We start from the raw sequence: 57,671 nt of genomic DNA on the forward strand, positions 1-57,671 counted from the left end.
ATCAGCAGATGACGGTCGCTTTTATCAGGAAGTAATTTTATCAGGAAGTAAAAAGGTAAGTGACCTTAATCCCTTCGATCTTTTCCAGCTTACCTAAAACGACATTCAGACTGGCTTTCCGGACTTCAAATCTGATCTTACAGGAATTGTCAAAATCCTGAGCTAAGATAGTCAGCTGTTCTTCCTTGAAAAGACGCATCACATCATTCATCATCAGGTAGTCAAAAGTAAGCTCATAAATGTCATTCACCGTTCGTTCCACCACTTCGGCAGCCTGGATGGCTTCCACTGCGGCAGTTTTATAGGCATTGATTAAACCCGGTACACCGAGCAAGGTTCCGCCAAAATAACGGACCACAACGACAAGGATATTGGTGACATCGGCAGAGAGCAGAGCGTTTAAAATGGGTCTCCCTGCAGTTCCGGAAGGTTCTCCATCGTCCTGAATTCTAAAAACCCCACGGTCCGGGCTGAGGCGTAAAGCCCAGCAAAAATGCCTTGCTTTTCCATGTTCTGAGCGAAGGTTGGCAAGGAGCGCTTTTACTTCATCTTCTGACCGGATTGGGTAAGCAAAGGCAATGAATTTACTTCCACGGTCTTTAAAAAGCCCCTCGGACGGACTGGTGATGGTTTTGTAGGTATCGTCAAAAAGCATATATCTGGGATAGTCGTATTAAAATGATGGCCAATAACGCAAGTGCCAGACCTGCATAATTGTACTTATTCATTTTTTCTTTAAAAATGAGAATGCCGATCAGGCTTCCTAAAATGATCACCCCAATGTTCATTGCGGCAAATACAGTAGATGGGCTCTTGGCCATAGCCTGGTGGGCTTTCAGGTAAAAGAGAATGTTTCCAAAGTTGAAAAAACCAAGGATACAACCGCAAAGAAAGTTAACCAATTGCAATTTCTGTTTTTTAACTGCAGAAAGATAGAGAATGGCGATCAGGGAAATGACAAATGAAAGGCCGAATATCAGGATCAGTGAGCTGGTATAGGGGATTTCTTTCAATTGAGAAACCTGTTTAAAGAGGATATCTATCGCGCCAAAACCCACAAACACCAATAAAGGATAGATCCAGCTGCCTGCGTTTGCAGAGGATTTGCTTTTGCGGTACAAGGTGAGGATAATGGCCAGAAATCCAACAATTAAGCCCAGAACCTTTAGGGTATTGAAATGATCTCCAAACAGAAAATAAGCGGCAAGAATAGAAATAAACAAGGATAAACGCTGTGCAATATCCGTTTTTACAATTCCAATATTTCTGACCGATGCGGCAAGAAACCAGAAAACTACCGGTAGTAAAATACCAAGCCCCAGGTAAACAGGGGAGAATGAAGCACCTGCGATCTCTTTTAAAGAAGGTTTGAAAAAGAAACAGCTCATTCCGATGGCAAACAGGTAGTTCCAGGTCACGGCCTGAAGAACATTTATCTTATACCTGCGGGCAAGTTTTAACAATACGGCAACGGTAACGCTGCAACAGATGCTGATGATTAAATAGATCATATTTAACGCTTATTTTGATAAATGCTCAGCTGGTCTTTTCCAATTTGCTGTACTTCGGTGATCATTCCATTGATTTGTGGGGACAACATGCCATCCGCCCAGGAAACAGCGGAGGTAAAGACCCTGGCCTCGTCCCATAATCCGGCAGTAATAAACTGATTAAGAAGCTGAGCTCCTCCATCTATAATCACAGATTGAATGTCCATCAGGTACAATTGAAAAGCGATTTTTTGAGGCAGATAATACTGCATGTCTTCCATTTGAACGAAGTGGATATTGTCTACGACGTCCGTTTTTATTTCATTGAATATTATAGTCTTAGCTTCGTTGTTGTAAAGATAGTGTTCGGATGGAATTTCCAGATTTCGGTCTATTAACAAGCGGATCGGGTTTCTGCCTGGCCATTCCCGGGCATTGAGCTGAGGGTTATCTACAAGCGCGGTTCTTTTTCCAACCAGCACGGCATCTTCTTCTGTTCTCCATTTATGGACCAGCCGTTTGGCAAGCGGACGACTGATCCAGCGCTGTTCATCACCAACAGGTGCAAAAAAGCCATTGGCAGTTCTGGCCCATTTCAGGATGATATAAGGTCTTTTTTGAAGAATTCTGGTGAAAAAACGACGGTTTAACCAGGAAGATTCCTTTTCAAGGATACCGGAACTGACTTCAATTCCTGCATTTTTTAATTTCTCAATTCCTTTCCCGTCCACGGCTTCAAAGGGGTCCCGGTTTCCGATAACGACGCGCTTCAGCTGATGCCTGATCAGGAGGTCGGCACAAGGAGGGGTCTTGCCAAAATGGGCACAGGGCTCCAAAGAGACGTAAGCCGTCGCATTTTTTAGCAATAGCGCAGCTGATTCGGCTCCATACTTGTCAAATACTGCTTTTACAGCATTGACTTCGGCATGTGCCTCCCCAATTTTCTCATGATATCCTTCACCTATAATTTTCCCTTCGCTTACGATGACACAACCAACCATCGGGTTAGGGCTTACATTTCCCATTCCCAGGCTAGCCAGCTCCAGGCATCTTTGCATATATAATTCGTCGGTCATTGAAGCAAAAGTAAGGTATATTGTTCGATTTACTTACTTTTGCAATGCATGAATTTAAGCCAGTTATTACATCATTTTAAGGAAGAATTGAAGGATGTTTATGAGGAAGAGGAAGTTAAGTCGATTTTTTTCATCAGCGTAGAACACTTGTTACAACTCAGGAGAAGCCAGCTGATGTTAAACTGGGAAAAAGAACCGGAGCCGGAAAAACTAACTTCATTCTTAACTATTTTAGAAGGATTAAAGACACATAAACCGATTCAATACCTCCTTGGGGAGGCCTTTTTTTATGGTTCGGTCTTTAAGGTAAATGAAGCGGTGCTGATTCCAAGACCCGAAACAGAGGAGCTGGTAGACTGGATCCTGGAAGAGAAAAGGCCGGCACCCTCAGTGATTGACTTTGGAACGGGGACGGGCTGCATTGCCATCAGTTTAAAGAAACACCTGAAAGATGCAAGTGTAACGGCAGTTGATATTTCTGAGGAGGCCCTCCGGATCGCTTCAGAAAATGCGGGGATTAATCAGGCGGAGGTCAGCTTTGTTTCTGCAGATATTTTAACTTTTCAAAGCGACACCAAATTTGATATCATTGTGAGCAATCCGCCTTACATCACGGAAAAGGAACGGACAGAAATGCAGCAGAACGTTCTTGCTCATGAACCTCATCTGGCCTTGTTTGTTACGGATGAAAGGCCCTTGTTGTTCTATGAGGCAGTGGCTGATTTCGCGTTAAGCAACTTAAAGGAAAATGGCTCTCTGTTCTTCGAGATCAATGAATATCTTGCTCAGGAAATGATTCAGATGTTGAAAGATAAGTCTTTTGTTTCCATTGAATTACGAAAGGATATGCAGGGGAAAGACAGGATGATCCGTGCGGGGTTAAAACTTAACCATTTAAGCTCCGGGGTGATTTAAGCCTGGCAATGTTTTAAGGTCTGAAATGATTTAAGTTCCAGAGTGAGGTAGGCAAAGGAAAGACAGGATGGTTCGGGCGGGGTTAAAATTTAACCATTTAAGCTCTGGAATGATTTAAGCTTCATAATGATTTAAGTTCTGGAATGAAATTCTGTGATGATTCCTTTCAGGTAATCGCGGTCCAGATGTGTATAAATCTCTGTGGTGGTAATGCTGGAATGTCCAAGCATTTCCTGTACTGCCCTCAAATCTGCACCGCCCTCAATCAAATGGGTTGCAAAGGAATGTCTGAAAGTATGCGGGCTAATGCTTTTCTTTAATCCGGATTTTAAAGCAAGGTCTTTGATCAGTGTAAAAACTGAAATCCTGGAGAGTCCGCTTCCACGGCGGTTTAAGAAGATAAAATCTTCATATCCTTTTTGAACCGGAACATGAACCCTGCTTTCTTCCAGATAGATTTTGATGTATTTCAGGGCCGACTGTCCAATGGGCACAATCCTTTCTTTGTTCCCTTTTCCAATCACTTTGATAAACTCTGCATCCGGAAAAACATTCGAAATCCTGAGGTTAATCAATTCTGTTACCCGCAGACCACAGCTGTAAAGGACTTCCAGAATTGCCTTATTTCTCATTCCTTCAGGTTTTGCAGCATCTATGGCGGCGATTAATCCGTTGATCTCTTCGATATTCAGCACATCCGGAAGCTTTCTGCTCAACCTCGGGGTCTCCAGCAATGCAGCCGGATCTTCCGTAATGAGCTGTTCGAGTAACAGAAAGTCAAAGAAAGATTTGATCCCTGAAACGACTCTTGCCTGTGTGGAAGGTAACATCCCCAACTCATTAATCCAGGAGATGAACAGCTTTAGGTCGGCCGCAGTAATCTCCTTAACATGAGGTGTTTTGCTGATAGATTCAAAGTATTGAAATAACTTTTGAACATCATTCATATAGGCCTCAATGGAATTTGAAGAAAGGGATCGTTCCAGTTTCAAATACGCTTTAAAAGAAGGGAAGTAAGGGTTATTAATCACACAAAAATTTTCTACTGTAACTTTTTAACTCTAAGTTTGAGCTAATGAAGATACAAATTATTAATGGCCCAAATTTAAACCTTTTAGGCATTCGTGAGCCCGGAATCTACGGAAGTTTAGGTTTTGACGAGTATATTGAACAATTGAGAGCAATGTACAGCATCCTGGAAATCGATTATTTTCAAAGCAATGTAGAAGGAGAGCTGATCAATAAACTACATGAAGTAGGTTTTAGCTATGATGGAATTGTGATCAATGCCGGAGGGTATACCCATACCTCTGTAGCCCTTGCAGATGCCATTGCTGCCATCAATACTCCTGTAATAGAGGTTCATGTATCTAATATCTATGCCCGGGAAGAATACAGACATGTATCACTGACCGGTAAAAACTGCAAGGGTGTATTAACCGGGTTTGGCCTTGACGGATATCGTTTAGCCATAGAAAGTCTGTTGAAAAGCTAAAGAGATCATGAGAAAAATTATTTTGTTTGCCTTATGCTCCGCCATAAGTGCATCCGCATTTGCGCAAGCCGACATTACGGAAAAAGAGCTTAAAGAACACCTCTGGTTCCTGGCATCGCCAAAGATGAAGGGACGTTTCCCCGGAACAGCAGAAAACAGAAAGGTAGTCAGCTATCTGACAAAACAATTCAAAAAATCAGGGATCCAGCCTTATCAGGGATCATACCTGCAGGGGTTTACCGCAAAAATAAGGGTTAAAAAAGGGGTAACAGATACACCTTATGCGAAGACTCAGAATGTGATCGGTTATATTGAAGGGAATGACCCTCAGTTAAAAAACGAATTTATAGTCATAGGTGCACACTATGACCACCTGGGAATGGGCGGGGCTTCTTCCAAAAAACCGGATACCACTGCCATTCATTATGGTGCGGACGACAATGCGAGTGGAACCTCAGCACTTCTGGAGATTGCCGAAAAACTGGCAGCGAATAAAGAAAATCTGAAACGCAGCATCCTGATCATTGCATTTGGCGCGGAAGAACAAGGTTTACTGGGCTCAAAATATTTTACGGAACACCCATTGGTGCCATTATCGCAGATTAAACTGATGATCAATATGGACATGGTTGGCCGGATGAATAGTGAGAAGCACCTCTATATGGGGGGTGCGGCTAGTTTTGACGGGGGAATGGAGCTCATGAAAAGCCTCGGCCCGGAAGTCGGCATCAACCCAATCGTTATCGCTTATGATGTAGGAGGCTCAGACCATGTTTCTTTTTACAAAAAGAACATCTCTGTTTTAGGTTTCCATACCGGTGGGCATCCACAATACCATACACCTGAAGATGATCGGAAACTGATCAATATCCCGGGAGAAAAACTGGTATGTGAGTACATTTATAAGGCCATGGTTAGTGTGGCCAACAGGAGTGGAGCGATCTTGTTTGTTCCGGAGAAGAAAAACTAGCTGGTCTTTAAAAGCCAGACAAGCAGGATCAGTTGGTCATTGCAAAAAGAGGTTGCATCATCTGCAATGCCGCTAAAAAGTTGCAAAGCCCTCAAAAAGTGTCTGACTTTTTGAGGGCTTTTTTATGATAAAGAAATACAGTTTTGTATTCAAACTGTATTGTATAAGCCAACAATACCTTCTCTTTACCTCCTTAATCCACTAATTATATTCCTAATCCGCTAAAAAATCTGATTTTCTTAATGAAATATGCATAGACGATACTGGAAGCATAATGTCCGGTGTGCTCCTGATAATTGAGCTGTCTGTTTGTTCTTTTCTTCGCATTTGCGGAGAAGTACTTGAAGAAATGGAAATGGGCCTTACTCACGGCCATGGCAAAATCTACTTTCCCCTGTACCAGGAAATGTATTAAGGCCACAAAATCGATGAAAAACCTAATGAAGATCCTGAAATAAGCATCCCCCAAAGGAAGGTTCTTCTGCATAATGATCAGGTTATTTCTGAAGTTCAGATAGGTTTTATAGGGATTGTTTGCATTTAAAGTTCCTCCGCCTACATGGTAAATCTCCGCATCCGGACAATACATGATTTTGTAGCCGAGATTCTTTAGTCGCCAGCAAAGATCGATTTCTTCCATATGTGCAAAGAAGTCCGGATCTAATCCACCTGCTTCCTTCCAGCATTTGCTTTTGATAAACAAGGCAGCGCCGCTTGCCCAGAAAATTTCCTTCTCATTATCATATTGCCCATGGTCATCTTCGACCGTATCAAATAGTCGCCCGCGACAAAATGGAAAACAATGTAAGTCGAGGTAACCACCAGCCGCTCCGGCATATTCAAATTTAGATTTGTCCTTTTGCCATTTTATTTTGGGTTGTGCAGCTGCAATTTGATCGTCCTTTTCCATCATGCTGATCACCGGCGAAATCCAGTTTGCCGGCACTTCAACGTCAGAATTTAACAATACATAATAATCTGCTTCTACCTGTTCCAGCAGTTTGCGGTATCCTTCGGCAAAACCATAATTTTTATCGTTCTCAATGACGCGAATCCCCGGGTAATTGGCCTTTACAAAGGCTACTGAATCATCTGTAGAGGCATTGTCGCCCACTACAATTTGTAAATTCGGATATTCCGATAGGATTACTCCGGGTAAAAATTTCTCCAGCAGGTTCTTTCCATTCCAATTCAAAATCACTACTGCTACACTTGCGTCTGTCATTATACGTGTTGTCGTTTGTTTTTCCATCGCCTATGGCTCCATAGCCAATATGACGGTTCCTCTTTAATAATCTCTTCTAAAAGTTTGAAATGCCTGTTCGTAATTTCGTATTGATCCGTCTCTTCCGGTTTCGGACAGATGGGCACACAATCTACTTCATAACATCCTCTTTTAATATGTTTCAGTCTAAAATAAAATATCGGTCTGTTGGTTTGCAAAGCGATTTTTTCCAATCCCAATAATGCCGGGGTATCCTGGTTTAGAAAATCAATCCAGTAATGTGATTCTCCATGCACGGGACTTTGGTCCGCTGCAAAGCAAAATATGCTGGGCGTTGCTTTGGCGGCCGTCAGTACCCTCAGCGTTTGTCGCATGGGAACTGCGGTATTGCCAAATCTACTGCGTATTTTAAGAAACCAATCGTCAAAAATACCATTACTCAATGGCTTATAGATCACATAGGCTTTCTCCGAAAGGTTTAATCCCAAAGACATCATTCCCCATTCCCAGTTGCCATAATGCCCGGTACAGGCCAAAACGCTTTCCCCTTTTTCAAAATGGGCCTCAATAAGGTGAAGGTTTGTGAATTTAAGTCGTTTTTTGATCTCCTTTTCAGAGATAGAAGCCATTTTCATGATTTCTACACTGAGGTCTGAAAGGTATCTGTAAAACTCTTTTTCGATGATAATGAGCTCTTTAACCGACTTTTCAGGAAAGGAATTGATCAGGTTTTCCCGCACCACCGCTCTTCTGTAACCCGTCACGTAATACAAGACATAGTAGCACATGGCCGATATCAGGTATAACAGCTGCATGGGAAGAAGGGATAAAAAGCTTAAAAAAACTACTCCTATATAAGAAAAGCTTTTTTTTATCATTATTTTGGCGGATTAAGAATGCAAACATAATTTATCAGATGCAAAGTTTAGCTATATTTCCCCTTTTTTATCTTCCCCCAGTCAGCTATTTCAAGGAATTAAAGCGTTCCGGAAATGAGTTCCTGCTGGAAAAAGAGGAGCATTTTCCGAAACAGACTTTCAGGAACAGGGCCACAATTTATTCCCCGAACGGGAGCCTGGACCTGATCGTTCCGGTGATACGGGGAGCAAAGGTTCATACCAAAATTAAAGACGTAAAGATCAGTAATGATTTTAACTGGCAAAGACTTCACTGGAAAAGCCTGGAGAGTTGTTACCGCAATTCTGCCTATTTTGAATACTATGAAGACGAGTTTGCCAAATTTTACCATCAGAAATTCGATTTTCTTTTCGACTATAACCTGGAGGTGCTTCAATGGCTGTTTAAGCAGTTAAAGACCACCGCCAGCTTTGAAGTGACCAATGAATACCATGAAATTCCTGCGGAGCTTGATTTCCGTGGCAGAACCTTGTTTAAAAAACCAGAAGGGGAGTTCAAGCCTTACTTCCAGGTTTTTGACGACAGGGAAGGATTTAAACCAAACTTAAGCATTGTAGACTTGTTGTTTAACCAGGGTCCTCAAGCTAAAAATTACATATAAAGTATGGCCAAACCTCCAAAGCACAAGAAGAAACGTCAGCATTACGCCTTACCACATGCCGGATCGAGTCCGGGGATGATATACATTGATGAGAAGGCCGTAAAACCGATCATCAATCTTTATCAATACAATGCGGAAAGCTATAAGGTTCATGAATTAAATGACATCAGTAACCTTAAACAAATCCTGAGTGATAAGAATTACACCTTTTGGGTGGAGATTAAAGGATTTAAATCCCTGACCTTATTCGAGACGTTAACCAGGGACTTTGGAGTCAATAAACTAATTCTGGAAGACATCACCAGAACTTATCAGCGGCCAAAGCAGGAGGAGTACGACAACCATGTTTTTGCCGTAAGCAGAATGCTGCAGCTGGATGAAAATCAGAACCTGGATAACCAGCAATATTCCTTTCTGCTGACCGATAATGCACTGTTTACCTTCCAGGAACACTATGAAGATTGCTTAGATCCGGTGCGTTCCCGCCTGAAGATCGGAAAGGGCAATATCCGGACCGGTGGAAGCAGTTACCTGATGTATGCACTGATGGACATCATCATTGATACCTATTTCGAAATCCTGGGTGCCTGGGGCGATGAGCTGGATAATATTGAAGACCGTTTGTTTGATAAACCCGATAAGACGGTCATGTTTGATACACAACTGATCAAAAGAAACCTGATCAACATCAGGAGGGTCGCCTGGCCGGAGCGCGACAAGCTGAACGACATCCTGCGAAGTGATACCCATTTAATTCCGGATCAAACGAAAATATACATCCGCGATGCTTATGACCATTGTATCCAGATCATCGACATTGTCGAATCTTTAAAAGAGATCTCTGCCAGTAATATAGACATGTATCTTTCCATCATCAGCAACAGGATGAACGAGATCATGAAAGTGCTGACGATCATTTCTTCCATATTTATTCCCCTCACTTTTATCGCAGGGATTTATGGAATGAACTTTGCAATCGAAGATCCTGTAACCCATAAATTACTGCCAAAGAATATGCCGGAGCTCTATCAGGAGCATGGCTATTTGTATACGATGATCGTCATGGCTGCAATTGCGGTTGTACAAATCATATATTTCTGGCGTAAAGGATGGTTTAAATAAGTGTGATTATTGTAACTTTGGCTACGCATGCAATCTTTCGACCTGGACAAAACAGACGTATCTAAAATCAAGAACGCCTTAAATAGTGATGATGAACAACTTAAAGTTATTCTTGAGGAATACCATGCTTCAGAAATAGCGATCCTGTTTGAAAGCATTACGAGTGAGGACAGGCAAAGAATCATCAACCTGTTGTCGGTGGAGATTGCTTCCGAGGTCATCTCGGAGATGCATGAAGAATCCCACCCGGAGGAATTGCTGTTACAACTTCACCCTGATAAACGGACGGAGATCGTAGAAGAGCTGGATTATGATGATGCAACAGACATCATTTCCCAGCTGGAAGAGCATGAGCAAAAGGAAATCTTAGAAGATTTAAGTGAGGATGATGCCTCCAGTATCCGGAACCTGTTAAGCTATCACGAAAAGACTGCGGGTGGTTTGATGAACACGGAGTTCATCCGGGTAAACCTGAATTTAACTAAAAAAGATGCGATCGATGAGATCATTCGTCAGAGTGAAGAGATCGAAGAATTCTATACCATATTTGTGATTGATGATGACAATGTGTTTCAGGGAATCGTTTCCTTAAAGGACATCATCAAAGCAAAAGGAAACGTACACATCACGGAGCTGGTAAAGGCGGAAGTGGCATGGGTACACCCTGATACCGATCAGGAAGAAGTGGCCAGACTGATCTCACAATACAACATCACGAGTATTCCCGTAGTAGATAACGACATGAAATTACTCGGAAGAGTGACCTTTGATGACGTGATCGACGTTATGGAGGATGAAAATACGGAGGATATCCTGAAAATATCCGGGGTTTCTGAGGATGAGGAACTGAGTGGTAACTGGGTGGAAGCGGTAAAATCCCGTTTGCCCTGGTTGATCATTAACCTGGGCACTGCATTTCTGGCTTCTGCCGTGGTTCGTCATTTTGGCTCTACCATTGAGAAAATCGCTGTACTTTCTGCTTACATGACTATCATTGCAGGAATGGGTGGAAATGCCGCCACACAGGCACTCGCGGTTACGGTAAGAAGAATTTCCTTATACGACCTGACCGACAGCCAGGCTTACCGGACGGTACTCAAAGAATTCACTGTAGGATTGATCAATGGGGCGGTTACGGGATTAATTGTATTTCTTTTCGCCATATTTTTCGATAGCAATCCCTTGCTTGGCGTGGTTATTTTCCTGGCTATGACGGGTAATCTACTGATTGCGGGGGTTACCGGAGCAGGCATTCCCTTAGTATTAAAAAGGGTAGGAATAGATCCGGCCATTGCTTCTTCAATAATTATTACAACATTTACAGATGTTTTCGGATTTTTGCTCTTGCTGGGATTAGCAAGCAAACTATTACTTTAATTTTTTACAATCTATATGCAACCAACAAAACACAACTGGACCAAAGAGGAGATATCAGAAATATATCACAAACCTTTTCTGGACCTGGTTTACGAAGCTGCCACCATACATCGTGAAAATCAGGATTATTCTGAAGTTCAGATCAGCTCATTGATATCTATAAAAACTGGCGGATGTGCGGAAGACTGCGCATATTGTCCTCAGGCTGCGAGATACAATACCGGTCTGGAAGTTCAGGCTTTAATGAAAGTAGATCAGGTAGTTGAAGCTGCAGAAAGGGCGAAAGCCGGCGGCGCTTCACGTTTGTGTATGGGCGCTGCATGGCGCGAAGTACGCGACAACAGAGATTTTGACCGTGTAATTGACATGGTGAAAGCGGTGAATGAACTGGATATGGAAGTTTGCTGCACTTTGGGCATGCTGACTGAAGGACAGGCACAACGCCTTGCCGATGCCGGATTATACGCGTATAACCACAACCTGGATACTTCTGAAGATGACTATAAAAGGATCATCTCTACCAGAACTTATGACGACCGGTTAAACACCTTACACAATGTCCGCAAAGCAAAACTGACCGTTTGTAGCGGTGGAATTGTGGGCCTTGGCGAAACAGATGAAGACCGTGTTTCGATGTTGCGTACCCTGGCGAACCTGCCTAAACATCCGGAGTCTGTGCCGATTAACGCGCTGGTTCCTGTAGCGGGAACTCCACTGGAAAATCAGCCAAGAATTCCAATCTGGGAGATGGTCAGGATGATTGCTACCGCGAGAATCATCATGCCTAAATCTGTGGTCCGTTTATCTGCAGGAAGAAATGAAATGAGTACCGTAGAGCAGGCATTCTGCTTCATGGCTGGTGCGAATTCTATCTTTGCCGGAGATAAATTACTGACGACACCAAATCCGCACTTTGCCGACGACATGAAGATGTTTGAAATACTAGGGCTGAAAACGAGAGAAGCCTTCAAGAATGGCCGACCTGCAAATACGCTGAATAAACCTGTAGAAACTACAGCATAAAAAAAAGACCCCGGGATTCGGGGTCTTTTTTTTTTAGAACGGTTTCTCTTTTTTTATGAAGGTTTTTAGATCGCCGTTACACGGGTTTCAATATTCCCCCTTGTTGCTTTGGAGTACGGACAGGCGCGATGCGCTTTATCCGCCAGTTTCTGTGCCTCTTCTGTCGTGATCCCGGGAATGTGTACATCCAGGTCTGCAGACAAGGCAAATGCATTGTCGTCTTTATTAAAGGATACATGTACCTCTACCGTTGCTTCTGAAACATCAACACCGTCATGTGCCGCTACTGCACCCAGTGCACCCAGATAACAAGGCCCCCAGGCAGCGGCAAATAATTGCTCCGGATTGGTGGCTCCACCTTGTCCACCCATTTCTCTTGGTTTTCTTAAATCGAATTCTATCGTTCCGTCGCTTGATTTGATATGACCATCACGTCCACCTTTTGCGGTAACGGATGCGGTATATATTTTTTCCATAATTTAAAATGCTGTTAATAGAAGAACAACAATCCTGATGGAATTAAAGTTTTAGATTTTAATTTTTTCACAGAGCTTAAATATGTCGTAAGCCACTTTTTGGATCAGGTCGAATTGCTCATGAATGATCATTTCATTGCCTTGTGCTTTGTGCTCATTGTCGATATTCTGCCGGATTAAAGGAACGTTACTAATCGTACTGGTGTGGTTAGACAGCACCTCTATAGACAGGTTCATCAGATAGGTCGTATTGTTGACTACAGGTTTCAGGTCTTCAAAATCTTTGATCAGATAGGAATGTTCCTTATTATATAAAGATAGCGTCGCGACATAAGAGGACAACAGGTGATTTAACGCCGTAAACTGGTGAAGCTCTGTCATCAGTAACTGTTTGCTCTTTGGCTCGGAAAACATCCTTTGAAAAAGAGAAGCCAGATTGGCGGTGGTCACATAAACTTCTTTCCTTGCTACCTTGTAATTGGTCAGGTTGTGTACCTGGTCTGCATATAAGAAAGTAACCTGTTCAAAGTAGTTCATATTTGCCTTCAGCGTATCCAGCATGGCTTCTTTCAGTTTCTGATGCTCCCAGTTGGGGAATAAGGAATAACTCGCCAGCAAGGCAATTCCTGATCCGATCAGGGTGTCATAAATCCTTTCCCTGGCAACAGACAATCCTCCCATGCCAAGGAAATCAAAAAGCACGAGAATATAAGGTGTCATGAAAAGAACACTGACGACGTAGTTTTTCCGCTGGAAACTATAACAGCCGATCATACAAAACAGCAGAATGATAAAGAGCGTGTTTTTATCATGGATATAGACGAGGATACCCATCCCGATAAATGCACCCACCACGGTTCCGATCAGACGTTCATAATTTCTTTTTTTAGTGAGGCTGAAGCCCGGTTTGGAGATCACCAATATGGTCAGTAAAATCCAGTAGCTATGGGAAAAGTTCAATAACCTCGCCACCACAAAGCCAATCAGCATCACGATTGCTACCCTTAAGGAGTGCCTGAAAATAGAAGAGCTAAAGGTTAAGTTTTCTAACAGGATTTTTAAGTCGATGGGCTGTCTGGTGATGAAACGCTCTACATCAATCTCTCTTGTTTTAAGATTTTTCTTTTCTTTCTTATTGAAATAACCGTTAATGGTTCTTACCCTGGCCAGGATATTCTCAATGTTGACTTCAATATTTTTAAGTGCAATAATCCCTAAGGTATTGTACTTTCCATCAATATTTTTGCTTTCCAGATCCGTGATTTCTTTTCGCAGCTTAGAGACATCTTCAATCAATGCGGTAGGCTGATTGGGCGTACCACCGGTTTTAAGTGCAAACGCAATTTCATCCAGCTCTGCTGCAATCTTTCTGATCACCGCCTCATAGTGGACTAAAATTCCGGATTCATCAAACTGGTCATGCAATTGCTGATAATTATAATAAGTGGACATCACCTGTTCAAACAGGTCTACCATATCTACAAATACCAATAAAAGGAACCGGCCTTCCGGCGTTGATTCTCTTACAATCTCCCTGGTCTTGAACAATACTTCTCTTACCGCATCCTGTTTTTCATGTACCAGGACCTGTAACTGCAGCAGGTCTGCATAGTTTTCATCGTAATTGATATTCTGATGATAAAATTTAGCTTTAGCGCGTAGAAATTCGCTGATTTCCTGTATAGAATCACTGAGTGTCTGTTGCACCAATCGGAATGGCCGGATCCTGTAGACAAAATAGCTCAGCAAGGTGTACCAGATACTGCCTGTAAAAATGAGTAGAGCGAAGACCAATACTTCTTTCCAGGGTCTGATGTCGTCAATACTAAGCACCATAACGAGCAATGCTGCTGTTCCGATAGCCGCGGATCTCAATCCATAGACGAAAAACATCGAAAAGACGAAGCTGAGGATAAACAGCAGGCTACCAATGAAATAGGTGTTGGCATTTGTCAGCCCTACCAAAATAGACATCAATGCGATCAGGGCAGTGGTGATGAGCATTGCATTTCTTCGGTGAACAATTGGCCCCGGAGTATCGACTATACTGGCACATAAAGCACCTAAGGATAAGGTCATTCCATACTGAAGCATTCCAAATTGAGCGAGAATGAGGGAGGGGCAGAGCACACCAAAAGTAATCCGAAGCCCATCAGCAAAATAGGTACTTAATAAGAAATCCTGGATACTTCTGATCGGACGATTAAACATAGTGTAAAATTAGTGGTATAATCATCAATTATGCCATGATTTGTGAAATCTGCATAAAACAGCTGTTTGATGCAAAATAACAAAAACCTGTCAGAATATTAAGCCGGTTTGCGGCTGATCTAAAAAAAATATTCCCCGGATAATGTAACCCGGGGAATACGAATGTTTTTTTACATTTAAGATTACTTGATCGGGTAATCCAGGCGGTATTTATATTGGTAACGATGAAATGAATTGTCAGTTGAAGTCGCGTTACTGGTCATCAGTTCTACAGGAGCGCCATAATCATTAACAGAGACCGTATTGGCAGCTGCAATCATTGCAAAATACTTTTCTACCTGCTCAGCACCTCTCAGGCTTTTCAGATGGTTCGTATCACCCGTGCTAAAGCCACGTACAAAAATTGTAATTGTTGCATTCTGAAGTAAGCTTCGATGACTGGCATTGAGGCTTTTTTCTTCTGCCGCATTAAAGGCCGACTTTATCTCGGCAAACGGAGCATCAGATTCAATTGCAATGGTTGCTGTTCGGCCGTAGGTTACATCTCTGACCACAAGGGGTTCATCCGGAATGCTGGCAGGGTTCACCTCTGGCGCAAAGAACTTTCCTTCCTTGGGATAGGTGGTAATACCGAATATCCGCAGGGTTGCGCTGGAATATAAGCCTGTTTTCTTTTTTATTCGTCGGTTTTCTCCTGGCTTGACATTTAAGAGATTTGAAAAATCCCAGCTGTGGCGTTGATTCAGAGAGATTTCAGCGTAATTTTCGAAAGGTTCACCAATGGTACCTGCCATTGCATGGACTTTTCTGGTGCCGCCACGGGTCATTTGTTTTTTGATGTAATCCTCCATTGATTTCTTCGATATTGGCATGTTATCTACCAGATCAAAGCTCCAGTCGCTGGGCAGGACGTCTACAGGTGCCAGAGCATAACCCGTTAATGCTTTAAAGCTAAAATCAGCTAATGATTTTCCCTTGATCAAGGCCCCCGGATAAACTTGACTATCATCAGCTACCGGACCTAAAACGATGGTACTTATGTCTGGGTAATCTTTCAATTCTACGAAAAAGGTAACACCTGTACTATCTCTCCAGACACTGTCGGACATGACACGAATAATGCTTCTACCCGACAAATCTTTGCGAATGGAGTCGATTTTTAAACGCTTCGGCTGGACAATAACTTTAGTTGTATCTTTTTTGGTGGTGTCTTTTGGTACAACTATAACCGGCGGGGTGCCCGTTTCCGGGTGTTTTGGGGCCTTTTTACAGGCTATAGACATGGCTATTAGTATAAAAAGGAGAAAATGGCAGGCTTTCATATAGGAAGAAGGATGGTTTTTGTGTTTATTTTCTAATAAAAACGAAAAATACTAAATAATATGCAATTTATATAATTAGTTATTTAATAAATATATGTAATATAAAATGCGTCAATAAATATGGAAATTTTGTTAAAAAGTTAACAATTTGTAAATAGTGGATTTAGGTGGGTTTTGAGTAGAGTAGGGGCTATAGGTTGAGGATTTCGGATAGGGGCGCTAAAGGCCTTATTTTAAGTCGGTAAATCAGGCCTTGTTTAAAACGTTTTCGTTGCAGTTGATCAGGAAAATAATCAAATATTTACTGTAAATCTGAAGTTTCTGAAATGGAATATTATATCTATATTTATTATACCTAATTCGTTTGTTATGAAAACATTATCATACGAATCAATTTACCTGTCAAAATTGTAATCCATATGCAGCGCAGAAAATTCCTCCAATCTTCAATTTTAGCTACCGCTCTTCAATTTTAGCTACCGCTCTTCAATTTTAGCTACCGCAGGTATAGCAGTAGCCAGCAATCCTGTAATAGCGGCAGGGGATAGGCAAACCATACAAAAAGAAGTATATGAATGGCGTGAATATGAAATGCGCTTTGCGGCCGACCAGGGGCAACTGGAGAACTATTTTAAGACCGCGCTTATTCCGGCATTGAATAAATAAAATTAGCAACACGTTTTTGATTCCCACATCATATTCGCAGGTCTAGTTTTATTTTATTCCAGAAAAAGCACCAAAAACACCTCCTATATTTCCTGTGTTATTATTGTCTCATAATTAATATTATGTTAAGTAGTATTATTGAGCAACCACCCTATGGCCCTGATATGTCTCCTATATTTTTTCGCGATTAATGATTCTAATCCCTTGTTTACCAGCTACAACAGCCTTAGTCGCCATCTTGTAGAATAAGGAATGTTCTACAACTCCGGGAATCATTTTAATATTTGAATTCAGCGCAGAAATCTCCGGTAATTCTTCAAAAAGCACATCTGCCAGCAGATTCCCATTGTCAGAAATCACCAGGCCATCTTTTTGGTCACTTGTCCGAAGTTTAATCGTTGTCGTTGGATAATCTGATTTCAGCCGATTTAACACCGCTGTTAGCGCTTCAGGAAGCAATTCTACCACTACAGGATAAGTATGGTCCAGTTTTGACACCATTTTTGAATCATCTCCGACTAAAATAAATTCCTCCGCCATATTGGCCAGAATCTTTTCACTCGTATGAATGCCACCACCACTTTTCAACGCATTCAACTCCGCGTCAAATTGATCACAGCCGTCAAAGTAAATTGCCAAAGGTGGATTGACCATCGGCGACAACTGCACTTTGAGCCCTTTTTCCTGTAATAAGCTTCTCGTTTTAAAAGACGAAGAAACAAAAACCAGGCTTTCCGACAATTCGGGATGATGACTGATAAATCCAATCAGATGGGAAATGCTGCTTCCAGCCCCCACTCCTATGGTTTGTCCTGGTTTTAAGAATTGTAAACAGGCTTCTGCCGCTATCAATTTATAATCTGTCATGCTTAATTAATTTCTATTTTCTGCTCAGGTACGTTCCAGCCATAAACTTCAAGAGCTTTCTTTAGGCCGGACTCATCTGTATATTCAATTGTTATTTTCTTCGTTTCCCCGGGTAAAACACTTACGTAATTGTCGTCAAAGAAAGCCGGTAGAATTCGCTTGCCTGTTTCCCTGTTAATCAAGGCAATACGGTTGAAAAACGCTACAGGATTTCCAGGAGCATTGCTAAGGCTGACCACTATTTTACCTTTGGAAATGACCGTTGCTTTCACTTCCAAAGCCGCATTTTTCATCTGTTGTAAACCACTGTAGTTTCCATCTTTTGCCGGAAGCCAATAGATGTTTTCACTAAGAATGGCCTTCTGACCATCCAAAATACGCAACAAAACAAATACCTCCTCCTTTTTATCCAGCTTTTTTAGGAACTGATCCATTTTGAACAGTTTTCTTACCGAAGATGCGCCCACCTCATTAAAGGCCTGGCTATAAAAATAATTCTTCCCTTCCATGTCGTACACACTGGCCTGCACCATCAAATTACGACGGGTGCTAAAACCATTGTTAACCACACTGACCATGCTGTCTAAAGGGTTCATCATAACGTGTAAAGGTGCTGCTCCTTTTCTTAAACCATATAAACAGGCATTTACATCGAGGTAATAATCGTACATCTGCCCACGAAGTGCAGTCCATGGATTTTGCGTTTTCCAAATGATGGAGCCTGTATACCAGTCCCACATATGTGAAGAATAACCTTCCATTAAGGCCCTGTATTGATCATAATTTACCAATTGCGCTTTCATCGCAAAATCCCTGGCATTTTTAGGTTTTCCGTAAGGATCAATATGTTCATCATATCCAATATATCGGTGGTAATTCCAAACAGAATCGACTTTGCCTTTAAACTGTGGGGCCGTCATATTTTCTTCAGGAATGAACCGCTGAAGGGAAACATAATCTCCAACACCTACGGAGCCCACTTCTGAATTATAGGGAAAGGTCCTGTTTCCCCAGAAACTCTTTGGATCCTGAATGCCGTAAGGACCGTCTCCATTTCCTCCAAGGTCGTTGAACGACATTTCGTCGCTGTTGGAAAAATCAAAAAACTTCCGTGTACCATCCAGTCTGGGCAGGATCTCATCTCTTAATGGAAGCAGAATGTCATCCGGAGGTGTAATCTCATTCCCTCCACACCAAAATGCCAGTGAAGGATGGTTTCTGATCATCTTTATTTGATCTTCGGCGGCTGTGAGCACGAGATTATGGTTATCCGGATAGTTTCTTCTTGTCCACTGATCGTCTTTTTTCATCGGGTCTTCCCAGCGTCCGTTGCAATCTCCACTAAACCAGAAATCCTGAAATACCAGTAAACCATATTTATCGCAGGCATTGTAAAATTCCGGTCTTTCCGTAATCGCACCACCCCATATCCTGATCAGGTTCAGGTTCATGTCTTTATGATAACGGATCTCTGCATCGTAACGCGCATCGCTGAAGCGAAGCATGGCATCCGAAATGATCCAGTTTCCACCTTTGATAAAAACCTTTTGTCCGTTAACATAGGCGCCCATGCTTCGGGTATGCTCATTCCAGATGTTATCAATCTGTCGTACGCCGACATTGACCTTTTCTTCATCCAGCAATTCGCTCGAATTCGATACAAAGCTCAGTTTAAGTGAATATAGATCTTGTTTTCCATACCCGTTTGGCCACCATAGCTTTGGATTTTGCAATGTAAAATCTGGTAAGGATACTGTTGTTGTCTGATTGGGTACCAATGTCGCTGCTTTACGAATCAGCTGACCGGCTAGCTTATATTGCAAAAAGCCATGCACAGCCTTTGATGTTGGATTTTCCAGCTCTGCAGAAACCTTAATCACTGCTGGTTGTTGCGGTCCTTCAGGAAGACGTTTTCCAGGCACAAGCGTGATGATGTGCGGATTTTTCAGGTTTACCATCCTGGTCTTTTCGATGGTTACTTTATCCCAGATCCCGGTGTTCCGGTCCCGGATTGGCTGGATCCAATCCCATCCTGCAGTATATTGCGTGGTCAATCCACGGGCAATTGTTCCATCTCCCCCTTGGCCGCCATTAGGTGCCCCAGGGAAATCCGGTGGATATACGATGACTGCCAAGCGGTTTTTTCCATTTGCAGCCAACAAACCTGTAATGTTATAATGGTGGCGCAAATGCATTCCCTCCAGTTTTTCCTTATTTATTTTTTTACCGTTCAGGAATAACTCGGCCTTATAGTTTATACCTCTGAATTCCAGCCAGACCTGTTCGTTGCCAATGGCTTTTTCCTCAAAATCCTTGACGAACCAATAGGTATAATGATCATTTCCGGTATGGTAAACATCCGGAATTTTTGTATTGTTCATTCCATAAAAAGGATCAGGAATTTTGCTGTTGTTGACTAAGGTGGTCAATATCGTACCTGGAACGGTAGCGGGCATCCAGTTTTTAACAGAAAAATCTGCACGGGACAGTTCTGCTCCACTCCTGCTGACTTCTTTTACATTTTTGCATAACCAGCCACTATTTAACTCATATCGTTGTTTTGAGGGGCCGGAAAGCGCAACAACGCGCTCAGTTTTATGGGTTTGACCAAAAGCCTGGGCTATGGTGAGACACCACAGTATAATAAGACCTAAAAATGCGGTACAGCGGTTGAATTGCATCATGAAATCAGCTAAGTTATGTAGTGCTAAAACGTTTCAATAGAATGCAATCAAGATATAAATATTTTAAGTACGAACAAAAAATATTTATATCCGGAGGTTAAAACTCTTCCAGTTTGCTTTTTAGCTCCTGAACTTTATCCAGTCTGTTTTTTCGGGTATAAATGTCAATCAGCAACTGAACGGTGGATTTGTCGTTCTGATTGATTTCGTGAGCTTGTAACAACGCTACTTCCGCTCTGTTAATATAGGAACTAAATGTTGGCGCTCCTTCAGTTTTCTTCGATTTCAGGGCCTCGTTGGCTGAGTTAACATAGGCAAGTCCCAGCTGATAAAGTGCGTCAAAATAATTTTCGTCTATTTTTAGTGCTTTCTTATAGGCAAGCTCTGCAGTACTGTTGTTCCCGTTATTCTGGTACAGGTACCCATAAAGGAAATACAGCAATTTGTTATTTGTTTCGACTTTTAAAGTTGATTCTATCACCTTGATGGCTTCATTGTATTTTTCTGTATCCAATAGCAAATTGATGTAGTCATTGGTCAGAAATACATGGTAAGGGTTAGCTTTAATCCCGTCTTCCAGGGTTTTTACGGCCAGCTCATGCTCAAATTTTGAAATATAGATCCCAGTCAGTTTTTGAAATACAACCGGATTTTTGATGCCATTGTCTTTTGCTCTTTTAAAATAGGCCAAAGCGTTATCAAAAGATTGAATATTTTGGGCAGCCAGTCCGGTGTTGATCGCCAGTGTGGTGTCCTTTGGAAAAAAATCGCTGACTTCCTTTAGCAGTTCATAAGCGGTTAAGAAATCGTTATTGGCATAAGCGACATTCCCTTTCTCCTGCTTTTTGATGTTAACATTGTAAACTGAAGCTGATATCAACTGGGAATTTGCCTGAAATTTATCCAGTCTTTTTGCCGAGTCTATGGCTTCAATGGCCAGGTTATAATACCTGTCAGCATTAGGCACATCTGTATCTATGATTGCCACGTAAGAGCTGAGGTAAGATTTAATAGCCCATGTTTCCGGCCATTTCTTGGTTTTCTTATCATTCTGAGCGGACTCTGCAGCTTTAATTCCTTCTCCTAATATACTTAACTGCTTTTTTGCATCCTCCTTATTACCGATCGCTATTTGCAGTTTACCTACGCTGTTTCTGGCGATCTGCAATTGACTTGTCTGTGAAAAAACAGGGTTGGCACTCCATAAAAACAGAAATGCAGCATTAAATAAATATATCTTCCTCATATAAAAACGTGTTCTGTCTACAAACTTATAAAAAAAAAGGAGGGATAAAAATTACCCCTCCTTTTTAATCACAATTCGACCGGTTAAGGTTTAGCTGCTGCTTTTAATTCATCTAATTTTTTCTTGGTTGCCTCATAGTTCACTTTATCATCTTTAAATGCATAAATGATCTTTAGGTTTTCCAATGCATTTTCATTTTTTGGATCTAATGCCAAAGCTGCTTTATAGAATGGAACAGATTGGTCAATAAGGCCAGTCATTTTTGCACCAAGTGCATTGAATTCTTTAGTTTTTTTAGGATCTAAAGCATTTCTTTGCGTCTGTATTGCTAATGCTTGTTTGTAATAAGTATCACCCATCAAATACTGGTAAATTGCATTCTTAGGATCTTTAGCGATCAGCTTATTTAACATCTCCTGAGATTTAGCGATGTCACCCGACTTAATATAAAGGTCAGTTTCCAAACCGATAAAATAAGAATCATCAGGGAATTTGCTTCCTGCTTCTTTCAAAATTGCCAAACCTGCTACGCTGTCTTTCATTTTATCGAAAGTAACATTTACGATTTCAGAGTAAAGCACCTTTGAATCTTTGTAACCTAAGTCAATTGCTTTCTTGAAGTTTTTAACCACTTCAGGATAGTTTTGCAATTCCTTAGCCGTTACTCCTGCATTCACATACATGGAAGTATCCTGAGGATTTTTAGCTGTGATTTCATTAAAAGCATCTAAAGCAGAAGCGAAATCCTTTTTGTTAAAGGCAAAGATCGCTCTGTTTCTCAGGGCGTTGCTAACGTTTACTTCAGCTTGCTGAATGTTGTCTTTCTCCTCACCTTTAGTATCTACCGCTTTAGCCTGAACAATTGCTTCTTCCGCAATTTTCTGATTTGCTTTAGCATTATTGATATCTACAGAGTCTACCAATGCAATTCTGGACGCAAACAAAGCCCGGTAAGACCATGCTTCAGGCATTTTCTTAGATTTCTCATGGGCAATTGCCTTGTCTGTGTGCGCCAAGCCTGTATTGAGCGTTTTTAGGTTCTCCGCTAAAGTTTCTGATTTAGCAATCGCCAAAAGAGCCCATGCATTCTTCGCTTCATTTACTTCACTTTTTTGCGCATTTGCATAGGTGGCTACACCTACCAATAACATACTAAAAAGTACTTTTTTCATCTTGTTAATTTATGTTCAAAAATTTATTTTTCTTCTTCTTCAGTGTCGTCGTCCTCTTCCTCAGCTTCTTCCTCTTCCTCCTCGATTTCTTCACCTTCTGCAACAATTTCTTCTGCTGCAACAGCATCAGTAACGATTACGCTTTCACCATCCAGATCCAATTCCAACGCTTCTTCCACTTCTTCATCCTCATGCTCAATCTTAGCTACTGAAGCAATTTCATCGTTTCCTTTCAGGTTGATCAGACGAACACCCTGAGTTGCTCTTCCCATTACCCTCAGCTGACTTACAACGATCCGGATCACGATACCTGATTTATTGATGATCATTAAATCATCTGCATCCGTTACGTTTTTGATGGCTACCAAAGCACCTGTTTTCTCAGTAACGCTAATGGTTTTAACACCTTTACCACCTCTGTTAGTAACGCGGTAATCTTCGATATCAGTACGTTTACCGTAACCTTTTTCTGAAACTACCAATATCGTTACATTAGGATCATCAACAGCAATCATGCCAACTACCTCATCCTGGTCGTGCGCAAGGGTAACTCCCCTAACACCTGTAGCCGTTCTGCCCATTGGTCTAACCTTCTCCTCATTGAAACGAATTGCCCTTCCTGAACGTAAAGCCATAACGATTTCACTTGAACCGGTCGTTAAACTCGCTTCTAATAACTGATCTCCTTCGTTGATGTTAATCGCATTGATACCATTTACACGAGGTCTTGAATACGCTTCTAAAGAGGTCTTTTTAATCGTTCCCTTTTTAGTACACATGATAATGTAATTGTTTTCCAGGTACTCCTGGTCTTTCAAGTTCTTTACCTTAATGTATGCTTTGATTTTCTCTTCCTTAGGAATGTTGATGATGTTCTGGATTGCTCTACCTTTACTCAACCTTGATCCTTCAGGGATTTCATAAACCCTTAACCAGAAACAACGTCCTGATTCTGTAAAGAACAACATGTAATTGTGGTTAGAAGCCACCAGTAAATGCTCGATGAAATCTTCATTTCTCGAATCACTTCCTTTGGAACCTTTACCACCTCTACCCTGAGTACGGTATTCTGTAGCCGGAGTACGTTTAATATAACCTTCATGAGAGATCGTGATCACTACGTCTTCATCTTCGATAAAGTCTTCCATGCTCATGTCTTCTGCAGAATGTACGATCTGAGTTCTACGCTCATCTCCGTATTTCTCCATCATTTCAGCCAGCTCATCTTTAATGATTTGCATCCTTAATTCTTCTGAATCTAAGATAGACTGTAAATGTTCGATCAGTTTCATTAACTCATTGTATTCATCTTTGATCTTATCGCGTTCCAGTCCTGTTAACCTGCGTAAAGTCATGTCCAGGATGGCTCTGGCCTGAATATCACTCAAACCAAATTTCTCCATTAATCCTGTTCTTGCCTCCTCAGGAGTATCAGAACTGCGGATTAATTTAATTACTTCATCTAAATGATCTAAAGCAATCAATAAACCTTCTAAGATGTGTGCCCTTTTATTCGCTTCCGCCAATTCAAACTTGGTTCTGCGGACCACTACATCATGCCTGTGGTCAACGAAGTGACGGATCAGGTCTTTTAAGTTTAACATCTGCGGCCTGCCGTTGACAAGCGCAATATTATTCACACTAAATGAGGTCTGTAAGGCTGTTTGCTTGAATAAGTTATTCAATACAATAGAAGCATTCGCATCACGTTTAATTTCGTAAACGATACGGATACCATCCTTATTAGACTCATCTTTAATGTTAGAAATTCCTTCCAGTTTTTTCTCACCTACCAATTCAGCGGTACGTTCGATCATCATCGCTTTATTTACCTGATAAGGTATTTCAGTAACGATAATGGTTTCGCGGTCTTTATTGGTTTCGATCTCTGCTTTTGCACGCATTACGATACGGCCTCTACCCGTTTCAAAAGCTTCCTGAACTCCCGTATAACCATAAATGATGGCTCCTGTAGGGAAATCCGGCGCTTTGATGTGCTTCATCAGTTCCGGTATCGTGATCTCATTGTTCTCAATATAAGCGATCGTTGCATTGATGGTTTCAGTGATGTTATGCGGTGGCATATTGGTTGCCATACCTACTGCAATACCTGAAGATCCGTTGATCAGTAAGTTTGGAACTTTCGATGGAAGAACCGTTGGCTCCTGCAGGGAATCATCAAAGTTTAACTGGAAATCTACGGTATCCTTGTTGATGTCCGCAAGCATATCTTCTGCGATCTTCTGGAAACGGGCCTCCGTATAACGCATTGCTGCAGGAGAGTCACCATCGATCGATCCAAAGTTACCCTGTCCTTCTACCATCAGGTACCTTAAGCTCCATTCCTGAGCCATCCTTACCATGGTATTGTAAACAGAGGAGTCACCATGCGGGTGATACTTACCCAATACCTCCCCTACAATACGGGCAGATTTTTTATAAGGTTTATTATTTGCAAGCCCCAGGTCAAGCATACCGTATAAAACACGGCGGTGCACTGGTTTTAATCCATCACGAACATCGGGTAAAGCCCTTGATACAATAACCGACATCGAATAATCGATGTAAGCAGACTTCATCTGCTCGTCAATATTGATTTTAATTATTTTGTCGTTTTCTTGATTTTCTAAATCTTCTGCCATAAATAGTAATGTTCCCTAAGAACGATTTAAACGTGGTATTCTTATAACCTTGCGAATTTAATAAAAAATGCGCCATTAAGGCGCATTGTGGAAAAATTTTGTCGTATAAATTTCGGGTATAAAAAGGCGAATCAGGCCCATTCAACGCCTTTTTTCAGCCTACTCAGGGTGTAAGCTTCAGGGCTGTCGGGAATTGGCTGATAATTATACACCCATTTCGCCATTGGAGGAAGACTCATCAGGATGGATTCTATCCTCCCGTTGGTTTCCAGGCCAAATTTTGTTCCTGCATCGTAGACCAGATTAAACTCCGCGTACCTCGATCTTCTCAAATATTGCCATTCCTGTTCTTCCGGACTAAAGTCGGTATCTCTGTTTCTGTCGATCAGCTCGGTATAAGCTGGCAGGAAAGTATTTCCTACGGCCTCCGAGAATTCCAATAACCTGTCAAAATCCATCCCTGTATTTTCAGGCTTCAGTTTATCATAAAAGATGCCACCTACACCTCTTGTTTCTTCTCTGTGTTTGATGAAGAAATAATCGTCCGCATGCGTTTTAAACTTAGGATAAAAACCACTGTCAAATTCATCACAGGTTTGTTTCAGTAAGTGGTGGAAAAAACGTGCATCCGTATCAATCACATAATGTGGCGTCAGGTCTATGCCTCCGCCAAACCACCTCGTCTGATCATCCATCTCAAAATAGCGGATATTCATATGTATGATGGGCACAAAAGGATTATTTGGATGCATGACAATAGATACGCCTGTAGCGAAGAAATCATCACTCTCGATCTTAAAAGCCTTTTTAATGGCATCCGGTAATTTGCCATGTACCGCGGAAAAATTCACGCCGCCTTTTTCAATTACATTTCCATTCTGCAGAATCCTGGTTCTGCCACCGCCACCGCCGTCACGGCTCCATAGTTCTTCTTCGAAACGTCCTTTTCCGTCGGCCTGTTCCAGACCCTCGCAAATCGTATCCTGAATTTTCTGGTAAGCGGCAACTACTTTATCTTTAAACCCCATTTTCTTTAAAACTTAAGCTCAAAGTTAACCTTTAAAAAAGCGCCTCCATCTCAAAAGTTGAGATAGTACATTTTTTTGACACTATTCCTCGATAAAATTCAGGTCCCGTCCATAAGTTTCTTCCAGGTGATAAAGGGCGATGTACGCCATGCCCACCGTAATCACCGCCACACATAAGGCCGCATTTACAATCCCCATGCTGCCCGCCAGCCATTGAAACAGCATCGTCACCAGGATCAGTGAACCCCGCACCATATTTGGTGCAGTTGTCGTTACTGTAGCCCGCAGGTTGGTGCCGAATTGTTCAGCAGCCATGGTCACAAATACCACCCAATAGCCGGTAAAAATCCCTGTACATAAACAGAAAATATAGAAGTTTGTAGCCGTCCATCCGCTGCTGAACAGATACAGCAGCATGCTGCCAAATGTCAGCGTCAAAAATATAAACACGATTTTCTTACGGGTTTTAAAAACCTGACTCAGGGCGCCCGTCAGGAAATCTCCAAGCGAAATCCCGATATAAGCAAACATCACCCCTTTCCCATTGTCAAAGATTTCTTTTGCATGTAAAGCCTTCCCAAATTCCGGAGCAATTCCGATCAGAATTCCTACCACAAACCAGACCGGCACGGCAATCAGGATACAATTCAGGTATTTAAACCCTCTCTTCCTCGTCAGCAGCATCATGAAATTACCTTTGGAAACTTCCTTTTTTGCCATGTTCTTAAACATTCCGGATTCAAAAACACCGATCCTTAGCAATAAGAGCAATATGCCCAATCCTCCGCCAATAAAAAAGGCATTACGCCATTCAAAAAGATCACCGACAACATAAGCGGCTACGGCGCCACTAAGGCCTACCCCGGCAACCAGCATCGTTCCATAACCACGTTTTTCTTTGCTCATGCTTTCAGATACCAGCGTGATACCCGCTCCCAATTCTCCTGCAAGCCCAATACCTGCGATAAACCGGAATGCCGCATACATGGGGATACTCGTTACAAAGCCATTCGCAATATTGGCGATAGAATACATCAGGATAGAGCCAAAAAGCACAGATAAACGGCCTTTCTTATCGCCTAGAATTCCCCAGAAGAACCCACCGATCAGCAAACCAGCCATTTGCCAGTTCATCAGGCTCAGTCCGGTTTCCGTGATTTTATCGGCAGGAACACCCAGTGCAGCCAGGCTTTTATTTTTTATAATCAGAAATAAGAGCAGGTCGTAGATGTCGACAAAATAACCGAGGGCTGCGACAAGCACCAGGAGGAATACGCTTTTGTTATTATTTTCAGTAGTCATTGGAGGTTTGTTGGTGGACTGAAAGTACAAACAAATTTAATTACCCGGGAAAAATATTCTGATTTAAATGCAGAATGGCCAGATCATCAGACCTGGCCATTCTTTCTAAAACCTGATTTTCAGTCACTTAATCCGGTTGCTGTTTTTTCATCGTATCCGGAGGCAGTGTTTTAGTCGTATCTTTCACCTTATTGGTGTCTATTGGTTTCATTGTGGTGTCGACTCTGGTGCTATCAGAAGCTCCTGAAACACTCTTCGTGGAGTTGCATGCTGCCGCGATCATAATTGACCCACAGGCAATGCTAAAAATTAACTTTTTCATAGGATTTTCAATTGATTCTCCTATTCAAAACAAACAGCAGGCCTAAAAGTTTCCTGGTTAGTCGTGGTGCATCTTCAGTTTATCCAGCAGCTCAGGGGATACATTCTCCGCATAAGCCCCGTACGCATCAATCATCACCCCTTTCAGGTTGCCCACAGGCGAAGAGATCGCATAGATGACCGCACTGTCTGCCGGATCATTCATTCCCTCAAAACGATAGACCTCATCAATCTCAAACTCTTCCGGCATCAGCTGCATATCGATTGCCTTGCATTCGATATAATCAGGGCCTAAAGTGAAATCATATTCATAACCTCTTTTTTCGAGATCTGAAACGGCGGCAGTAACTGTGTCATATACATACATATCCCTAATTTACTAAAAAATTACTTTACTAACCACATTAAAATTTCATAGTTCAATAAACTTTCTGATATTTAAGCATCATGGTTGTATCAGAAAAAACCCTTAAATGGGGCCTTTGTTTTTACCCTCCTTTGTTATTCCAGCGTATATGGGTGAAGAAATTCCATAAAGGTTTTCGGGGAGTGGATGTAAAGATCAATAAAAGCCTTTTCAATAAAAATTATAACGGATCCATCTTCGGAGGAACCATTTATGCCGCTACAGATCCTTTTTATGCCCTGCTGTTTGATCAGTTGCTTCAGAGGGCAGGATTTAAAGTCAGGGTTTGGTTAAAAAGTGCTTCTATTCAATACCTTAAACCGGGACGGGGAGATTTATTTTTTACCATCACCGTTAGCGATGATATGTTGAATGAGGCTATTGAAGCGTTAAATACTGCTGGTAAATTTGTAAAAGCTTACCCGATGGAGATCACCAATGCGCAGGGCGAGCTTTGCGCAACAGTCATGAATGAAGTGTACGTCCGAAACCTGTATCAGGGGGAAGAACCACGCATTGCTTATTAAATTGTATGTTTAAGTCACAGTCCAATGAATATCAAGAAACTCATCCTGCAAGGCGAAGGAACTACCCTGGATTTCAAGAAAACCATTAACAGCAATGAAAAAATTGCCAAAAGCCTTGTTGCTTTTGCCAACAATAAAGGCGGGCAATTGCTCATTGGCGTTGCCGACGACGGCAGTATCAAGGGGGTGAAATCCGAAGATGAAGAGCGGTATATGATCACCAAATCTGCGCATCAGTTTTGCCGGCCGGCGATAGAACCCGAGTTCGAGGAGATTTACGTAGACGATAAACTCGTACTCGTCGTAACCATCCATCCAAGCGATACCAAACCGCATTATGCTTTAGATGAAAACAAAAAATGGTGGGTTTATTTCAGGGTCCAGGACAAGAGCCTGCTCGCCAGTAAGATCATTGTAGATGTGATCAAAAAGAGCGGAGATCCCAACGGACAGCTGATCAGTTATAGGGAGGATGAAAAAAAACTCTTCGAATACCTTGGTCAGCAAGGCCGCATTACCCTGAAGGAGTTCAGTAAGATTACCAGAAGTTCCTATAAGAAAGCGCAGAAGGTATTGGTTAGCCTGATCATTAGTGGTCTGATCCAGCCTCATTCTTCGGAAAAAGAAGAATATTTCACGTCAATACAATAACAACTGGATGTAAAATTATTTTACATCATCTAGAAATGAAGCCGGAATTGCCGACTTTTGCAAAAATGCTTAGTAAAATTTATTCAAAATATAAACCTTATTATTCAGACAACTTACGTCTGGCTATGCCTATTGTGGTTTCACAGTTGGGGCATACACTAGTCCATTTAGCTGACAGTGTAATTGTTGGGCACTTTGCCGGAACGATACAACTCGCAGCAGTATCACTTGTAAACAGCCTTTTCATGCTCATCCTCGTGATAGGAATGGGAATCTCTTACGGGTTAACGCCATTAATGGCTCAGGAAAACGGAAGGAAAAATTACGAAGAATGCGGTAAGCTCCTGTCGAATAGTCTGATCATCAACTTCATCACCTCTCTATTGCTCTATGGGTTCGTCCATCTGGGCACATTGCTGGTCATTGACCACATCGGACAATCGCCTGAAGTGGTTGCCTATGCAAAACCATATCTGGGTTACCTTGCCATCTCCATTATCCCGCTGATGATTTTCCAGACTTTCAAGCAGTTTGCCGAAGGATTGGGGTTCACCAAACAGGCCATGTTTGTTTCTATCTGGGGAAACCTGCTGAACATCATTCTGGGAATCATTTTCGTGAAAGGAATGTTTGGAATCGCGCCTATGGGTGTTAAAGGAGTTGGTTTAAGTACACTGATCGATCGTTGTCTGATGGCAATCGTTATGTCCATTTATGTGATGAGGTCTCAATATTTCAAAGCCTATATCAAAAGCTTTAAGCTGACTTTCTTTGATAAAGTAAGGGCCCTTAAAATTGTTAAAATCGGTGCACCTGTGGCCCTGCAATACTCCTTTGAGATCAGTGCTTTCAGTGGTGCTGCTATTCTGATCGGAACGATTGGTGCGGTAGAACAAGCTGCGCACCAGGTTGCGATTAACCTCGCTTCCGTTACCTATATGATGGCGAGTGGAATTGCGTCTGCAGCCACCATAAAAACAGGAAACAATTTTGGAAAGAAAAACTTCAATGACCTCAGACAATCCGCAATTGCGAGTTATCATGTGATCATTCTCTTTATGAGCATAACCGCGATGTTATTTATTGTGGCCAATAACCTTCTTCCTTACATTTATACAGAAGATCGTGCGGTGATCAATATTGCTGCGCAGTTATTGATTATCGCCGGGTTCTTTCAATTATTTGATGGAACTCAGGTGGTCGGATTGGGCATATTAAGGGGAATTGGCGATGTGAATGTACCGACCTTCATCACCTTTGTTGCTTACTGGGTGATTGGAATTCCATTGGGATACTTATTGGGTATTAAGCTTGATTTAGGGGTAAATGGAATTTGGTATGGCCTTACTTTCGGCCTGCTGACGGCTTCTATCCTATTGTTTTTCAGATTTCAAAACAAAACCCGGCTGCTGATTTCAAAAGCAGCATAATTAGAAATGAAAGGCGTGGTAAATGAAGTGCCCCCCAAAGATTGGATATTTCATTTACCAGGCCTTTTTCTTAATCGGTTTTTTAGCCGTTTTCTTTTTCGGAGTAGTAGTTCTTGGAGGAGCAGGTATGATTTCTGTCGCCACAGCATTAGTCTCAACCTGATCTATACCTGGATCTCCTTCTTCATCTTCTCTTTTGAAATAAGCCTCATGATCCGGAATCTGTAACTTTGATTTAAAGTTTTCGGTCGATTTCAACTGTTTATAGATATGTCTGTTCCCTGTGGTATCAGGTAAGGACAGGGAATCAGGAACCCCTGCATTTAAAAAATAGCTGTCAAATTTAGTCAGATCGATCTCTTTGGACAACTCCTTTTTTACTGCAAAATAGCTTTCTTGCCCACCTTCTTCCGCTAAAAACAGACTGTCGTTTTTTAAGACTGCCTGAAGGTTAACCGGAGGTACCTCTGCCTGAGGATTATAATACAGGATAAAATCGTTCCAGTTGGCGGAGGGTACGAATGTGTACACCACATTGTTGTCTTCTTCCGAGGGGCCATAAAAGCCTTTAGAAAGGAAGAATTTATTTACCGGCCTGGAAGTCACATTTAAGGAATTGCTCCGGCTAAAAGTCGACTGATCCCGCAGGTGTAAAAGCTGGAAATTGTTTGCCTCAAAAACATCGTCAAAACTAACTGCAACGGAAGTATTCTCTGCATAACCTTTAAACGTAAACAGTTTCCCTTTTTCAGCTTTGCTGTTGTGTCTGCCAAAGACGAGAAAGGGATCAGCCGCTGCTTTTTCTTCTTTTAAGCTCAGCTTCCCTCCTGCTTCTGTCCATTTTCCAACAATTATCCGGTCTACAGATCCGTAGCTCAGGGAAAATAAAAACCGACCGTCCGGCAGAATCATGATTTCCTGGGCAATTTCCATTTTCGATCCATTATAACGGCCAGGAAATACACTTTTTTGTGCATGTACGGCCAGATTTAACAGGAGCATCCCTGCCCATAAGCTGATTTTTTTCATTGCGTTTCCTCTTCTTTTATGGCACGTTCTATTCTTAAACTCTCTTCATGAATGGCATTCATCACTTTGGTCATCAGTTTTGCAGAAAGGCCTTCCTGTGCTCCCATTTTGATGTTCTTTTTCAGGATTTGCCTGAACCGCCCCTTCTGAAGTGCGGGAATGTTATTTTTTGCCTTATAAATGCCCACCTCTTTTACCACCCGCTCCCGCTCTCCTAAAATCTCTATCAATTTCTGATCCAGAGAATCGATTTTTTTTCGGTGGAAGGTTAAGGTCGTATCGTTGCTTTGCGCATGGCAGATTCCGGAAAACAGCAGGCAGGTCAGTAAGGTAAGACCGCTTAAACAAAATGATTTCATATAAAAAACAGGTCGATTAAAAAGCCCTAATTAAGGGACAATTGGATCAATTTCAAAGAAAAGCGGCAGAATCTTTCTAAATAATTTTGTTTATTCAGAAAGTTAATATAATATTGCCTACTAATTCTATAGACATTTTACATGACCTGAGATACAAACTTAAATGTCGCCATTACCCTTGATAGATGACCAACTAAATAAATTTTCAATAGAACAACAATAATGAGTTTACAAGACAACGATATTGGCATGGCCCTACAGCACAGCAGGTCTCAGGAAAAAAAGTGGAAGCGCATTGCTTACCTGTGCCTTTTCCTTCTTGCGGCTTTGTTTATCGGATTTGCCATTGGTTCCTTCCTTAGTTATGAAACCGTCCTCACTTTCGGAAAAGAGCTATATGGACAGATGGATGAAAAATTCCTTTGGATGCTTGTGGTGGGGTTTCTTGCCCAAATGGTGGATGGCGCCCTTGGGATGGGGTATGGTGTCGTTTCTACGACTTTATTGTTATCCGGTGGGTTAAATCCCGCGGTCATCTCTGGCAGTATCCATACCGCCGAAATGTTTTCCAGTGGCGCATCTGGTTTCAGTCACTATCGCTTTGGTAATGTGAATAAAAAGTTATTCAAGACTTTGCTGATTCCCGGGGTATTGGGTGCGATTGCAGGAGCAATATTGCTGGGTTACGCCGGAGAAGCTTTTTCTCAGTACATCAGACCGGTAATCTCTATATATACCCTTGCGCTGGGCATTAGAATTCTAAGCAATGCTTTTAAAGAAAAACCAAAGCCTCAGAAAGTAAAGCGCGCAGGCTGGCTTGCTGGTGCAGGAGGTTTTTTAGATTCTTTTGGTGGTGGCGGCTGGGGTCCCTTAGTAACCTCGACCCTGATTTCAAAAGGACGGACACCAAAGTATGTGATTGGCTCGGTTAGTTTAACGGAATTTTTTGTGACGATGGCAAGTGCGATTACCTTTTTCTTTATTCTCGGCGTCAGTCACTGGCAGTCTATATTGGGCTTAATTATTGGCGGTGTTGCTGCGGCACCTCTCGCTGCCCGCCTGGTTGGAAAGCTTCCGATTAAGAAAATGTTTATTGGTGTTGCCGTAATAGTCATTCTGTCCAGCCTGAGAATTATCTGGAATTCCATAGATAAGTTAATTTAAAAAGTCATTCATTTTATTTATCATTAAATATTTCTATATAAAATAGCAGATGGTGTCGTTCCTGAAACACGGAAATAAAACCGGTGAATAACTCATTTTCAAAAGATTAGCTATTTGTCAAATAAAAGAATAAATTTGCTAGCAGTATCCAATGGCAAAGACTCTCCTCCCCTTTTTTCACAGTTTTAAAACACCGGCTCTTGATCAGATGATCATTGAAGACGAGGTTCGAACGGCTAATCTCGGCAGGGGGATTTTAATTACCGGATTATTCATTCCTATTGCCATTATCATTCATTTATATTTCAGTTACGGTAATTTCAGTGTTAGGCCGGTCTCAACGGGCCCGATCAATGGCTTTTTTATCGTCAACATTTATATGGGACTGGCTTGTCTGGCGTTATTCCTTACCGGGATATGGTTAAAACATACCAAAAAAGAACATCAGCTTTTAACGATTCTGTATCCTCACCTTGTGTTTTTTATTTTTGCCAGTGGTGGCGCACTTTGTGCAGTTTATGACCAGGCAATGGACAAGACCATCATTACCTTTTTACTCGCCTGCCTTTTAAACGCATCCACTTTATTGATCCGTCCGGCGTACCTCTTCTTTTACCTGCTGGGCATTTATATTTTTCTTTGTTATGGTGTATATCTAACTCAGCCAGATCAGAATGAAGTGTTGCTGACTGCAATAGATGGACTTTGTGTGATTGCAGTAGCTTATGCCATCGCCTATATTTTCTGGAACAATAGCATAACCCGTTTCAAGCAAGACCGCCTGATTAAATCCCAAAAACTGGTATTGGCACATCAATATGAAAAGCTATCTCAGTCAAATGTGAAACTGGAAGAGTCGAATGCAAGTAAAGATCAATTCTTTTCGATCCTTGCGCATGACCTCCGGGGTCCTCTTAATTCTGCCATCGCATTGACGAAATTCCTGGAAGAAGGCCTGTTTGAAGAGGATCTGGAGGAGCGTCAACAGATGTACTCTTTGTTGCAGAATAGCCTGAACAACAGTTCGAAACTACTTGAAAACGTGCTGTTATGGTCCACCAATCAGGCAGGTGTACTGAATTTTAAGCCCATGGTACTCAATATACACGATACGGTACAATCAAGTGTCGATGTGTTGAAAATTGTTGCAGCCCATAAACATATCGAAATCATCAATCTTATTCCGCAACACCTGACCATATCTGCCGATGCTGATATGATCCATACGGTATTTAGGAACCTTTTATCCAATGCGATTAAGTTTACTCCTAATTTTGGAAGCGTAGAAGTTCATTCAGAGCTTCTTGTCAACGAACAAAATGGTCAGGAATCTGTCCGGGTTTCGGTGATAGATTATGGCGTTGGGATGAGTCATAAGACACTGACTAATCTTTTTCGCATTGAAAAAAAGATGATCGGTTTGGGAACAAACAATGAAACGGGTACAGGTTTAGGTCTCGTTTTATGCAAAGATTTCATTGAAAAGCACGAAGGAAGCATTATTGTTGAAAGTAAGGAGAATGAAGGAAGTAAATTTATTATAACTTTACCCGGCCGAAACTAACCCGACACCAGATGACCCCTGCTTTTAAGCAACAGTTTTCTCAAATATTTTCAAATTACAAGTGGATATTGCACTTGCTATTCTGGGCACTTTTTTACGTTCTAAACTATTATAGAATGGCTCAGGGAGGAGTTTTTAACAACCCTCTGTTTCCTGATCCTTTTCCCCAGCTTGCCTTAACCAGTTTTATGGCTACGGTATTGTTTCAATCCTACACGATGCTGCTGTGGGTATTTCCTTTATATCAAAAAAAACGGAAGTATATTTTTTGGGGCCTCCTTTTTCTGGTTCTTCTGATCGGCTTTATGGCCTATGTTCTGCTGATAAAATTTTCGGCCAGCAACATCCCAATCATGAGTTCCAGACCTGAATTTGAGATACTGGCCCAGATGAAGAGAAGAGCGATGATGTACTTTTTTTTCTCCAACGTATTTATCGCCTTTTATTACTTTATTGACATTTACAGCCATCAGAAAGAAATCCGGCGACTGGAACACTACAAAACTCAAAAAATTGCACTGGAGGGCAGCTTTTTAAAATCTCAGATCAACCCGCACTTTTTATTCAACACCATGAATAACATTTATGCGTTGAGCTTAAAGAAATCCCCGCAAACCCCGGTCATCATTGAACGCCTGGAATCACTGCTGCATTACATGTTATATGAATGTAAATCAGATCTGGTGCCATTGGAAAATGAATTCACTTTCACCAACAGCTACATTGCGCTGGAAAAATTACGACATAAAGAGGAACAGTGTAAGATCAGTATAGACATCAAAGGAGATGCTGCTGCTCATCAGATCGCTCCATTGTTGCTGATCAATTTTCTGGAAAATGCATTTAAACATGGCACAAAAACGAGTTTTGGCAAGTCATGGATAAATATGGAAATAGAAATCTCCAAAAAAGAATTCCATTTTAACCTGCGGAACAGCAAACCGGCCAAGCCCGTCCATCAGGCATTTTCAGAGTACCGTGGCGGAATTGGCTTAAAAAATGTAAAAAGGCGGTTGGAAATTTTATACCCAAGGCGTCACCAGCTCCTCATCAACAATCAACCAGACCATTTCGAAATAGATTTAATCCTTAATTTTTAAAGCATGAGCAACTTTGTACAATTAGAGATTGATGAAAGGAACAAATGGGTTTATTTCAATAAATACAGGTGGGTAGCCCATGTTGTATACTGGATATTTGTATTGATCGTCAGTACGATTATGCCAGCCAAAGGCCCGATTACTTTTTCCCTGATTCTCAACCACTTTTTCTTGGCAAATGTAATGATTGCCAGTTTTTTTTACCTTTACTGTCTGGTGCTGATTCCCTATTTCTTTAAGCGGAATAAATACCTTCAGTTCTGGTTGCTTGTCATTTCAGGCTACCTCATCATTACTGCAGCAGATGTTTTTTTCGGCAGGGCTTTCGTCCACCTGAAAGATCCGGTAATGCTGGAAAAGGACCATAGTTTTCTTGCGGATTATATCGAAAATTTATACGGCTTTCTTTACAATTTTCTCTTTTTCGCCATCATGCTCTTTTTTATGGAGAAGAATGAAGAAAACAGCACCTTAATGGAGCTGGAAAAAGAAAAGAAAGAAATTGAGCAGGTTAAGCTGGACTTTCTGAAGACCAATATCAGTCCGGACTTTATCCTGAGGTCATTGCATCAGCTGAAAGAATCTGCAAAAATACCTGAGGAAAGTACGCCGGAAGCGATTCTTACCTTTTCTGACCTGTTGAGGTACCGCCTTTACAGAGGCCGGCAAACACAAACACCTTTAAAAGAAGAATTGTCTGCATTCTCTTCTTTTGTTCATTTTATTGGTTTTGACCAGCAATTAAAGGTCGTATTTCATGTCCAGGGTGATGCAGAAAATAAAAAGCTCGCTCCTCTTGCACTGATCAATCTCCTGGAGCCTTTTTGTAAAATCCCTAATCCCGAACCGGTAGTTTTAGAGATCATGTTGCTTATTGAGGCCAATGAATTGCTGATGGAGATGAATTATGCAGCAAATGCAACACCTCAACTGCTCACCGATCTTGAAGCCTATAAAGAGAATTATGTACAACTGTATGGTGATTCGGTAAAATTCCAATTTGAGCGTAGTCAAAATGATGTATTTAACGTCAGACTTTCCCTGCCCCTCGTCACAATAGCGCTTTAAATGCTTTTCATTTCCGTTATCTTCCTGTTGGCCATCATTTAACCATTATCAGGTAGTTGATAGGTCAATCGTTGGTCTTCAGCACCTATAAACGATGTTTCCAAAATCAGAAGACTGTTTACTTAATTAAAACGCATATCAATACGATATGAAAAATATTTCGTAAATTGTAGAAAAATAATTAAGTAATTAATTAAAAACATCAAAATGGGAAATTTAAGAAATGGGTTATTTGGCGGATTCCATGGCAGAATCGGCAACCTGGTAGGTTATACCTTAAAGGGTAAACATGTGATTAGAACAATTGGTAAAAGCAGTAAACCGCTTACTCCGGCAAGAAAGGCAAATTGTGAAAAGATGAAAGTGGTCAATGAGATTCTCAAGCCTTCCATTCATGCCATCCGTGCAGGATTCCGTCTGGCGGTTACCGGAACGGACAGAAACGAGTACAATGAGGCAGTTTCTTACAATAAAAAGAACGCGGTTCAGGGCATATATCCAGACATCAGCCTGGACTATACCAAAGTATTAATGAGCATGGGAACACTTCCTGTAGCTATTAACCCAGGTATCAGCCAAAACCAGGAGAAAATCACCTTTACCTGGGAAATATCGGCCAGTCCGGCGAGCGAGTATCATACTGACCGCACGATGCTGGTGATCTATTTTCCTGATATAAAAGAGACCTGTTGCCAGTTGGTCGGGGCAAAAAGAGTCGAAGGTAAGGATCTGATTGTGATCAGCCAGGAACATGTAAATCAACGTATGGAGGCTTATATTTCTTTTGCTAAAGACAATGGAAAAGCAGTCTCGAACAGCATTCATGCGGGTTCTTTGAACCGGGATCGCAAAACGGAAATCACAGACCATAGCCATCTGGAAATGGATCAGCTTATTCAAAAAGTAAGCGGCGATCTGGAGTTAAAACTCAATCAGGATGATGCCCGTATTGCAGAACTCAGGATTAACTCCTCTCCTGACGAACAACCAGACCTGGAAGAATTTTTATCATCAACGCTGTCTGTTTTGTTTGAAAAGACAAAGGTTAACCGGCTTGTAGTGAATACAAACGCGAATAATCTGGAAACAATCAGTTTGCTGAAGCTAATGGGTTTCAGAAAGGAAGGTCATTTTATTGAAAACCGGTTTGTAAATGGCAAATGGATCAATGAATATCAATTTGCGCTTTTAAAATCGGAATGGGACCTGTTGAACGACTAGCCGTTTAGCTAAGAAATTTCGATTGTTTTACCGGCAGATCTTCAGGAGGTATGTTGGTGGGAATTGCTATGGATTTATCTTTGAAATAAAATGTAAAGTCTCTGGCCGAATGGTTAAAGGCTTTACATTTTATTTTTAAGCTGCAATAGCAACCCGCTTATTTCTTCAAATGCCCCGCCTGAAGTTTCTGTAATTCAGGCGGAATGCCTACTCTTTTAATGGTCTCAGTTGCTTTGTTCACTTTTTTAACCAGGTAAGGATCATTACTGTGATCCTTAAGATTAGGAACGACTTTATCCTTAAGAGGATCAAGTGTAAATCTCTCTAATTCAGTTTGAAATGCTTCTTCCTTTTTCATATACAAGTGTAATTAATATTTACGTGACACCATAAACGCTTCATAGTTAACGTTTTCTTTAAACGGAAACCAAGCGTCATCTACCAAACCATACACTTCAAGAACTTCAATAATATCTTGTATATTGGCTCTTAATGCCATCTGATATAATCGGGTTCTTGCCAAAGTACTGCCTTCGGCGTAAACCAAAGATCCGGGCATATGTTCAGTAAAATGAAGAACAGTAGCAGCAACCGTAGTTAATATTTTCTCCCGGTCCCCATTGTTTGTTATGGAAAGATCGTCTAACTCCCCGGTTATTTCGTTTACATCCCCAAAGCCCAGATTGTAAAACTTTAGGCCGTCTACTTCAGCAGGTGTATATTCAACAGCTTTTTGCGTGTTGCCTTTCAGACCAGTGCTTTGGAATGTAAATCTCATTAAGGCAGGATTAGTAACCAGGTTATACCGCTCGTTGTTCATGTCCCAAAGATATATAAAGTTATTTAAATTAACTACTAATTAATATTAATATTATAAATTAAATATTTTGAGTTGTAATTGGATACTTTGAATAGCCGGTCGGGCTGTTTTTACTGCAGTCTTAAACCATGTTTGCCCATCCCTCCTGTCAGATGAGTTATTATTTTCCGTAGGTATTTTTCTCCGTAATGATAAACAGAATTTATAAAAGCGCGCAGTCCCAGTTATTATCTCTGTATTTCAGTTTTACAAAGATCCGAAAATTGGTTTTGTATATTTTATCAATTGCCCTAAACAGAATGAGTTGACTAAAAGACTAAACGAGTTTTTAATCAATGGTAAATGATGAAAAATATGAAAAGGCTAATTAGGTTTATTTTCATAAATCACCGGTACCTGCTGCTGTAGCCAAATGGTCATCCATGCAGATCCCATTCTGCTGGCGATTGCCTCTTCCCTACCGGGATAGCTGTTTTCATGATCTCCGGCATAGGTATGTTTGTCCGCAAAACGATTTTGTTGCTCCAACACTTTGTCGACATGCAGTTTTGCCCAATATTTCCCCTTATGTTTTTTAGCGAGATGATCCCAGCCATAGGAAAAAGCCGCAATATCCAGATTAGCATAAGTATCATAAACACCTGTACCCCAGTCGGAACCTTCCGGGTAATAAACCTCCGGACTTCCTTCCTGGTACATAGTCCCACCCGGAGTGCTGTATGGCGGAGCGGAAAACCGGTGTGTCGTTACTGAGTAGTAAATTTTATCGAGATTAAAGCGGGCTGCTTCCGGCGTTGCTTTTCCGGCCAGAGAGAAAACGATTGGCGCATTTACCATAGATGCGAGCGCATTATACATCGGATGAATGATACCATGATTAATGACAAAGCCAGGCTCCTCTATATTAGAGCCTTGCAGCCAGCTGCTCACAGGACGTCCATGTATAATTTTTGAATTGTGCAGGTCTGAAGGCAGTGAGGTAGCAGCGATCAGATACTCAACAGCCTTGTGCAGCCATTGATCTGAATGTGGATGTTTGGGTAACATGACGGAAGCCAGATACAAGAGTTCCGCATTCCAGGCATCTTCTTCAATTTTAGAATCACCCTTGAAAATCACTTTTCCGGTACTGTCTTTATAATAAAGCGGGACTGTTGGAAGAAAACGGTCTGCTTCTGCAACGATCATTTTTACAATATCAGATTGATCTTTCACAGAAAAATCATCCCATAAAAGCCAGGCAACGTATCCTGAGTAGTAAGCCCAGTGGGCTGCCTGCCAATCCCCTCCCCAAACCTTACGGTTCTGGTTAACTTTATGATCATAAGCCACGGAGCGGACCATAAGGACCGCTTTATCTTTAGCTTCCTGCAAGGAAACCCTGGTTACCGAAGGATCGTATATCCCGGTTTTAATGGCAATAGCGATACCAAAGGCCATTGCTGCAGGAAAACGGTACCGGTATTCATTTACCTTTGATTTGCTTTTCAGGTCAAGATAACCGCTGGAATCCGGCTGATATCTTTTGAGGTCATTATACCAGGTGGTTAACGCAAATCTATTCGCATTCAGCAACGTTGTTTTTACCACATCAGTCAGTTTATTGTGGGGTACTTTCTTTTTAAAACTACCCCAGTTAATAGGCACTACCTGACTTTTTCCAATATTTACTGATGCCATCAGCAATAAAATTATGGCAGCTGTTTTTAAGCTATATTTCATTTTTATTATTTTAAACGCCGTTCTTTAATACTCTACATGATAATCCTTTTTAAAAGGCTGCCCAGTCCAGGCTTTCTTAGCCGTCCATTCTGCGGCAGGCATTGTCCAGAATACATTGTCAGCTGGTAATCCCAAAGGCAAAAATCCCAATGTGGCCATGTATAAACTTCCTGTAGAAGTGTACCCATCGGCAATGCCAGGTTGTGACCCACAGAAACCAAGAACCAACCATCCGGCTTTATCAAAGTTGTCACATTGATCAAACATCCGGCGCATGACAGCAGTAAGACCAGATCTGACTTGTGCAGGGCTGATTTCTGAAGGCAACTTCTCCATCAATGCCACCTGGCCCAGCGCCTGAAAAGCAGCAGTACGGTAAGTTACAGACCTGCCCATTGGCGGATAAGTGCCATCCGGCCCAATGATCCGTTCTGAAAACTCTGAATAACGAACCATGCGTTTAACCGCAGTCTCATACATTTCTTCTTTGATTCTTTTCTTAACTGACAACACTTTGAAAAAATCAACGAGCATTGGATGGATTACATAGGAGTTGTAATAATCGATGCTCAAACTAGGTCCGTCGCTGTACCAGCCATCACCCTGATACCATTCCTGAATTTTTCTTTTTGCAAACTCCAGGCGTGCCGGATCGGGCTGTTCGCCAATCGTCATTAAGAAAGCTTCGTTAATTCCAGCGAAAAGCAACCAGTTGTTATAAGCCCCGGTACGTGTACGTAAGGTTTTAAACTCTTCCGCAATTCTTGCTTTTGTTACCGCATCTAATGGTTCCCATAGTGCTTTTGGGGCTCTTAAAAATGCCTGTGCCATATAGGCTGCGTCTACTATCGGCTGACTTTCGGTTCTGAAATTTAAATAATCCGGATTTGCCGGATCAACTGCATTTGCAATTCCTTTTAGCAAAGCGGTACGAAGTTTCTTGCGCAGGAGGCCTTCTTTTGTTTCGTCATCAGGAAGTGCCAGCCAGGGCGCTACTCCTGCCATGGTACGGCCAACGGCCTCGAGGTAGGTCACCTTTTTAAAGAAATCTGTTTTCTGCCCTGGCGGGACTTCTACCGGCATATTCTGTTTTAAGGTTCCGTTCGCCAGGTTTAAGATGACTGGAGACGCGATTTTATAGAGCAGATTTGACCAGTACTCACGGTCTTGCCCGCCTGTTGTTGTCACACCTGGTTTTGCTTTTCTTAATTGCTGTGCATGCAGAACAGGACCAGCAGTTAAAAGTCCCAGGCCAATCAGAACTGCATATGTATAATTTTTCATCAGAATATATTTTCGGTTTATCGGTTATGAGGCCATCATAAGTATATTCATGAATGCTTATGATGAATCCTATTAATCATTTTATTTGGTGCTGACTTCAAAAAATCTGCTGGATCCTGCAGTAACGTCTGCAACAATCTGTAATGTAACAGGCTTCTTCCGTTCATAATTAATTTTTAAAGGAACAATTTCTCCGGTTGCCGCATCTCTTGCAATTAATTGTTTTGGATCGCCTACTTTAATCTTCCTTTTGATCTGATTCCATCCTATCCGGACAGTTTGTTCCTTGTTAACTGAAGATAAATTATATATCTCACTAATGACGGTATTTTTTTCATTCATCAGGTTCAGGCGAAATACTTCGCTGCCAGCCAAAAGAAATGCCCCCACGCCAAAAACATCGGTGTCTTCATAGCCAACTTTATCTGGCGCAGCTCCCTGTGGTTGTACAAAACCGAGTTTTCCGTCCGGATGTACAGCAGTGCTTAATGCTCCCCATGCCCTGGAAATTACAGGTTCGTATTTTTTATGCGAAATAAGCCCATTGTTGACACCCCAGGCCATTGCATAACAGATTAATCCAGTACCACTGGTTTCTTTGGAAGGATAACTTTGCGGATCCAGCAAACTGGCATGCCAGGCGCCATCTGGTTGTTGTAATCCGGCCAGACGATCAGACATCTCTATAAATAAATTTGCAAAGCGTTTGTAATCCGGGTGATTTTTTGGCAATACCGACAAGACCCTTACCAATCCACCAATTACCCATCCATTGCCCCGGCCCCAAAATACTTTTGCGCCATTTTTTTCTTTCTTGTTGAAGTAGCGGCTGTCTCTGTAATAGAGCTTTTCTTCCTGATCAAACAGGTATTCTGTAGATTTCCACCACAACTCCGCTGCCTTATCCAGGTATTTAGGATCACCAGTCGCCTCAGTAAGGAATGCCAGCGCTGGCGGTCCCATAAACAGCGCATCGCACCAGGCCCATTCACGTGTGTAGATGGCATTTTTCCACTCCAGTGGTTCCAGATGAGGTAATTTCACAATCGAATCACCAAGGTTTTTGAGATCTGCGATAAACTCCGGTCTTTTATAGACCCGATATAGCTTCGCATACAATTGCCCTACACAATAATCATCTGCGAAGTAACGGTATTTACCTGTTGTCCATCGGTTATCTTCCCCCACCTGAAGGAGTTTTTTATAATAAATATCGTCGTTTGCCAACTGGCTCCAGGCCATCATACCGGCATACATTGCGCCATTGGTCCAGTCTTTCTTTTGGTTTTTCCATCCTTCGGTTTCTAAATTTTTCCACTGCCAGTCTGCAACCTCTTTCATCTGACTAAAAATTTGACTTGCTGATACTTGCTGGTTTTGAGCCTGGGTTCTTTTAAAACAAAGAAGAATAAACAGAGATAGGAATATTGATTTGTGCATTTAATTATTGGGTTTTTATGTGTGTTATATCTGTAGCATAGAAATTGGTAAAACGGATTCCCGTTTCACCAATTCTATCGATATCAGGAATAGAAACTTTCGGTATGATAACTACCTGGAAGCCCGTAGCCCTTATCGTCAACATAAATGATGATTACATTCGGTCGTTCTTTGGACACCTGCTGCCCCCACAGTGGTTGAACAAAAAATATGGACAGAAAGGTAATCAGGCAAGTCGCTGTTTTCATTATGTTTTTATTTTTACCAACCTGGATTTTGAATCAGTTTATCTGAAATATTTACCTGAACAGCCGGAATTGGCAAGAGGTTCATTTTTGGTTCTACAAATACCGAAGCTGGTTTTGGCAAATCAAATTTCTCATAGCTATAAGTTCCGTTTGCATTTTTGATGATCTTCATTCCTCTGAGTATGGTCCCATAAGTGCTGGCCCCGATCTTCCACCTGCGGATATCCCAGAACCGGTGATCTTCAAAAGCAAGCTCAATCCTTCGTTCATCTCTGATGAATTTGCGCATCTGTTCCTGATTTAATCCTGCAGGCAAGGCTGCCGGTGATAAGCCCGCTCTTTCTCTGATTTGTCGCATAGGTTCATAAGCGTCAGTGGTTTGTCCGGATTCATTTAAAGCTTCTGCATAATTCAGTAAGACTTCAGCATACCTTAAAAATGGAAAGAAATGTTGTGTTCCTCCGGTTGATCCAGTCACATCTTCACTCATCATTTTTCTATTGTAATAACCCGTCTGCGTTCCCGGGGTGACAAAAGGAATGCTAAGCCCATCACCAGGTGCATTGAAATAAGTAAAAACAGGCTGTTTGGTATTGGTAGATTGGTTTAACCAGAGCGCGCCGTTATAAATAACGGAACGGTAAAATCTTGGATCGCGGTTTACATAAGGATTTTGAGGATCATAACCTGATCCCGGCGTATTGATCGGCATCCCGTTGCGCATCGGATAGGCATCCACATAATCTCCGTTAGGTGAATTATGATATGCTCCACCCCTGCTCGACGGCAAATGTGAATTCTCATAGGTGCGGTTACTTCCGGAGAGCCTTGCAAAAATCAGCTCTTTATTTACGCGCAGAAGGAATACATTGTAAAATCCTTCCGCCGTCGTATTATTGCCCCCCTCACCTTGTAAAAGACCGTAAAAATTCAAATCTATAACCGCTTTAGCAGCCAGGGCAGCTTTTGTCCAACGTTGCTTGTCTTCGGAAGGGTATCCAAAAACGGGATTTGCATCAGCAGCACCTCCGTTAAATAAGGGGCTTGCAGCAAATAACAATACCCGGGCTTTTAACGCAAGGCAGGCTCCTCTGGTCATCCTGCCATAGTTTTGCCCTTCAGTTCCGGTGTATTCCATTGGAAGGTCTGGGGAAGCCTCGTCCATTTCCTTAACAATGTAATTTACGCATTCCTCATAACTGTTTCGGGGAAGGTTAAAATCATCATCAATACTCAGTACATGGTCTATCAAAGGGACTCCGGCATAGTGTTTCATCAGCAGATGATAATACCAGGACCGTAAAAAGCGGGCTTCCGCCTTCATTCGTTTCTTTGTTCCTGATGACAAGGGTGATTCATCTACCCTGCTGATGAATAAATTGGCTTTTCTGATAGAACGGTAACTATTCTTCCAGATGTTATTAAAGGGATCAGGCAAAGAGCTTGGACTGTAATTTCCTTTTTGGAAGGTTCCGGCAGGTGTGTTTGTGGTCGTTGCCCAACGTTCATCAGACTCGTCACTAAATTCGGACAAGGAATTTGAGGTATTGATGCGCGTTGGATAACTTTCGGGTCCCAGATCTGCATATACGCTTGTGAGCACCTGCATGGTACGCACACTATCCGTCCATACGTCTTTATCGAAAATATCGGATTGGGTATCGCCTGATAATACACCTTCTTTTTTGCAGCACCATAAAGTGCTTACTGCCAATCCGATTAATGTAATGTTCTGTAGTAATTTCATGAATCTCTAAAAATTAAGGTTTAATCCAAGACTGTAAATTTTCTGCTGAGGGTAATTCTCTCCACGTCCGCTCGGCGATTCCGGATCAAGGATTTGTGCCTTATCCCAGGTAAATAAATTCGACCCGTTGGCGTAGATACGAAGACTCCCCACACCGATGCGTTTAAGTATTGAAGGGGTTAACTGATAACCAATTTCAAAGTTCTTTAGACGTAGATAATTACCAGACCGAAGCCAGAAAGTAGATGTTGTTGGCCTGTTGTTCGCACCGCCACTCGCCAGGTGCAGTTTCGGATAAGTAGCATTTGCCGCATTTCCTTCCGTCCAGCGCCCAAGGTGGAGTTCCTGGAAACTCCCGATATTGTCGTAGATCAATTCATCTGAGGGCCTCACACTGTTATTGGCTGCGCCCTGAAATAAAACGCTGAAATCAAATCCTTTATAGTTTAAACCTAAAGAAAGACCAAAGGTGGTATTTGGAACTTCCGGAAAACCGATAGGCCCTTTATCGTCATCATTGATGATTCCATCCCCATTCAGATCGGCATATTTCAAATCTCCTACCTGGGGATTAAAAGTGGTCACCGCACTGTTCTTAATGTCATCCAGGCTTTCATAAAAGCCAATCCATGTCCAGCCAAAAGGTTGTTTTACAGATTGTCCGGTTGCCTGCAGCCATGGATATTTTTTATGTTCTTCGTCACGCTCCAACACTTTGTTTTTGGCGATTGCAATGTTTCCTTTTACAAAGTATCCGATCTCCCCGATCTTATTGTTATATCCTATTTCCAGCTCCATCCCTTTATTGCTGACTTTACCCATGTTAACTTCCGGCAAGGTAATTCCTACCAGGTCTCCTACTGTTGTGCGGGTGGTAATGATGTTGTATCTGTAGTTATCGAAGTAATCGAATGTGATGCTGACTTTGGATTTAAACAACTGCATGTCAAAACCGATATTGGCTTTTCTTTCCTTTTCCCAGGTCAGTTTGTCGTTACCCAGCTTTCCTTCCGCCAATCCACTGTAATTGGTATTGGACTCGCCGAACTGGTAAGTACCAGAGGGCACATAAGTACTCAAATAGGCATAAGTAGTCAGATCCAGGCCAACATTATCGTTCCCAACAATTCCATAGGAACCTCTGAGTTTAAAATAGTCCAGGAATTTAAACTGTTTCTTTATAAAAGACTCTTCGGAAAGTACCCATCCTGCCGAGGCTGCCGGGAAAAAGCCAAATCTGCTTTTATTGTTAAATTGGTTGGAGCCCGTATAACCAAGGTTAAGCTCTAACAGGTAGCGGCTGGCATAATTATAGGTCGCCCTTCCTACCCATCCGAGGTAGCTGATTTTACGGGTTGGGTCCGGAACTCCGCTTCCATTTACATAGACCCTGGTATTTTGGTTATAGAGGCCAAGGACGGTTAAGTTATGCTGACCAAACTGATTGGCATAGTTAAGCGAGCCTTCCAGATTGGTCGCCACTCTTGGTGCAAGGTTACCTGTACCCAACTGATAAGGTCTTAACACGGGATAAGCAGCGTTAAACAAACTATAAGTATCATTAGTTGGATTATATCGGTAAGTTGGATACCCGTTTCTGAACAGGTCTTTTTCTGAGAACTGCGTATTGTTGAACGCAAATGAGCCTTTTGCAGACAAGCCTTTCAACAAAAAATCGAGTTTGTGAACTGCAGATAAATTGGAGGTAAGTACCGTATTGTAAGTCCTGTCGTAACCCGCCAGCGTTAACTGGGCAACCATATTTGGATGTTGGTTTCCCTGAGGTGGCGCAGCAAATGATCCATCAGGATTGTAAACCGGGAACGAGTATGGTGCAAAACCAGTACGCAACAATTGGTTAAAGACCGAACGTCCGGCTTCATTGGGATGGGGTTGATTGATATTTTCTAACCTCGAAGATAAATCAAGGCCAATATCAAGGTTGTCGTTTACCTTAACATCAAGGTTTGACCTGAAATTATAACGCTTCAGATAATAGGTATTGTCTGTTTCGCTTTCCTTAAAGTTTTTAAATAATCCATTCTGGTTCATCATTCCTGCAGATACAAAGTACTTTACATTTTCTGTACCTCCGGAAACGTTTGCATTAAATTGTGTTTGCAAAGATCTTGGGCGCATGACTTCCTTGTACCAGTTTACATTTGGGTAAACAGAAGGATTTGTACCCAGGCGGAATTCTTCAAGCTGACTATCCGTATAAGGGAAATTGGCCGCCTGACCATCATTGACATAACTTTCCTTCAATAATAGAAGCGAGTTATAGGCGTCGAGCATTTTAGGCAGGCGTGTAGACTGCTGAATTCCGGTTTGGTTGCTAATGGAAACTTTTGCTTCTCCGGTCTGGCCACGTCTTGTGGTCACGATGATGACCCCGTTTGCGCCACGTATTCCGTAAACTGCGGTCGCCGATGCATCTTTTAAAATAGAAATATTTTCTACTTCGTTCATGTCGATCTGGCCAATATTATCCTGCTGTATCCCATCTACGATCAGGAGTGGTCCTGTACCCGAGCGATAGGTACTGATCCCTCTGATCTGTAGTGCAGATTCGTCTTTACCCGGCTGTCCGCTGTTTTGCTGGGCAAAAAGACCGGGCAAACGACCAGATAAGGCATTGGTAAGGTTTGCAACCGGACTTTGTTTCAGTTCTTTTCTGCTGATACTGGCCACAGATCCGGTTAAGGTTGCCTTTTTCTGCGTTCCAAAACCCACTACAACCACTTCATTCAGTCCGTCTACATTCTCTTCCATCTGCACGTTGTACGTAGTTTTGGATTGTAGTTTTTCTGATCTGGGTTTATACCCTACTCCACTAAAGATCAACCGGCCCTCTGTGGGTGCATTTTTAATCACATAGAAACCCTGCTGATCTGTAGTGCTTCCGATGGTTGTCCCTTCTACTTTAATATTTATTCCCGGAAGAGGGCCGGTATTGTCCGACACCCGTCCGTTTATAGTTCTGGTTTGGGCGAAGCCCATCAATACACTAAGTGTACAAACCAGTATGATGTATATCTTCTTCATGAAATTTTGTCTATCAGTTAATAACCTTGCTTAATTCCAGCCTTGATTTTGAACAAGGGCGCTGTTTTTCTGTATTTCTACATATGGTACCGGATAGAGGTACATTCTGGCCGGATCAAATGTGACCGTCTGTACCACAACATTCGGATCGTAACTCAGTGTTTTATCGGAATTTAGCGTAATTTTCATCCCTCTTAGCATGCCATTTAAAACGGTTTCTGCGATTTTCCACCTGCGGATATCCCAGAACCTATGTTCTTCAAATGCGAGTTCGAGACGTCGTTCATTCCTGATGGCTGTCCTCATTTGCTCTTTATTCAATGCCCCTGCAGGGATGAGCACAGTAATACCCGCCCGTTTTCTGATGTCATTAATTGCCTTGTATACCGAAGCATCCGGTGTGGCGAGTACCTCATTCTGTGCTTCCGCGTAATTCAGGAGGATCTCAGCATATCTGAAAATTGGAAAATTATGTGTGGCGCTCGAAAAGGCCGTAGCGGAACCACTCGTGGTCATAAACTTGCGCATGTAATATCCGGTCTTTGTTCCTGTCCCGATACCGATCCGCGTATTGTTTTTACCTCCGGTAAATGTTTCAACCGGACTTCCCAGCCAGGAATAGCCATTATGGAATATGGTTAGATAAAAGCGGGGATCACGGTTTTTATAAGGATCTGCGGCATTGTAGCCGGAACCCGTTTCGTCAATCGCTTTACCGTTAACCATCGGAAAGGCATCCACCAGATTTTGTGTAGGATTGGTCGTCCCTTGTCCTCCTCTTTTGTAACCCGGTGGCTCATTTAAGCTTTCGATACTGGTATTGTCTGCCTGCTGATAGGCAAGGATAAACTCTTTATTGCTTCTGGTGATGAAAAGTGTGGAGAGATTGCTTTCCAGTGAAAAGCTGTTCAGTTTGATCAGGTCATCTGCTGCTTTAGCGGCAGCCTGCCACTTCAGCATATCGTTAGATGGGTTGTATAGCGGACTGGCCTCATATAAGAGCAATCTCGACTTGAGTGCAAACATCGCGCCCTTTGAAATTCTCCCCAGCTCACCTGCGGTAAGTGTAGCAGGCAATTTATCCTTTAAAAAATCACATTCTGAAAGGATATAATCTACGCATTCTGTCCGTGGATTTCTGGCCAGCTGAAGGTTATCCTCCAACACAAAAACTTTGTCGCCCAGCAATGGGACACCTCCCCATCGTTTTACAAGTTCAAAATAAAAGATGCTGCGCAATGCTCTTGCCTGAAAACGGATCGCATCTTTTCTTAAATCGGGAATTCCGGAATTGCCAATGTTTGCCAATAAGACATTCACTCTCCTTATTGCACTATAACAGGCAACCCATGGATTTTCCGGTAAGTCTGAGGGCCCCCATTGTCCGGTTTTAAATTTATCTACGGCGGTTACCGAGATATTGCCGCTTAATGCGTCGTCTGTTCCTGCATCCAATAAATTATTGCCGATGCGGTTAAAACCATTGGGCAACTGAGCGTATACTCCGGCCAGATATTCGTCGATTAATGTTCCTTCCTTATCCTTTGGATTGAAAATATCGCTAAGGTCAGTACGTTCTACGGGAAGTTGGGTTAAGACATCTTTTTCACAAGATGAAAGGAGCAGTACAACCAGTACTGCTGTTAATATGCCATGTAATTTCATAAGTTATTCCTTTAGAATTTAGCGGTTAAACCGATGTTATAACTTTTGTAAAGAGGATAATTGCTAAATAGTGATTCCGGATCCAGGCCTTTAAGCTTTGTGATGGTAAACACGTTATAGGCAGAGGCAAACAGCCTTACATTGCTCAGACTTGCGCGGCGTGTTAGCGACGAAGGAAGCGTATAACCCAATTGTACATTTTTAAGTCTCAGGTAGTCTCCGTTTTTTATCCAATACGTAGAAGTCCTGTGGTTATTGGTATTGGTTCCGAAGCTCAACCGCGGATAGTCCGCTGTAGCGGCGTTTGATGGTGTCCACCGGTTTAAATGATGTTGCTGTACACTTCCGTTATTCTGGAATTCCCAGGCATTATTCCCTGTAAAATAGACGTCTCTGCCAGACATCCCCTGTAACAAAGCAGAGCAATCAAAATTCTGATACCTTAGTCCGGCAGAAGCACTGTAATAAACCGGAGCTCCCTTCTTTCCTATTGCAGTGACGTCATCTTCATTAATTATGCCGTCGCCGTTCTGATCCAGATACCTGATGTCGCCGGGCTGCAGCTTGCTTGAAAATTGCGCAGGGCTATTGTCAATTTCCTGCTGACTTTGGAAAAGTCCGGCGGCGACAAGTCCGAAAGACTGTCCGATTTGCTGGCCTGTACGTAGCTGATAAGCATATTTTCTTGGCAGCTCATCTGTATACACTACCTTGCTGCTGGAAAACTGAAGATTTCCATTCAGGCTCAATTCCAGCTGGCCGAATTTTTTATGGTAATCTAAGCCCAGTTCTACGCCATTTGTATTATAAACGCCGATATTCTCTAAAGGATAGGTTGTTCCAAGCAATGGGTTGGACAGGCCTCTCTGCTGCAATACATCATACCGATGTTGTCTGAAATATTCAAGAGAGAGCCCTAAACTGTTCTTCAACATCCTGGCGTCAACACCGATATTAAAGACCTTTGTTTTTTCCCAGGTAATCGCCGGGTTTCCTAATGCAGACTCGGTCCAACCCGCCATTCCAGTAGCTGTGCTTCCAAAATAGTAGGCATTGCTGCTCGTACCGTAGTATGGCTGATAAGAAAAATTAAAAGCCCTGTCAAAACCAAGCAAACCAGCTGATGCCTTTAGTTTTAACTGATCAAAAATGCTGTTCTTTAAAAATGCCTCTTTACTCAGGTCATATCCTACAGAAAGGGCCGGAAAGGTTCCGTATTTTTTATCTTTAGGGTATTGTTCTGTACCCTGGTAGCTTACCGAAATACTCGCAAATATTTTTTGATCATAATCGTAGGATGCATTTGCATCCACGCCCTGATAAGCATGGGTCAATATGATACCGATATCATACTGATCCCAGGTATAGCGTAATGCGGCATCAATATGATGTTTCGAAAAGCTTCGGTTGTACTTTAACCCGGCATCATAATTTAAACGCCTTGCAAAACTGTTTCCATAAGAATTGGACTTGTCATAGCTGCCATTGGTCCCAAATTGCAGGTAGCTTTCCGTTTGCGTAGCAGGATCTAACACCGGTTGAAAAACCGCGAAATTAGTTCTGTTTCTCAATACGGTATTGTTGTAATAGGACGTATAATGTATGGAACCTGCCAATGAAAGTCCGCTGGTGATGAAATTAAGTTTCCGGTTCAGGTCTGCATCCACCAACAGGTTGCGGCGGTTATCTCTCGTATACCCGGTATTGTACAGCTGGCCATAAAGGTTTTTAGTGTACAGCGAGTTTCCCGACAGTGACCCGTCTCTATTAAAAATTGGGTAAGCATTTGCAGGTGTTTGTTTAATTTGATCTAGTATTTCCTCTATTTCGACCCCAGGACTGTTTGCCTGTTCATATTTTCCGGCCAGGCGTAAAGCGATGCTTAGATTTTTATCAATATCCACATCTACATTTGACCTGAAATTGTAGCGGTTGACGGTGTTGTTGGTATTAAAATTATTAGGTCCCTCCTTGAAAATACCACCTTGATTCTGATTCTCCAATGCGATAAAATACCGGGCAGATTTGCCACCACCAGAAACATTCAGGTTAAAACGGTTGAAACTATAACGGGGTTTAAGCGTCTCCTCATACCAGTTCACGTTCGGGTATTTGTAAGGATCAGTCCCATTCTTATAGCCTTCCAGATCCGAAGCACTGTAAATTTGAGGCCGTCCATCATTAGCTGATGCCTCGTTGGCCAGCAAGGCATAGTTATAGGCATCCAGATATTCAGGCAATTGAAGTGATTCCTGTACCGCAGTCTGAGCAGAAAAACTGATGATCGGTTTGCTGGCGGAACCATTCTTTGTTCGTACCATCACTATCCCATCCGCACCGCGCATCCCCATGGTTGCCAATGAAACGGCGTCTTTAACGACGGTAATGCTTTCAATTTCATTCAGGCTCAATCCGTCAATATCCCTGACCGCCCCATCTACCATCACTAAGGGACTTCTTCCTCTCAAAAGAAATGAAGAGCGGTCAGTTCCGTTAAAAACAGATTGTGTGGTGATTAGTCCGTTTAGTCGCCCACTTAGTGTATTGCTCACATTGGGGACAGGAATGTCATATAGCGTTTCGGCTTTGACTACGTTGACAGATCTTGTACTGCCATTTTCCTGGAGAAATACATCTATGTTATTTCCCCTGACGCGCTGTTCCTGGGTGTCGTACCCGGTCAGCTCATAAGTCAGCACATGATCGATATCTGCCTCAAGGCTATAATAGCCTTTGGCATCGGTAACTACACTTTCTGTCTTCCCTTTAACCGATACGCGGACTCCTTCCAGAGGAAGACCGTATTGGTTCTTTACCTGCCCCTTAATTAATTTCAGATGATAATGATGCTTAGGTCCATTAAGCAGTGCAGCGTTGACCTCATTATAAGTAAGCAAGCCGACGGTTATAATGAAAATTGTTAGGTAAATTTTCTTCATAAACTTGCTATAATTTGGTGAATACCAATTAAACATTTACTGTTCATACGATTATTTGGTTTAGTTATAGGTTTAGAAAACCGAGTATCCCCACTCAATTCTCATATGTAAAATTGACGCTAACATTTGAGATGCGATGTCGACAATACCGTTTAATTTGTAGGAATATTCTGTGTTTTATGGCTTTTTAGAGCATAGAGCTGCCTTTTCCTATCGCAGGAGCGACAGGAAGAAATAAAGCTTTTGTAAAATCAGGAGTTTAAATATTCGCGTGGCGTTTTCCCGAATTGCTTTTTAAATTCTTTGGTAAAATAGCGGGAATCGTTAAAGCCAATCAATTCAGAAACTTCAGAAACATTATAACCAGACTCTTTAAGTAACTGCGCGGCCCTCTTTAGGCGGATGCTTTTGGAAAAGTCGTTTACCGTCATTTCTGTTAATGCCTTTACCTTTTTATAAAGGACAGACTGACTCATGCCCATCCTGTCTGCCAGAAGGTCTACACCAAACTCTTTGCTCTCCAGGCCTTTCTCTATTACGGCAATCAACCTGGAGAGAAACTGTTCGTCCATGGTATCCAGTAAGGTGTTGCTCGGGGCAAAAATGAACTGTTTGCGATATTTCTGACTTATTTTTTCTCTGGCACCGATGATGTTTCTGACGTTTAACTGCAGGATCTTTATGCTGAAAGGTTTGGTGAGGTATAGGTCTGCCCCTGTGCTTAACCCACTGATCTGATCAGACTGCGCATCTTTTGCCGTTAACAGGATCACCGGAATATGACTCGTACGTTCATCCGTTTTAATTTCGCTGCAAAGCTCAAAGCCATTCTTACTCGGCATCATCACATCGCTGATGATCAGATCAGGGATCTCTGTCTTGGCCAGCTGGAGTGCAATCGCTCCATCGCTGCATTCCAGAATGCGGTACTCAGGTTCCAGTAAATCCTTAATAATTGCCCTTATTTCGTTATTGTCTTCCGCAATTAAGATCGTAAAGCCTTTATCATCCGGGATATCTGTGGCAGTGTCATTGCTGTTTTTCTGATACAAGGCGCCCACTAAGGGTAAGTTAACGGTAAATTGTGTAAATCCAACTTTACTGTCTACAGCAATCGTTCCATTGTGAAGTTCAACAATATGTTTGCTCAATGCAAGGCCAATTCCATAACCTGTATTCTGCAAGGCATCATCGACCTGGAAATAGTTGGTAAACAACTTATCAAAGTAGACCGGTGAAATTCCTTTGCCGGTATCCGAAACACGAATGACAGCTTCATCCTTTAGTCTGCTGACCTCCAAGGCAATCTGTCCCCCTTCGGGTGTAAATTTAAAGGCATTGGAAAGCAGGTTAAAAACAACTTTTTCCAGCTGTTCCTTATCAAAGAGGACCAACAGCGGTTCTTCAGGATGTATAAATGAGAGCTTCAGGTTCTTTTTTTCCGATGCCTCCTGAAATGAGCTGTAAATCTCGTTTAGAAAAGTGATCAGGTCATGTTCCTGGATATGGAGCTTCAGGGTTTTCGATTCTGCTTTTCTGAAATCCATTAACTCGGTCACCAGGCTTAACAGGCGTTCTGCATTTTTTTTAATGCCTGTCAGCGGTTTATTGAGGAAATTATAGGGTTCACTTTCATCGATCACCTTTTCAAGCGGGATCATAATCAAAGAAAGATGTGACCTGATCTCATGTGAAATGTTCGTAAAGAAATTCAGCTTGATCTGATGAAGTTCTTCATCTCTTTTGAGCAGTTGTTGCAGATAGAAAAAGCGGACTACTAAAAAAATAAGACCTGCGATGGCAAGGGCGTAGATAAGGTAGGCCCACCAGGATTTCCAAAACGGAGGAAGAATCCGGATATGAATCGTTTCGGCTTTACTCCAGATGCCATCATTATTTGCGCCTTTTACACTAAACACGTAATCTCCTGAGGGCAAATTTGTATACGTTGCCTGCGGTATGGTGCTTTCATTCCAGTCCAGGTTGATTCCTTCCAGTTTATAAGCATACCTGTTTTTATCAGGCTTAATGTAGTTCAGCAATGCAAATTCCAGTGTAAAAATATTCTGCCGGCTGTTAAAAACAAGCTGCGGCCTGAAAATGATGTTTTTGGGCAATAGCGCTTGTGTATCATCAGGCAATACGTTTCGGTTAAACAGTTTGAGTCCGGTAAATACAAGCGGGGCCCGATAAGCATTACGCTTGATATCTGCGGAAAAAAAGTGGCTTAACCCGTTCATACCGCCAAAAAACAGCTCTCCATTCCGGGCCTTATATACTGAGCTATAATTAAACTCATCTGAAGAAAGTCCATCTGCAACGGTATAGTTCCTAAACGTTCCCTGCCTGGTGTTTAATCTTGACAGGCCATTTATGGTACTAATCCAGAGGTCCTGGTATTCATCTTCCAAAATTCCCAATACATTATCATTAGACAGACCGTTTTGGGTGGTATAGGTTTTTATGATTTTTTTTGTCGCAGGATTATAGCAGTATAGGCCACCATAATAGAGCCCGATCCAGATGTTTCCATTGTGGTCTTCCTCTAAACAATTAAACAATTTTGCGTCCCCTCTTTTGTTATGAATGGTTATTTTTGAGATGACCTTGTTATTTGCACTAAGCTGATAAATTTCTGATCGGGCAACCGTCCATAAATTTCTTTTTTTATCTTCAAAAAACATCATGATCGTCTGATCTTTCAGTTTTTCCGCAAGCGGGAAATTCCTGATCAGGTTCAGCTGAAGACCATTGCGCTGATACACCCCATTGGTACCTATGCCGCCAATCCAGAACCTGTGCTGTGAGTCTTCCAGCATAGATGATATGGCCGAGCGTTTAGATTCGAACATGCTGCGTCCAACCAGAAAATGTTTGAATTTCCCAGTTGCCGGGTCTAAAAGATTGAGTCCGCCTCCGCTGGTTCCCAGCCAGGTATTCCCGCTTCTATCGAGATAAATGGTTTTTACGAAATTAGAAGCCAATGAAGCAGGGTCTTTAGGGTTATTGATATAATACCTGAATTTTTTTGTCTGTTTATCAAGGTAATTCAGTCCTCCCCCTTCTGTTCCGATCCATAAATTGCCATTTTTATCATGTACAATAGAACGGACCACATTGTGGTTCATTCCCGAATTATCTTCTTTATGGGTAATGGTGTTAAATAAGGTCTGGGTACCGTACAGTACATTTATTCCGCCAAAATAACTGCCTATCCAAACGTTCCCGCTTTTATCTTTGTAAATACTGTATATCGAATTTTGGTTAAGGCTTTCAGGATCATCAGCATGATTCTGATAGGAAGTGAAAGTTCTGCTGACCGGATTAAATACGCACAGTCCTCCCTGGGTTCCGATCAGGAAATTGCCTTTTCCGTCGGCGATCATTTTTCTTAATGAATTATGAATAAGGCCATTCCCGCTTCCGGGCTGTTGCTGATAATGTTGAAATGACCTGGTCTTTCGGTCAAATAAATTGAGCCCCCGGCTTTCGGTTGCCATCCAGATCTTACCTTCAGCATCTTCGAGAATAGATTTAACGGGGCTATCACTAATACTGCCCGGCAGATCCGGTTGATAAACGAAGGATTCAACTTCGGTAAAGGATCGGTTAAAACGGCTTTTAACAAGTCCCTTTCCGGTTCCTATCCATAAATAACCATGAAGATCTTCGTATACACATAAAATTTCAGTACCAGCAAATCCGGGCTCCAGTCCCAGTTTAGCCGCATTTACAAAATCCGAAGATGAGGGAGCCCTAACAAAAAGACCTTTATTGGTACCTACCCACAGGTTCTTTTTTTTGTCTTCATATATACAAAAAACTTCGGGCTGTGCCAGACCTTTTTTATGGGTTAAGTCAATGCGCTTAAAGTCATCGGTTACAGGCTCATAGCTATTTAAGCCTTCCGATGTACCCGCCCATAGTGTTTTCCGGCTGTCGAAAGATAAGGCATTAATGTAATTGTCGCTGATTGAGCGCTTGTTTGCGGGATTATTGATGTATAAACTAAACCGGCTGCCATCGTATCTGTTAAGCCCATACCCTGTTGCAAACCACATAAATCCAAAGTTATCCTGGACAATGTCGAGCA

46 protein-coding genes (1 of these 46 cut by a window edge) are annotated in these 57,671 nt (G+C 42.0%); 15 read left to right on the forward strand and 31 right to left on the reverse strand.

The window, feature by feature from the left end:
• Window positions 1-40: 40 nt before the first annotated feature.
• From BLQ87_RS21920 to ribD, 3 genes are read right to left on the reverse strand one after another with little or no spacing between them, the layout of a single operon-like run.
• Complete coding sequence (locus BLQ87_RS21920) at window positions 41-655, reverse strand: IMPACT family protein (protein WP_074611064.1); 615 nt, start codon at window positions 653-655, stop codon at window positions 41-43.
• Window positions 645-1,511, reverse strand: coding sequence for an EamA family transporter (locus BLQ87_RS21925; protein WP_074611065.1), 867 nt, complete (start codon window positions 1,509-1,511; stop codon window positions 645-647). Before BLQ87_RS21925 ends, BLQ87_RS21920 begins: the two co-directional genes overlap by 11 nt.
• Before the next feature lie 2 nt (window positions 1,512-1,513).
• On the reverse strand, window positions 1,514-2,566 hold the full coding sequence (gene ribD / locus BLQ87_RS21930; RefSeq protein ID WP_074611066.1) for a bifunctional diaminohydroxyphosphoribosylaminopyrimidine deaminase/5-amino-6-(5-phosphoribosylamino)uracil reductase RibD: 1,053 nt from the start codon (window positions 2,564-2,566) through the stop codon (window positions 1,514-1,516).
• 48 nt (window positions 2,567-2,614) lie between these two features.
• Here ribD and prmC point away from each other — a divergent pair, with 48 nt between their 5' ends.
• Window positions 2,615-3,481 (forward strand): peptide chain release factor N(5)-glutamine methyltransferase, encoded by an 867-nt coding sequence (gene prmC, locus BLQ87_RS21935; RefSeq protein WP_074611067.1) that lies wholly within the window; start codon window positions 2,615-2,617, stop codon window positions 3,479-3,481.
• A 131-nt stretch (window positions 3,482-3,612) separates the two neighbouring features.
• On the opposite strand, the gene xerD is transcribed toward prmC, so the two are convergent.
• Window positions 3,613-4,512: a site-specific tyrosine recombinase XerD gene (xerD, locus tag BLQ87_RS21940; protein WP_083361997.1), complete on the reverse strand. Its 900-nt coding sequence runs from the start codon at window positions 4,510-4,512 to the stop codon at window positions 3,613-3,615.
• Between the two features lie 44 nt (window positions 4,513-4,556).
• Between xerD and aroQ the strand changes: the two genes are divergently transcribed.
• Both aroQ and BLQ87_RS21950 read left to right on the forward strand, forming a co-directional pair.
• Window positions 4,557-4,976, forward strand: coding sequence for a type II 3-dehydroquinate dehydratase (aroQ, locus tag BLQ87_RS21945; RefSeq protein ID WP_074611068.1), 420 nt, complete (start codon window positions 4,557-4,559; stop codon window positions 4,974-4,976).
• 7 nt (window positions 4,977-4,983) lie between these two features.
• The gene (locus BLQ87_RS21950; protein WP_074611069.1) at window positions 4,984-5,946 is read left to right on the forward strand and encodes a M20/M25/M40 family metallo-hydrolase; all 963 of its coding nucleotides are present in this window, start codon (window positions 4,984-4,986) and stop codon (window positions 5,944-5,946) included.
• Window positions 5,947-6,151: 205 nt separating this feature from the next.
• On the opposite strand, the gene BLQ87_RS21955 is transcribed toward BLQ87_RS21950, so the two are convergent.
• On the reverse strand, window positions 6,152-7,171 hold the full coding sequence (locus BLQ87_RS21955) for a glycosyltransferase family 2 protein (RefSeq protein WP_074611239.1): 1,020 nt from the start codon (window positions 7,169-7,171) through the stop codon (window positions 6,152-6,154).
• Window positions 7,171-8,049 (reverse strand): lysophospholipid acyltransferase family protein, encoded by an 879-nt coding sequence (locus tag BLQ87_RS21960; protein WP_074611070.1) that lies wholly within the window; start codon window positions 8,047-8,049, stop codon window positions 7,171-7,173. Before BLQ87_RS21960 ends, BLQ87_RS21955 begins: the two co-directional genes overlap by 1 nt.
• A 38-nt stretch (window positions 8,050-8,087) precedes the next feature.
• Between BLQ87_RS21960 and BLQ87_RS21965 the strand changes: the two genes are divergently transcribed.
• From BLQ87_RS21965 to bioB, 4 genes are read left to right on the forward strand one after another with little or no spacing between them, the layout of a single operon-like run.
• Complete coding sequence (locus BLQ87_RS21965) at window positions 8,088-8,690, forward strand: WbqC family protein (RefSeq protein ID WP_074611071.1); 603 nt, start codon at window positions 8,088-8,090, stop codon at window positions 8,688-8,690.
• Window positions 8,691-8,693: 3 nt separating this feature from the next.
• Entirely contained in the window at window positions 8,694-9,812 is a 1,119-nt protein-coding gene (corA, locus tag BLQ87_RS21970) for a magnesium/cobalt transporter CorA (protein WP_074611072.1), read from the forward strand.
• A gap of 27 nt (window positions 9,813-9,839) precedes the next feature.
• Window positions 9,840-11,189 (forward strand): magnesium transporter, encoded by a 1,350-nt coding sequence (mgtE, locus tag BLQ87_RS21975; RefSeq protein ID WP_074611073.1) that lies wholly within the window; start codon window positions 9,840-9,842, stop codon window positions 11,187-11,189.
• A gap of 15 nt (window positions 11,190-11,204) precedes the next feature.
• Window positions 11,205-12,212: a biotin synthase BioB gene (gene bioB / locus BLQ87_RS21980; protein ID WP_074611074.1), complete on the forward strand. Its 1,008-nt coding sequence runs from the start codon at window positions 11,205-11,207 to the stop codon at window positions 12,210-12,212.
• Between the two features lie 65 nt (window positions 12,213-12,277).
• Here bioB and BLQ87_RS21985 read toward each other — a convergent pair whose 3' ends face one another.
• The 12 genes from BLQ87_RS21985 to BLQ87_RS22040 all read right to left on the reverse strand — a co-directional run bounded on the left by BLQ87_RS21985 (window position 12,278) and on the right by BLQ87_RS22040 (window position 28,516).
• Window positions 12,278-12,688, reverse strand: coding sequence for an organic hydroperoxide resistance protein (locus BLQ87_RS21985; protein ID WP_074611075.1), 411 nt, complete (start codon window positions 12,686-12,688; stop codon window positions 12,278-12,280).
• Window positions 12,689-12,739: 51 nt separating this feature from the next.
• Entirely contained in the window at window positions 12,740-14,899 is a 2,160-nt protein-coding gene (locus BLQ87_RS21990) for an FUSC family protein (RefSeq protein WP_074611076.1), read from the reverse strand.
• A gap of 182 nt (window positions 14,900-15,081) precedes the next feature.
• The gene (locus BLQ87_RS21995; protein WP_074611077.1) at window positions 15,082-16,182 is read right to left on the reverse strand and encodes a hypothetical protein; all 1,101 of its coding nucleotides are present in this window, start codon (window positions 16,180-16,182) and stop codon (window positions 15,082-15,084) included.
• An 876-nt stretch (window positions 16,183-17,058) separates the two neighbouring features.
• Window positions 17,059-17,754, reverse strand: coding sequence for a ribose 5-phosphate isomerase A (gene rpiA, locus BLQ87_RS22000; protein ID WP_074611078.1), 696 nt, complete (start codon window positions 17,752-17,754; stop codon window positions 17,059-17,061).
• A gap of 2 nt (window positions 17,755-17,756) precedes the next feature.
• Window positions 17,757-20,438, reverse strand: a complete 2,682-nt coding sequence (locus tag BLQ87_RS22005) for a glycoside hydrolase family 2 protein (protein ID WP_245723904.1) — start codon at window positions 20,436-20,438, stop codon at window positions 17,757-17,759.
• Between the two features lie 97 nt (window positions 20,439-20,535).
• Window positions 20,536-21,684 (reverse strand): tetratricopeptide repeat protein, encoded by a 1,149-nt coding sequence (locus BLQ87_RS22010; protein ID WP_074611079.1) that lies wholly within the window; start codon window positions 21,682-21,684, stop codon window positions 20,536-20,538.
• A gap of 83 nt (window positions 21,685-21,767) precedes the next feature.
• Entirely contained in the window at window positions 21,768-22,856 is a 1,089-nt protein-coding gene (locus tag BLQ87_RS22015) for a tetratricopeptide repeat protein (protein ID WP_074611080.1), read from the reverse strand.
• Between the two features lie 23 nt (window positions 22,857-22,879).
• A complete protein-coding gene (gene gyrA, locus BLQ87_RS22020) occupies window positions 22,880-25,498 on the reverse strand; it encodes a DNA gyrase subunit A (RefSeq protein WP_074611081.1) in 2,619 nt (872 codons plus the stop codon).
• Between the two features lie 131 nt (window positions 25,499-25,629).
• Window positions 25,630-26,526 carry an oxygen-dependent coproporphyrinogen oxidase gene (hemF, locus tag BLQ87_RS22025; protein ID WP_074611082.1) on the reverse strand — a complete coding sequence of 299 codons (897 nt, stop codon included), beginning with the start codon at window positions 26,524-26,526 and terminating at the stop codon, window positions 25,630-25,632.
• Window positions 26,527-26,607: 81 nt separating this feature from the next.
• On the reverse strand, window positions 26,608-27,828 hold the full coding sequence (locus BLQ87_RS22030; protein WP_074611083.1) for an MFS transporter: 1,221 nt from the start codon (window positions 27,826-27,828) through the stop codon (window positions 26,608-26,610).
• Window positions 27,829-27,955: 127 nt separating this feature from the next.
• Entirely contained in the window at window positions 27,956-28,150 is a 195-nt protein-coding gene (locus BLQ87_RS22035) for a hypothetical protein (protein ID WP_074611084.1), read from the reverse strand.
• 57 nt (window positions 28,151-28,207) lie between these two features.
• The gene (locus BLQ87_RS22040; protein WP_074611085.1) at window positions 28,208-28,516 is read right to left on the reverse strand and encodes a phosphoribosylpyrophosphate synthetase; all 309 of its coding nucleotides are present in this window, start codon (window positions 28,514-28,516) and stop codon (window positions 28,208-28,210) included.
• Window positions 28,517-28,596: 80 nt separating this feature from the next.
• Here BLQ87_RS22040 and BLQ87_RS22045 point away from each other — a divergent pair, with 80 nt between their 5' ends.
• From BLQ87_RS22045 to BLQ87_RS22055, 3 genes are all read left to right on the forward strand, one after another.
• Entirely contained in the window at window positions 28,597-29,082 is a 486-nt protein-coding gene (locus BLQ87_RS22045; RefSeq protein WP_074611086.1) for a DUF4442 domain-containing protein, read from the forward strand.
• A 24-nt stretch (window positions 29,083-29,106) separates the two neighbouring features.
• Complete coding sequence (locus tag BLQ87_RS22050; RefSeq protein WP_074611087.1) at window positions 29,107-29,733, forward strand: AlbA family DNA-binding domain-containing protein; 627 nt, start codon at window positions 29,107-29,109, stop codon at window positions 29,731-29,733.
• Window positions 29,734-29,798: 65 nt separating this feature from the next.
• The gene (locus BLQ87_RS22055) at window positions 29,799-31,163 is read left to right on the forward strand and encodes an MATE family efflux transporter (protein WP_074611241.1); all 1,365 of its coding nucleotides are present in this window, start codon (window positions 29,799-29,801) and stop codon (window positions 31,161-31,163) included.
• Window positions 31,164-31,217: 54 nt separating this feature from the next.
• Here BLQ87_RS22055 and BLQ87_RS22060 read toward each other — a convergent pair whose 3' ends face one another.
• Window positions 31,218-32,192 (reverse strand): hypothetical protein, encoded by a 975-nt coding sequence (locus BLQ87_RS22060; RefSeq protein WP_074611088.1) that lies wholly within the window; start codon window positions 32,190-32,192, stop codon window positions 31,218-31,220.
• Entirely contained in the window at window positions 32,189-32,551 is a 363-nt protein-coding gene (locus BLQ87_RS22065) for a chorismate mutase (RefSeq protein WP_074611089.1), read from the reverse strand. The genes BLQ87_RS22060 and BLQ87_RS22065 overlap by 4 nt, the downstream gene beginning before the upstream one ends.
• 222 nt (window positions 32,552-32,773) lie before the next feature.
• On the opposite strand from BLQ87_RS22065, the gene BLQ87_RS22070 reads away from it, so the two are divergent.
• The 5 genes from BLQ87_RS22070 to BLQ87_RS22090 all read left to right on the forward strand — a co-directional run bounded on the left by BLQ87_RS22070 (window position 32,774) and on the right by BLQ87_RS22090 (window position 38,668).
• The gene (locus BLQ87_RS22070) at window positions 32,774-33,715 is read left to right on the forward strand and encodes a sulfite exporter TauE/SafE family protein (RefSeq protein ID WP_074611090.1); all 942 of its coding nucleotides are present in this window, start codon (window positions 32,774-32,776) and stop codon (window positions 33,713-33,715) included.
• A 151-nt stretch (window positions 33,716-33,866) separates the two neighbouring features.
• The gene (locus BLQ87_RS22075) at window positions 33,867-35,279 is read left to right on the forward strand and encodes a sensor histidine kinase (RefSeq protein WP_074611091.1); all 1,413 of its coding nucleotides are present in this window, start codon (window positions 33,867-33,869) and stop codon (window positions 35,277-35,279) included.
• A gap of 116 nt (window positions 35,280-35,395) precedes the next feature.
• Window positions 35,396-36,379, forward strand: coding sequence for a sensor histidine kinase (locus tag BLQ87_RS22080; RefSeq protein WP_074611092.1), 984 nt, complete (start codon window positions 35,396-35,398; stop codon window positions 36,377-36,379).
• Window positions 36,380-36,382: 3 nt separating this feature from the next.
• Window positions 36,383-37,447: a histidine kinase gene (locus tag BLQ87_RS22085; RefSeq protein ID WP_074611093.1), complete on the forward strand. Its 1,065-nt coding sequence runs from the start codon at window positions 36,383-36,385 to the stop codon at window positions 37,445-37,447.
• 207 nt (window positions 37,448-37,654) lie between these two features.
• Window positions 37,655-38,668: a GNAT family N-acetyltransferase gene (locus tag BLQ87_RS22090; protein ID WP_074611094.1), complete on the forward strand. Its 1,014-nt coding sequence runs from the start codon at window positions 37,655-37,657 to the stop codon at window positions 38,666-38,668.
• Between the two features lie 157 nt (window positions 38,669-38,825).
• Here BLQ87_RS22090 and BLQ87_RS22095 read toward each other — a convergent pair whose 3' ends face one another.
• The 11 genes from BLQ87_RS22095 to BLQ87_RS22140 form a co-directional block, all read right to left on the reverse strand.
• Window positions 38,826-39,026, reverse strand: coding sequence for a hypothetical protein (locus BLQ87_RS22095; protein ID WP_074611095.1), 201 nt, complete (start codon window positions 39,024-39,026; stop codon window positions 38,826-38,828).
• A 12-nt stretch (window positions 39,027-39,038) separates the two neighbouring features.
• Complete coding sequence (locus tag BLQ87_RS22100; protein WP_074611096.1) at window positions 39,039-39,488, reverse strand: DUF6934 family protein; 450 nt, start codon at window positions 39,486-39,488, stop codon at window positions 39,039-39,041.
• 363 nt (window positions 39,489-39,851) lie between these two features.
• The gene (locus tag BLQ87_RS22105; protein ID WP_074611097.1) at window positions 39,852-41,210 is read right to left on the reverse strand and encodes a hypothetical protein; all 1,359 of its coding nucleotides are present in this window, start codon (window positions 41,208-41,210) and stop codon (window positions 39,852-39,854) included.
• A 24-nt stretch (window positions 41,211-41,234) separates the two neighbouring features.
• Window positions 41,235-42,494 (reverse strand): DUF2264 domain-containing protein, encoded by a 1,260-nt coding sequence (locus tag BLQ87_RS22110; protein ID WP_074611098.1) that lies wholly within the window; start codon window positions 42,492-42,494, stop codon window positions 41,235-41,237.
• Window positions 42,495-42,575: 81 nt separating this feature from the next.
• On the reverse strand, window positions 42,576-43,835 hold the full coding sequence (locus BLQ87_RS22115; protein ID WP_074611099.1) for a glycoside hydrolase family 88/105 protein: 1,260 nt from the start codon (window positions 43,833-43,835) through the stop codon (window positions 42,576-42,578).
• Window positions 43,836-44,017: 182 nt separating this feature from the next.
• The gene (locus BLQ87_RS33860) at window positions 44,018-44,182 is read right to left on the reverse strand and encodes a hypothetical protein (RefSeq protein WP_172664940.1); all 165 of its coding nucleotides are present in this window, start codon (window positions 44,180-44,182) and stop codon (window positions 44,018-44,020) included.
• A 13-nt stretch (window positions 44,183-44,195) separates the two neighbouring features.
• Window positions 44,196-45,929: a RagB/SusD family nutrient uptake outer membrane protein gene (locus tag BLQ87_RS22120; RefSeq protein WP_074611100.1), complete on the reverse strand. Its 1,734-nt coding sequence runs from the start codon at window positions 45,927-45,929 to the stop codon at window positions 44,196-44,198.
• Between the two features lie 6 nt (window positions 45,930-45,935).
• Window positions 45,936-48,974, reverse strand: a complete 3,039-nt coding sequence (locus BLQ87_RS22125) for a SusC/RagA family TonB-linked outer membrane protein (RefSeq protein WP_074611101.1) — start codon at window positions 48,972-48,974, stop codon at window positions 45,936-45,938.
• A 30-nt stretch (window positions 48,975-49,004) separates the two neighbouring features.
• Window positions 49,005-50,639 (reverse strand): RagB/SusD family nutrient uptake outer membrane protein, encoded by a 1,635-nt coding sequence (locus BLQ87_RS22130; protein WP_074611102.1) that lies wholly within the window; start codon window positions 50,637-50,639, stop codon window positions 49,005-49,007.
• 11 nt (window positions 50,640-50,650) lie between these two features.
• A complete protein-coding gene (locus tag BLQ87_RS22135) occupies window positions 50,651-53,578 on the reverse strand; it encodes a SusC/RagA family TonB-linked outer membrane protein (protein WP_074611103.1) in 2,928 nt (975 codons plus the stop codon).
• 251 nt (window positions 53,579-53,829) lie between these two features.
• Window positions 53,830-57,671 carry the 3' portion of a hybrid sensor histidine kinase/response regulator transcription factor gene (locus BLQ87_RS22140; RefSeq protein ID WP_172664941.1) on the reverse strand. Its footprint extends 124 nt past the window's final position, so only the last 3,842 of its 3,966 coding nucleotides appear in the window; its start codon lies off the right edge, out of view; its stop codon occupies window positions 53,830-53,832.

It is taken from the genome of Pedobacter steynii, assembly GCF_900103665.1.
Classification (GTDB): domain Bacteria; phylum Bacteroidota; class Bacteroidia; order Sphingobacteriales; family Sphingobacteriaceae; genus Pedobacter; species Pedobacter steynii.

What these genes read in the sequence shown, in the direction of transcription:
- BLQ87_RS21920 (WP_074611064.1), bottom strand. Translation starts at nt 655, where the DNA reads ATGCTTTTTGACGATACCTACAAAACCATCACCAGTCCGTCCGAGGGG.
- BLQ87_RS21925 (WP_074611065.1), bottom strand. Translation starts at nt 1,511, where the DNA reads ATGATCTATTTAATCATCAGCATCTGTTGCAGCGTTACCGTTGCCGTA.
- ribD (WP_074611066.1), bottom strand. Translation starts at nt 2,566, where the DNA reads ATGACCGACGAATTATATATGCAAAGATGCCTGGAGCTGGCTAGCCTG.
- prmC (WP_074611067.1), top strand. Translation starts at nt 2,615, where the DNA reads ATGAATTTAAGCCAGTTATTACATCATTTTAAGGAAGAATTGAAGGAT.
- aroQ (WP_074611068.1), top strand. Translation starts at nt 4,557, where the DNA reads ATGAAGATACAAATTATTAATGGCCCAAATTTAAACCTTTTAGGCATT.
- BLQ87_RS21950 (WP_074611069.1), top strand. Translation starts at nt 4,984, where the DNA reads ATGAGAAAAATTATTTTGTTTGCCTTATGCTCCGCCATAAGTGCATCC.
- BLQ87_RS21955 (WP_074611239.1), bottom strand. Translation starts at nt 7,171, where the DNA reads ATGACAGACGCAAGTGTAGCAGTAGTGATTTTGAATTGGAATGGAAAG.
- BLQ87_RS21960 (WP_074611070.1), bottom strand. Translation starts at nt 8,049, where the DNA reads ATGATAAAAAAAAGCTTTTCTTATATAGGAGTAGTTTTTTTAAGCTTT.
- BLQ87_RS21965 (WP_074611071.1), top strand. Translation starts at nt 8,088, where the DNA reads ATGCAAAGTTTAGCTATATTTCCCCTTTTTTATCTTCCCCCAGTCAGC.
- corA (WP_074611072.1), top strand. Translation starts at nt 8,694, where the DNA reads ATGGCCAAACCTCCAAAGCACAAGAAGAAACGTCAGCATTACGCCTTA.
- mgtE (WP_074611073.1), top strand. Translation starts at nt 9,840, where the DNA reads ATGCAATCTTTCGACCTGGACAAAACAGACGTATCTAAAATCAAGAAC.
- bioB (WP_074611074.1), top strand. Translation starts at nt 11,205, where the DNA reads ATGCAACCAACAAAACACAACTGGACCAAAGAGGAGATATCAGAAATA.
- BLQ87_RS21985 (WP_074611075.1), bottom strand. Translation starts at nt 12,688, where the DNA reads ATGGAAAAAATATATACCGCATCCGTTACCGCAAAAGGTGGACGTGAT.
- BLQ87_RS21990 (WP_074611076.1), bottom strand. Translation starts at nt 14,899, where the DNA reads ATGTTTAATCGTCCGATCAGAAGTATCCAGGATTTCTTATTAAGTACC.
- BLQ87_RS21995 (WP_074611077.1), bottom strand. Translation starts at nt 16,182, where the DNA reads ATGTCTATAGCCTGTAAAAAGGCCCCAAAACACCCGGAAACGGGCACC.
- rpiA (WP_074611078.1), bottom strand. Translation starts at nt 17,754, where the DNA reads ATGACAGATTATAAATTGATAGCGGCAGAAGCCTGTTTACAATTCTTA.
- BLQ87_RS22005 (WP_245723904.1), bottom strand. Translation starts at nt 20,438, where the DNA reads ATGATGCAATTCAACCGCTGTACCGCATTTTTAGGTCTTATTATACTG.
- BLQ87_RS22010 (WP_074611079.1), bottom strand. Translation starts at nt 21,684, where the DNA reads ATGAGGAAGATATATTTATTTAATGCTGCATTTCTGTTTTTATGGAGT.
- BLQ87_RS22015 (WP_074611080.1), bottom strand. Translation starts at nt 22,856, where the DNA reads ATGAAAAAAGTACTTTTTAGTATGTTATTGGTAGGTGTAGCCACCTAT.
- gyrA (WP_074611081.1), bottom strand. Translation starts at nt 25,498, where the DNA reads ATGGCAGAAGATTTAGAAAATCAAGAAAACGACAAAATAATTAAAATC.
- hemF (WP_074611082.1), bottom strand. Translation starts at nt 26,526, where the DNA reads ATGGGGTTTAAAGATAAAGTAGTTGCCGCTTACCAGAAAATTCAGGAT.
- BLQ87_RS22030 (WP_074611083.1), bottom strand. Translation starts at nt 27,828, where the DNA reads ATGACTACTGAAAATAATAACAAAAGCGTATTCCTCCTGGTGCTTGTC.
- BLQ87_RS22035 (WP_074611084.1), bottom strand. Translation starts at nt 28,150, where the DNA reads ATGAAAAAGTTAATTTTTAGCATTGCCTGTGGGTCAATTATGATCGCG.
- BLQ87_RS22040 (WP_074611085.1), bottom strand. Translation starts at nt 28,516, where the DNA reads ATGTATGTATATGACACAGTTACTGCCGCCGTTTCAGATCTCGAAAAA.
- BLQ87_RS22045 (WP_074611086.1), top strand. Translation starts at nt 28,597, where the DNA reads ATGGTTGTATCAGAAAAAACCCTTAAATGGGGCCTTTGTTTTTACCCT.
- BLQ87_RS22050 (WP_074611087.1), top strand. Translation starts at nt 29,107, where the DNA reads ATGAATATCAAGAAACTCATCCTGCAAGGCGAAGGAACTACCCTGGAT.
- BLQ87_RS22055 (WP_074611241.1), top strand. Translation starts at nt 29,799, where the DNA reads ATGCTTAGTAAAATTTATTCAAAATATAAACCTTATTATTCAGACAAC.
- BLQ87_RS22060 (WP_074611088.1), bottom strand. Translation starts at nt 32,192, where the DNA reads ATGAAAAAAATCAGCTTATGGGCAGGGATGCTCCTGTTAAATCTGGCC.
- BLQ87_RS22065 (WP_074611089.1), bottom strand. Translation starts at nt 32,551, where the DNA reads ATGAAATCATTTTGTTTAAGCGGTCTTACCTTACTGACCTGCCTGCTG.
- BLQ87_RS22070 (WP_074611090.1), top strand. Translation starts at nt 32,774, where the DNA reads ATGAGTTTACAAGACAACGATATTGGCATGGCCCTACAGCACAGCAGG.
- BLQ87_RS22075 (WP_074611091.1), top strand. Translation starts at nt 33,867, where the DNA reads ATGGCAAAGACTCTCCTCCCCTTTTTTCACAGTTTTAAAACACCGGCT.
- BLQ87_RS22080 (WP_074611092.1), top strand. Translation starts at nt 35,396, where the DNA reads ATGGCTCAGGGAGGAGTTTTTAACAACCCTCTGTTTCCTGATCCTTTT.
- BLQ87_RS22085 (WP_074611093.1), top strand. Translation starts at nt 36,383, where the DNA reads ATGAGCAACTTTGTACAATTAGAGATTGATGAAAGGAACAAATGGGTT.
- BLQ87_RS22090 (WP_074611094.1), top strand. Translation starts at nt 37,655, where the DNA reads ATGGGAAATTTAAGAAATGGGTTATTTGGCGGATTCCATGGCAGAATC.
- BLQ87_RS22095 (WP_074611095.1), bottom strand. Translation starts at nt 39,026, where the DNA reads ATGAAAAAGGAAGAAGCATTTCAAACTGAATTAGAGAGATTTACACTT.
- BLQ87_RS22100 (WP_074611096.1), bottom strand. Translation starts at nt 39,488, where the DNA reads ATGAACAACGAGCGGTATAACCTGGTTACTAATCCTGCCTTAATGAGA.
- BLQ87_RS22105 (WP_074611097.1), bottom strand. Translation starts at nt 41,210, where the DNA reads ATGAAATATAGCTTAAAAACAGCTGCCATAATTTTATTGCTGATGGCA.
- BLQ87_RS22110 (WP_074611098.1), bottom strand. Translation starts at nt 42,494, where the DNA reads ATGAAAAATTATACATATGCAGTTCTGATTGGCCTGGGACTTTTAACT.
- BLQ87_RS22115 (WP_074611099.1), bottom strand. Translation starts at nt 43,835, where the DNA reads ATGAAAGAGGTTGCAGACTGGCAGTGGAAAAATTTAGAAACCGAAGGA.
- BLQ87_RS33860 (WP_172664940.1), bottom strand. Translation starts at nt 44,182, where the DNA reads ATGAAAACAGCGACTTGCCTGATTACCTTTCTGTCCATATTTTTTGTT.
- BLQ87_RS22120 (WP_074611100.1), bottom strand. Translation starts at nt 45,929, where the DNA reads ATGAAATTACTACAGAACATTACATTAATCGGATTGGCAGTAAGCACT.
- BLQ87_RS22125 (WP_074611101.1), bottom strand. Translation starts at nt 48,974, where the DNA reads ATGAAGAAGATATACATCATACTGGTTTGTACACTTAGTGTATTGATG.
- BLQ87_RS22130 (WP_074611102.1), bottom strand. Translation starts at nt 50,639, where the DNA reads ATGAAATTACATGGCATATTAACAGCAGTACTGGTTGTACTGCTCCTT.
- BLQ87_RS22135 (WP_074611103.1), bottom strand. Translation starts at nt 53,578, where the DNA reads ATGAAGAAAATTTACCTAACAATTTTCATTATAACCGTCGGCTTGCTT.